Here is a 56,336-nt window from a genome sequence, read left to right as displayed (position 1 = left end):
GCTGCCCATCGGCCTGCCATTGCCGGCTGGACACCACCAGGTAGTCCGGCAACGCACTGAACAGCAACGACTGGCGGTTGTAGCGAAAGCTGCCGCAGAGCATGTCCACGTCCGGCTGCTCACCGCCCAGGCGATGGATCGGCAGCAAGCCGCCTTCGATCACGGTCTGCGCCACCGGCTTTACCCGCGCGCCCTGGCTGCGCACCAGGTGCGTCGCGCCACCGGGCATCAACAGGATGTCGCCCTCCTCCAACGTCACCTGCTGCCCGCCGGACAATTCGGCGCGGCAGGTGCCCGCCAGCACAATGTGATACGGCGCCACGCCCAGCGGCTCGGGCTCGTGGTCCATGGCCCAGGCGCCCTGGAACTGGCAACGCAGGTCCAGGCTGCCTCGCAGGTTGGCCAACGCGATGAGGGTGTCAATGGAGTTCATTTGCGAGCATCGGTCAAAAAGGTGAGTGGATCGAACAAAAGCGCCAAACCTGAACCGCGCACACTGGCTTCACACCCAACCCGTTCAGGAGTTAACACGATGTTCAATAACTGGTCCGACTTGCTGCCTACCGTGAAGAAAGCCTTTGGCGCGCTGGGCAAGAGCAACCCGAAGATGGTCAAAGCCTACATGGCGCTGGGGGAAGCAGCCGAGGAAAATAACGTTCTGGATGCCAAGACCCGCGAGCTGATTTCCATCGCCGTGGCCATCACCACTCGCTGCGACGGCTGCATCGGCGTGCATTCCGACGCGGCGATCAAGGCCGGCGCCACCCGCGAAGAAGTGGCCGCGACCCTGGCCACCGCGATCTCGCTGAATGCCGGCGCGGCGTATATCTACTCGCTGCGCGCCCTGGAAGCCTATGACACGCTCAAACCGGCGCCGCAAAGTTAAGCCGGAATTGTTGCGGCGTCACGCCCAGCCGGCGATTGAACACACTGCGCATGTGCTGGGCATCGCGAAAGCCGCATTGATACGCCACGGTCTTGAGCGGTGCGTGGGTGCTTTCGAGCATCACCCGCGCCGCATCCACCCGCGCCCGCTCGACGAACTCCGCCGGAGTGATCTGCGCCTCCCGGGCAAATACCCGCGAGAAGTTGCGCGCGCTCATGTTGGCGGCTTTGGCCAGGTCGGCGATGGTCAGGTCGCCCGTCAGGTTGGCCAATACATACAGCTGCACCAGCGCCACCGCCGAGGTGGCTTGCGCGTGGGGTGTCAGGAACGGGCTGAACTGCGACTGCCCGCCGGAACGCTGGGTGAACACCACCAGGCGCTTGGCCACGCTGAGGGCGACTTCCGGGCCGTGGTCCTGGGCCAGCAGGTACAGCGACAGGTCGATGCCCGCCGTCACCCCGGCCGAGGTGTAGAGGTTGCCGTCCTGCACATAGAGGCGGTCGGCTTCGACCTGGGCCGATGGGCATAAGGCGGCCAGATCGGCAGCGTCGCCCCAGTGGGTGGTGACGGTGCGCCCGTCCAGCAACCCGGCGCGGGCGAGCATGAAGGCGCCGTTACAGATGGAGCCGAAACGTTTCGCTCGCGCGCTGGCGTCACGCAGCCATTGATTGAACACCGGGCCGAAATCCTCGAAGGGCAACTGCGGCCCGCCGGCCATCAATAGTAAATCGTAGGGCTCGACGGCCTCGCTGAAATGCCGGTGTGCCTGCAAGGACAAGCCGTTGGAACAGGCCATGTTGCCGTGCCCCAGGCCAATCACCTCCAGCTGGTAATGCGCCTCGGGCGGCAGAAAACGGTTGGCCTCGCAGAACACATCCAGGGGCCCGGTCACGTCCAGTGACTGGACGCCGGGGAAGATCAGGATGGCGACGGTTTTGCCCATGAGCAGGAACACCTTTTTCTAACTGAATAAACACAACCCTTGTAGGAGCTGGCTTGCCGGCGATGCAGACACCTCGGTGTAGCAGGTATACCGAGGTGATGCTATCGCAGGCAAGCCAGCTCCTACATTTGATCGCGCATAGCCTTGGCGCGATATCGCGGCAGATTGGCCGGGATCGCATCCTCGCCGCGATGGCCCCTTCGCGGGCGCGCGACCAGACTGGACTCATCGGCGCCAACCCCGGCGCTTTCTTGAGGAGAACGACCATGAGCACCACCATCGCCGGCATCAAGATCCCGGACAGCGCCCTGGCCAAGGCCACCACCGAATACATCCGCGACATCGAATCCGACCTGCTCTACCACCACTCCCGCCGGGTGTTCCTGTTCGGCGCATTGAGCGGCGAGCGCCAGCAGTTGGCCTATAACCCGGAGTTGCTGTACGTCGGCGCGATGTTCCACGACCTGGGCCTGGTGGAAGGTCACCGCAGTGACGACGAACGCTTTGAAGTGGACGGCGCCAACGCGGCGGCGGACTTTCTCAAGCCTTACGGGTTGAGCGATGACGACATCGAACAGGTGTGGTTGTCCATCGCCCTGCACACCACACCGGGGGTGCCCAAGCACTTGCGTCCAACCGTGGCGTTGGTGACGGCGGGCGTGGAAATGGATGTGCTGGGAATGGAGTACGCGGCGTTTACCAGCGTGCAGCGCGAAGCGGTGGTGCATGCGCATCCACGGGGTGAAGGGTTCAAGGAGTGCATCATCTGCGCGTTTGCCGACGGCCTGCGCCATCGTCCGCAGACTACGTTTGGCAACGTGAAGACCGATGTGCTGGTGGACCAGGAGCCGGGGTTCAAGCCGATGAATTTCGTCGAGGTGATTCGCAAGTCGCCTTGGACTGCTTAACCCGAATTGGAATGCAATCAAAATGTGGGAGCGGGCTTGCTCGCGAAGGCAGTGGATCAGTCAATACATCCGGTGACTGACACTGCGCTTTCGCGAGCAAGCCCGCTCCCACATTTTTGATCCGGTTTCTTCAGGGCTACCTGATTAGACCGGTGCTGGAGCCCGACGCGAATCCGCCGGCTTCTCCCAACCATCCGCAGCCGCTTCCTCAATCGCCTGCTGGATCGCTTTCTTGCGGTGCTCTTCCGCACGACGGCTGAAGAACCACACCAGGAAGGTCACGATCGACACCGCCAACAGAATCAGGCTGGCCACGGCGTTGATCTCGGGTTTAACCCCCAGGCGAACCGCCGAGAATACTTCCATCGGCAACGTGGTCGAACCCGGCCCCGACACGAAGCTGGCCAACACCAGGTCATCCAGCGACAGCGCGAACGACATCATGCCGCCCGCCGCCAGCGACGGCGCGATCATCGGGATGGTGATCAGGAAGAACACCTTCCACGGCCGCGCACCCAGGTCCATGGCTGCCTCTTCAATCGACAGGTCCAGCTCACGCAAGCGCGCCGACACCACCACCGCCACATACGCCGAACAGAACGTGGTGTGGGCGATCCAGATGGTCACCAGGCCACGTTCCTGCGGCCAGCCGATCATCTGCGCCATGGCCACGAACAGCAGCAACAGCGACAGGCCGGTGATCACTTCCGGCATCACCAGCGGCGCCGTCACCAGGCCGCCGAACAGCGTGCGGCCCTTGAACTGGCTGATGCGCGTCAGCACGAACGCCGCCAATGTACCGAGTGCCACCGCCGCAATCGCGGTGTAGCAGGCGATTTCCAGGGAACGACCGACCGAGCCCATCAACTGGGTGTTGTCCAACAGGCCGACGTACCACTTGATCGACCAACCGCCCCACACCGTCACCAGTTTGGATTCGTTGAACGAGTAGATCACCAGGATCAGCATCGGCAGGTAGATGAACAGCAACCCCGCCACCAGCATGAAGCTTGAGAAACTGACGCGCTTCATATCTTGCCCTCCATCTCTTTGGCTTGGCTGCGGTTGAACAGGATGATCGGCACGATCAGGATCGCCAGCATCACCACCGCCAGGGCAGACGCCACCGGCCAGTCACGGTTGTTGAAGAATTCTTGCCACAACACTTTACCGATCATCAGGGTTTCCGGACCGCCCAGCAGTTCCGGGATCACGAACTCGCCCACCACCGGGATAAACACCAGCATGCAGCCGGCGATGATGCCGTTCTTGGACAGCGGCACGGTGATTTTCCAGAAGCTGTTGAAGGTGCTCGAACCCAGGTCCGACGCGGCTTCCAGCAGGCTCTGGTCGTGCTTCACCAGGTTGGCGTACAGCGGCAGGATCATGAACGGCAGGTACGAATAGACCACGCCGATATACACCGCAATGTTGGTGTTGAGAATCTGCAGCGGTTCGTTGATCAACCCGATGGACATCAGGAAGCCGTTGAGCAACCCGTTGTTGCTGAGGATGCCCATCCACGCATAGACCCGGATCAGGATCGCAGTCCAGGTCGGCATCATGATCAGCAGCACCAGCACGGTCTGGATTTCCTTGCGTGCGCTGGCAATGGCGTAGGCCATCGGGTAGCCGATCAGCAGGCAGAGGATGGTGCTGAAAAACGCCATCTTCAGCGAGCCCAGGTACGCCGCGATGTACAACTCGTCATCGCCCAGCATCCCGTAGTTGGCCAGGTTCAGCACCAACTGCAGTTTCTGTTCAACGAAGGTGTAGATCTCGGTGTAAGGCGGGATCGCTACGTCGGCTTCGGCAAAGCTGATCTTCAAGACGATGAAGAACGGCAGCATGAAGAACAGGAACAACCAGAGGAAAGGGATCCCGATGACCACATGCCGGCCACCGGGGGTTATTCGTTGCAGCTGGCGTTTGAACTTCTTCATGTTCATGAGCGAAGTACCACGCCGCTGTCGTCTTCCCACCACACGTACACCTGGTCGCCCCAGGTAGGGCGCTGGCCACGGCGTTCGGCGTTGGCCACGAAGGATTGCACCAGCTTGCCGCTCGGCAATTCGACGTAGAACACCGAATGGCCGCCGAGGTAGGCGATGTCGTGCACCTTGCCGCTGGACCAGTTGTGCTCGCAGGTCGGCATTTCGGTGGTCACCAGCAGCTTTTCAGGGCGGATGGCGTAGGTCACCGACTTGTCTTCCACCGAAGTGGCGATGCCGTAGCCGACGTAGATATCGCGGTCCAGGTCCGGGCACTTGAGTACCGCGTGGCCTTCGGCGTCATCCACCACCTGGGTGTCGAAGATGTTGACGTTGCCGATGAACTCGCACACCAGGCGGCTGGTCGGCGTTTCATAGATGTCGATCGGGCTGCCGATCTGGGCGATCCAGCCCAGGTGCATGATCGCGATGCGCTCGGCCATGGTCATGGCCTCTTCCTGGTCGTGGGTCACCATCACGCAGGTCACGCCCACGCGCTCGATGATCTCCACCAGTTCCAGTTGCATCTGCGAACGCAGCTTCTTGTCGAGTGCGCCCATCGGCTCATCGAGCAGCAGCAGTTTCGGACGCTTGGCCAGGGAACGCGCCAGCGCCACCCGCTGACGCTGGCCGCCAGACAGCTGGTGAGGCTTGCGCTTGGCGTACTGGCTCATCTGCACCAGCTTGAGCATCTCGGCCACACGGGCGTCGACCTCGGCCTTGGGGATCTTGTCCTGCTGCAGGCCAAACGCGATGTTCTGGGCCACGGTCATGTGGGGGAACAAGGCGTAGGACTGGAACATCATGTTGATCGGCCGCTCGTACGGCGGCATGTCGGTGATGTCCACACCGTCGAGGTAAATGCGTCCTTCCGTTGGGCGCTCGAAGCCTGCGAGCATGCGCAGCAAGGTGGATTTGCCCGAACCCGATCCGCCGAGCAAGGCGAAGATTTCGCCTTTCTTGATTTCCAGGGACACATCGTCCACCGCAATCGTCTCGTCGAACTTCTTCGTGACCCGGTCGATTTTGACCAGCACCTTTTTCGGTGTCTGGTCGCCCTCGAGGGCTTTCTTATAGGCGCCGGAGGCAACTGCCATTTACGAAACTCCCAGAATAAAAAGAGTGCAGCTCGCCCAATACGGGCCAGCCTTGGATAGTTTGAGCGTTAAGCCTTACTTGCCCGTCTTGACCTTGGTCCAGCTACGGGTCATCAAACGTTGCACTTTCGGGGGTAGCTCGAAGTTGACAAAAGTCCGGTCGAGAACCGCCTGCGGTGGGTAAACCGCTTCGTCGGTGCGTATCGATTGCTCCATCAGTTTGTCCGCCCCTGGGTTAGGGTTGGCGTAACCGACGTAATCACTGACCTGAGCGATCACTTCAGGTTTCAGCAAATAGTTGATGAAGGCGAGGGCCTCTTTGACGTTGGTGGCATCCTTGGGGATGGCCAGCACGTCGAACCACAGGTTGCCGCCTTCTTTCGGAATCACATAGGCGATGTTCACGCCCTTGCCCGCCTCGGCTGCACGAGCCTTGGCCTGGAACACATCACCGGAGAAACCGGCCGCCACGCAGATGTTGCCGTTGGCCAGGTCCGAGATGTATTTGGAAGAATGGAAGTAGGTCACGTAGGGACGCACTTTCAGGAGTTTCTCTTCAGCCTTCTTGTAGTCTTCAGGGTTGGTGCTGTTGGGGTTGAGGCCCATGTAGTTGAGCACCGCCGGCAGCATTTCATCCGCCGAGTCCATGAACGACACACCGCAAGTGGCCAGCTTCTTCATGTTTTCCGGCTCGAACAGCACGGCCCAGGAGTCGATATGGTCGACGCCCAATACTTCCTTGACCTTGTCGACGTTGTAGCCAATGCCGTTGGTGCCCCACAGATACGGCACGGCGTACTGGTTGCCCGGGTCGTTCTTTTCCAGGCGCTTGAGCAGCGCCGGGTCGAGGTTGGCGTAGTGGGTCAGTTGCGACTTGTCGAGCTTCTGGAACGCGCCGGCCTTGATCTGCTTGCCGAGGAAGTGGTTCGACGGCACGACCACGTCATACCCGGTACGCCCGGCGAGCAACTTGCCTTCCAGGGTTTCGTTGGAATCAAACACGTCGTAGACCGGCTTGATGCCGGTGGCCTTTTCAAAGTTGGCCAGGGTGTCCGGGCCGATGTAGTCCGACCAGTTATAAATATGCACAGTCGGGGCGGCCTGCACGCTGACAGCCAGCGTGATACCTGCACCCACCAGCAAGGCTTTGCGAAATAAAGAAATTGGCAAGTGGAGGTCCTCTTAAATAGTTGGGCCCGAAGTTGTTGCCCGGCAACAAAACCGGCGCGCAACTTACCCTCGATAAACCGATCCGGCAAAACTTTCTGTCATTTAATTGGTGGGAGCGGGCTATGTGGGAGCGGGCTTGCTCGCGAAAGCGGCGTATCAGTTGATACATACGCTAGCTGACACACCGTCTTCGCGAGCAAGCCCGCTCCCACACCAGCCCGCTCCCACAGGTTTTAAGGCTTACTTGCCCGATTTGATTTTGGTCCAGCTGCGGGTCATTTCCCGCTGAGTAGCAGCCGGCAAGTCAGCAATGGCATACAGCTTGGCTTGCACGTCCGCTGGCGGATAAATGCCTGGGTCGCTGGTGATGTCTTTGTCGACCAACGCGGTAGCTTTCTCGTTACCGTTCGGGAAACGTACGCTGTTGGTAATGCCCGCCATGACTTCCGGCTTCAGCAGGTAGTTCATGAACTTGTAGGCAGCGTCGACATTCTCGGCATCTTTAGGGATAGCGACCATGTCATAGAAGCTGCCGGCACCTTCTTTCGGAATGTCATAGGCAACCTTGACCTTGCCACCGGCTTCAGCCGCGCGGGACTTGGCCTGTTGCACGTCACCCGAATAACCCACGGCTACGCAGATGTTGCCGTTGGCCAGGTCGGAAATGTACTTGGACGAGTGGAAGTAGCCGATCGAAGGACGCAGCTTGAGGAACAGGGCCTCGGCTTGCTTGAGGTCTTCCTTCTTCTGGGTGTCGGTCGGCAGGCCCAGGTAATGCAGTGCCACTGGCAGCATTTCGGTTGGCGAATCGAGGAAGCTCACACCGCAGCCTTTGAGCTTGGCGAGGTTTTCCGGCTTGAGGATGGTGTCCCACGAGTCGATCTTGTCGATGCCCAGCGCGGCCTTGACCTTCTCCGGGTTGTAGCCGATGCCGATCGAGCCCCACATGTACGGGAAGGCGTGCTTGTTGTCCGGGTCGCTGATGGACACGGCTTTAAGCAGGGACTTGTTCAGGTTGTCGTAGTTCGACAGCTTGGACTTGTCCAGTTCCTGGTAAACACCGGCCTTGATCTGCTTGGCGAGGAAGTTGTTCGACGGCACGACAATGTCGTAGCCGGACTTGCCTGCCAGCAACTTGGCTTCCAGGGTTTCGTTGGAGTCGAACACGTCATAGACCACCTTGATCCCCGACTCTTTTTCAAAGTTCGCGATGGTGTCCGGTGCGATGTAGTCGGACCAGTTATAAACGTGCAGCACTTTATCGTCGGCGTTTGCCGCGCCTGCCATGGCCCCCATCAGGGACAAGGCCAGGAGGGTCTTGCCAGCGTTCTTCAAACCTAATGCCTTCATTCGGTCATGCTCCAATTTTTTCTTTTTTGGGCCACGTTCGTTCTTTAATTACAACGTGTTTCGCAGCCCGTCTAAGGGCGACAAAACAGGGCGACAGTCTGGCAAGTTCAGGGGCCGGCTTTCAACCAATGCCCCGCTTTTCTAACACCCCAGAAGCAGCGCCCGACAGGCGCTGCGTTCTGAGCCTAGCATTTAGCCCTGCAATGCCGCCAAAGTCAGGTCCAGGCAGTGCCGCGCCTTGGTCACCAACTCGTCTATCTCGGCCTTGCTGATCACCAACGGTGGCGAAATGATCATGGTGTCGCCGACGGCGCGCATGATCAGGCCATTCTCGAAGCAGAACGTGCGGCAGATCATGCCAACACCACGGCCTTCATAACGCTTGCGCGTTGCCTTGTCCTGAACCAGTTCGATGGCACCGAGCATGCCCACACCGCGAACTTCCCCCACCAGCGGGTGATCAGCCAGTTCCCTCAAACGCTTTTGCAAATAGGGTGCCGTTTCGTCGTGCACGTGCTTAACAATTTGTTCATCGCGCATGATGCGGATGTTTTCCAGGGCTACCGCTGCCGCCACCGGGTGACCGGAATAGGTGAAGCCGTGGTTGAAATCACCGCCTTCGTTCAGCACGGCGACCACTTCGTCGCGCACGATCAGGCCGCCCATCGGGATGTAGCCGGAGGTCAGGCCCTTGGCGATGGTCATCATGTCGGGCTTGAGGCCGTAGAAATCGCTACCGAACCACTCACCGGTGCGGCCAAACCCACAGATCACTTCGTCAGCCACGAACAGGATGTCGTACTTGGCGAGGATTTCCTTGATGCGCGGCCAGTAGCTGTCTGGCGGCACGATCACGCCACCGGCACCCTGGATCGGCTCGGCAATAAAGGCACCGACGTTGTCCACGCCCAGTTCCAGGATCTTCTCTTCCAGCTGGTTGGCCGCCCACACGCCGAATTCTTCCGGGCTCATGTCGCCGCCTTCGCCGAACCAGTAAGGCTGGGCGATGTGGACGATGCCCGGGATCGGCAAGTCGCCTTGTTCATGCATATAAGTCATGCCGCCCAGGCTGGCGCCGGCCACGGTTGAACCGTGGTAGCCATTCTTGCGGCTGATGATGGTTTTCTTGTTCGGCTGGCCTTTGATCGCCCAGTAGTGGCGGACCATACGCAGCATGGTGTCGTTGCCTTCGGAGCCGGAGCCGGTGAAGAACACGTGGTTCATGCCTTGCGGGGCGATATCGGAGATGGCTTTGGCCAGTTCCAGCACCGGCGGGTGGGCGGTCTGGAAGAACAGGTTGTAGTAAGGCAGTTCTTTCATCTGCTTGGCGGCCGCATCAGCCAGTTCATCGCGACCGTAACCGATCGCCACGCACCACAGGCCGGCCATGCCGTCGAGAATCTTGTTGCCTTCGCTGTCCCACAGGTAAACGCCGTGGGCTTTGGTGATGATCCGTGGGCCTTTCTCTTTCAATTGCTTGAAGTCGCTGAACGGCGCCAGGTGGTGATCGCTGCTCAAGGCTTGCCATTCACGGGTTTGCGGGTTGTTGCTGGACATACCAATCTCCTAGATGTTTCAGGTGAGGACGCGCCGTTTGAAGGGCGCGCCCGGCGCATCAGACGGCGAAGAGCAGGAATTCCCGCTCCCACGAACTGATCACGCGCTTGAAGTTTTCATGCTCGGCCCGCTTGACCGCGACGTAGCCTGTGATGAATTTGTGACCCAGGTATTTCTCGATGGTCTTGCTGTTTTCCATGCGTTCCAGGGCGTCTTCGATGGTCAGCGGCAGGCGCAGGTTGCGGCGCTCGTAACCACGGCCCACCACCGGTGCGCTTGGGCTGATGCCTTCGACCATGCCGATGTAGCCACACAGCAAGCTGGCGGCGATCGCCAGGTACGGGTTGGCGTCGGCACCGGGCAGGCGGTTTTCCACCCGACGGTTTTGTGGGCCGGCGTCCGGAACCCGCAGGCCAACGGTGCGGTTCTCTTCGCCCCACTCCACGTTGACCGGCGCCGAGGTGTCGGGCAGGAAGCGGCGGAACGAGTTGACGTTAGGGGCGAACAGCGGCAACAGCTCGGGGATGAATTTCTGCAGGCCGCCAATGTGGTGCAGAAACAGCTCGCTCTTGGTCCCGTCTTCATTGGAGAACACGTTCTTGCCGGTGGCGATATCGATGATGCTCTGGTGCAGGTGCATTGCGCTGCCGGGCTCGCCGGTCATGGGCTTGGCCATGAAGGTGGCTGCCACGTCGTGCTTGAGCGCCGCTTCGCGCATGGTGCGCTTGAACACCAGGATCTGGTCGGCCAGGGACAGTGCGTCGCCGTGACGGAAGTTGATTTCCATCTGCGCCGTGCCGTCTTCGTGGATCAACGTGTCGAGGTCCAGTTCCTGCAATTCGCACCAGTCGTAGACGTCTTCGAACAACGGGTCGAATTCGTTGGCCGCTTCTATAGAGAAGGACTGGCGGCCGGTCTCCGGGCGACCGGAACGGCCAATCGGCGGTTGCAGCGGGAAGTCCGGGTCTTCGCAGCGCTTGGTCAGGTAGAACTCCATCTCCGGCGCCACGATGGGCTGCCAGCCCTTGTCGGCGTAGAGCTTGAGGACTTTCTTGAGCACGTTGCGCGGCGACAGCTCGATCGGGTTGCCTTGCTTGTCGTAGGTGTCGTGGATCACCTGGGCCGTAGGCTCTATGGCCCAGGGCACGAGGTACACCGCGTTCTCGTCCGGGCGGCAGATCATGTCGATGTCGGCCGGGTCGAGCAATTCGTAATAGATGTCGTCTTCGACATAGTCGCCGGTCACGGTCTGCAACAGAACGCTTTCGGGCAGGCGCATGCCTTTTTCGGCGATGAACTTGTTGGTCGGCGAGATCTTGCCCCGGGTGATGCCGGTGAGGTCGCCAATCATGCATTCGACTTCTGTGATCTTGTGGTCTTTCAACCAATCGGTGAGCTGGTCGAGGTTGTTACTCATAAATGCCTCTGGGCTGTGTTTCCTGACATCCATTAAAGGTCAGGCGTAAGTTGACGCAGCATCCGCGTCGCGTTGCATCACCCGCTTTCGACAGGCATTGCCAAATGCCTGGAAGATTGCGAGGTAGTGCGGGTTAGAGCTTACCTGCCATTCGGGGTGCCATTGCACTCCTAAAGCAAAAGCCTTGCCCGCGGGCACTGAAAAGCCTTCGATCAGGCCATCCGGCGCGGTGGCCTCGACCTGGAAACCGGCCGCCAGGCGATCAATGCCCTGTGAATGAATCGAGTTGACCTGGATCGTCGACGGCAAGCCCAGGCTTGCCAATACCCCATTCGGGGAGATGGTTACCGGATGTGCCGGGCCATACTGGATGTCCAGCGGCTGGGTGTCGTCTTCGCGGTGATCCATCATGCCCGGCACTTCATGAACCTTCTGGTGCAGGCTGCCGCCAAACGCCACGTTCATTTCCTGGAAGCCACGGCAAACCCCCAGCACCGGAACACCGGCCGCTATGGCTGCACGCAGCAGCGGCAGAGTGGTTTGGTCCCGTGCAGAATCATGAGCAGTCCCGGGCGCGCTGGCCGGACCGTCGTAGTGAAAGGGTTCGATATTGGAAGGTGAGCCGGTAAATAGAATGCCGTCCAGGCCGTCAAGAATATTGGCCGGGTCGAGCAGATCCGCCAGGGACGGAATAATCAACGGCAAGCCCTTGGCAGCGGTGGCCACTGCACGGACGTATTTGTCGCCACTGATGTGATAAGCATGCAGACCGACCTGTTTGGAGCAGGCGGTGACGCCGATTAACGGCAGGCGAGACATGAAGCACCCCGGTATTATTGCTGTTATGGGTTTGAATCGAGCTTAGCCTTGTTCATTTTTTTACACAACACCCCCGTAAAAAATACAACACGGCCCGCTCAAACGTGCTGGTTCCAAGAGCCCCAATCCCAAAAAATTGCCCCAAAAAGCCCCAAAAAAGCCCTCACGGCGCTTTTTTAGGGCAAAAAAGGCCTCGCTTGACTTCGGCATGCCGTTCGGGTTGACTGAAACCCGAAGAGATCAATGATTGATATTTTTAACAACAAAGGTGTTGCATCATGTCGGTACCCCCGCGTGCCGTTCAGCTTAACGAAGCGAACGCGTTCCTTAAGGATCATCCTGAGGTTCTGTACGTAGACCTTCTAATTGCGGATATGAATGGTGTGGTGCGCGGCAAGCGCATCGAACGCACCAGCCTCCACAAGGTTTACGAGAAGGGCATTAACCTGCCTGCCTCTCTATTTGCCCTGGATATCAACGGCTCAACGGTGGAAAGCACCGGCCTGGGTCTGGACATCGGTGATGCTGACCGAATCTGTTATCCAATCCCCGACACCCTGTGCAATGAACCCTGGCAAAAGCGCCCAACCGCGCAACTGCTGATGACCATGCACGAACTCGAAGGTGAACCTTTCTTCGCCGATCCTCGCGAAGTACTCCGCCAAGTTGTAAGCAAATTTGACGACCTCGGTCTGACCATCTGCGCCGCATTCGAGCTGGAGTTCTACCTGATTGACCAGGAGAACGTGAATGGCCGGCCACAACCGCCCCGCTCGCCGATCTCCGGCAAACGCCCGCACTCGACACAGGTCTACCTGATCGACGACCTCGACGAATACGTCGACTGCCTCCAGGACATTCTGGAAGGTGCAAAAGAGCAAGGCATCCCTGCCGACGCCATCGTCAAGGAAAGTGCCCCGGCGCAGTTCGAAGTGAACCTGCACCACGTTGCCGACCCTATAAAGGCCTGCGACTACGCGGTACTGCTCAAGCGCTTGATCAAGAACATCGCCTACGACCATGAAATGGACACCACCTTCATGGCCAAGCCTTACCCGGGCCAGGCAGGCAACGGCCTACACGTGCACATTTCGATCCTGGACAAGGACGGCAAGAACATCTTTGCCAGCGAGGATCCCGAGCAGAACGCCGCATTGCGTCACGCGATCGGCGGTGTGCTGGAGACCCTACCCGCCCAAATGGCGTTCCTGTGCCCTAACGTCAACTCCTACCGTCGTTTCGGCGCACAGTTCTACGTGCCGAACTCGCCGTGCTGGGGCCTGGATAACCGCACCGTGGCGATTCGCGTACCGACCGGCTCGTCCGACGCCGTACGTATCGAACACCGTGTGGCCGGGGCTGATGCCAACCCTTACCTGCTGATGGCTTCGGTATTGGCGGGCGTGCATCACGGCCTGACCAACAAGATCGAGCCTGGCGCACCGGTGGAAGGCAACAGCTACGAGCAGAACGAACAGAGCCTGCCGAACAACCTGCGTGATGCCCTGCGCGAGTTGGACGACAGCGAGGTGATGGCCAAGTACATCGATCCTAAATACATCGATATCTTCGTCGCCTGTAAGGAAAGTGAGCTGGAGGAGTTCGAACACTCCATCTCCGACCTTGAGTACAACTGGTACCTGCATACCGTGTAAGCGGTTGCCGAGCTAAAAAAACGCCGCAGGCCTTTGGCCTACGGCGTTTTTTTATGGCTGTTGTGGCGAGGGAGCTTGCTCCCGCCGGGCTGCGAAGCGGCCCCAATAAGAACACCGGGTTCTTTCAGGCGGAACCGAGGTGCAGGTCTTGGGCCTGCTGCGCAGTCCAGCGGGAGCAAGCTCCCTCGCCACAGGGTATGGATCATCCAGTGGCTCTGCGTACAATGCCCGCTGCCCTGTAGGAGACTTCAATGAATCGCCCTGCCACTCTTCGCAAACCCCGCGCCCGCAGCCAGGCCCGGATCGACGCGATCCTCGACGCCGCCCGCACCTTGCTGGCCGCCGAAGGCGTGGCCAGCCTGTCGATCTACAGCGTGGCCGAGCGGGCGCAGATTCCACCGTCATCGGTGTATCACTTCTTCGCCAGCGTGCCGGCGTTGCTGGAGGCGCTGACCGCTGACGTTCATGCGGCCTTTCGCGGGGCCATTCAGGCGCCCATCGATCATGATTCACTCAAGCACTGGCGCGACCTATCCTGCGTGGTGGAGCAGCGCATGCTCAGCATCTACAGCAACGACGCCGCCGCCCGCCAATTGATCCTGGCCCAGCACGGGTTGACCGAAGTGACACAGGCCGACCGCCAGCACGACCTGGAGCTGGGAAACCTGATGTTTGAGGTGTTCAACCGGCACTTTGAGGTGCCGAGCCTGCCCGCCGATGTCGACGTGTTTGCCCTGGCCCTGGAACTGAGCGACCGCGTCTACGCGCGCTCGGTGCATCAGCATGGGCAAATCACCCCGCGCATGGCCGAGGAAGGCATGCGGGTGTTTGATGCGTATGTGGGGCTTTATCTGCCGGCGTTCTTGCCCAAGCGGGTGGCTGCGCTCTGATTTTTTGTTGCCTGTCCGGGCCTCTTCGCGAGCAAGCCCGCTCCCACATTCGACCGTATTCCAAAGGTAGAACTCGGTCAAATGTGGGAGCGGGCTTGCTCGCGAAAGCAATCTTGAGAACGACAAAAACCCCGACAGGCTTTCACCTTCGGGGTTTGTGCGAACCATTGATCACAACTTGGCGATCGACACCTCGGTGGATTTCACGAAGGCAATCACTTCACTGCCGATCACCAGTTCCAGCTCTTTCACCGAGCGGGTGGTGATCACGGAAGTGACGATGCCGGACGCGGTCTGTACGTCGATTTCCGACAGCACGTCGCCTTCGACGATTTCCTTGATGGTGCCTTTGAACTGGTTACGCACGTTGATGGCTTTGATAGTCATGGTCGTTCTTCCTGTGTAAGACAAGTGAGTTATTGAGCCCAACGCAATTGCGTAGGCAGCGGTGAAACAGGTTCGGGTTCCGGCGGGGTGCCGGGCAGCGACAACACACGGTTAAGCACTTCGGTTTCCAGCGCCGCCAGGCGGTGGGAGCCACGCACCCGCGGACGTGGGAGTTCCACGTGCAGGTCGAGGCCGATTTCGCCGTCTTCGATCAAAATCACCCGATCGGCAATGGCCACGGCTTCGCTGACGTCGTGGGTCACCAGCAACACGGTGAAGCCGTGCTTCTGCCAGAGGTTCTCGATCAGTTGCTGCATCTCGATCCGGGTCAGGGCATCCAGCGCCCCCAGCGGTTCGTCCAACAGCAACAGGCGCGGTTGGTGGATCAGGGCGCGGGCCAGGGCCACGCGCTGCTTCTGGCCACCGGACAACGCCGCCGGCCACTCATTGGCGCGCTCGGCCAGGCCGACCGCTTCCAGCGCTTCCAGTGCCTGCGGGCGCCAGTTGCCCTTGAGGCCAAGGCCCACGTTGTCGATGATCTTTTTCCACGGCAGCAGGCGCGCTTCCTGGAACATCAACCGCGTGTCTTCAATCGCTTCGCTCAGCGGCGCGGAGCCGGCGAGCAGTTCGCCGCCGCTGGCTTTGTCCAGCCCGGCCAGCAGGCGCAGCAAGGTACTTTTGCCGCAGCCACTGCGGCCCACGACCGCCACGAATTGACCGGCGGGAATATGCAGGTCGATTTCCTTCAGCACTTCCCGCGCGCCGAAAGCCTTGCGCAACTTGCGCACTGCCAGGGGAATGCCCCGCAGCAGGCGTGGAGGTTGTTGAGCGGTCATGCCGCACCTCCTTTATTCACTTGATAAGCCGGGTGCCAGCGCAGCCAGACTCGCTCCAGGCCTCGCGCCGCCAGGTCTGCCAGCTTGCCGAGGACCGCGTAAAGCACGATCGCCAGAACCACCACGTCGGTCTGCAGGAATTCCCGGGCGTTCATCGCCAGGTAGCCGATACCGGAACTGGCGGAGATGGTTTCCGCGACGATCAACGTCAGCCACATAAAGCCCAGCGCGAAGCGCACGCCCACCAGAATCGAAGGCAAGGCGCCCGGCAAAATCACTTGGCGAAACAGGCTGAAACCGGACAGGCCATAACTGCGGGCCATTTCCACCAGCGCCGGGTCGACGTTGCGGATGCCGTGGTAAGTATTGAGATAGATCGGGAACAGTGTGCCGAGGGCGACCAGGAATATCTTCGCCGTCTCGTCGATGCCGAACCACAGGATCACCAGCGGGATCAGCGCCAGGTGCGGCACGTTGCGGATCATCTGCACCGAGCTGTCCAGCAGGCGTTCACCCCAGGTCGACAGGCCGGTGATAAACCCCAGGGTCAGGCCGATGCTGCCGCCGATCACAAAGCCCAGGCCCGCACGCCAGCCGCTGATGGCCAGGTGGGTCCAGATTTCGCCGCTGCGCACCAGGCTGACACCCGCTTCGATCACCGCGCTGGGTGCCGGCAGAATGCGCGTCGACAACCAGCCGGCCGAGACGGACAGCTGCCATACCGCCAGTAACAGGATCGGCAGCGCCCAGGGCGCCAATCGATGACTTAACTTTTCAAGGTTCATGGCGGCGCCTCAGCTCTGGGACGCAGCTTTGGGAAGAATGTCGTTGGCGACCATTTCGCCGAACGGGCTGACGTAGCCGGCGCCTTTCGGCAACTCGGGACGCTCGATGTCCAGATGCGGGAACAGCAACTCCGCTACGCGATACGACTCTTCCAGGTGTGGATAGCCGGAGAAGATAAAGGTATCGATACCGAGGTCCGCGTATTCCTTCACCCGCGCGGCCACGGTCGGGCCATCGCCCACCAGTGCCGTGCCGGCGCCACCGCGTACCAGGCCTACGCCCGCCCACAGGTTGGGGCTGACTTCCAGGTTGTCGCGACTGCCGCCGTGCAAGGCGGCCATGCGTTGCTGGCCTACGGAATCAAAGCGCGACAACGACGCCTGGGCGCGGGCGATGGTTTCATCGTCCACGTGGGAGATCAGTTTGTCGGCGGCCTGCCAGGCTTCGGCGTTGGTTTCACGCACGATCACATGCAGGCGAATGCCGAAGCGCAGGGTACGTCCGAGCTTGGCGGCCTTGGCGCGAACCTGTGCAATCTTTTCCGCCACCGCAGCCGGAGGCTCGCCCCAGGTCAGGACCATTTCCACTTGTTCGGCTGCCAGGTCCTGGGCCGCTTCGGAAGAGCCACCGAAATACAGCGGCGGACGCGGTTGCTGGATCGGCGGATAGAGCAACTTGGCGCCTTTGACGCTGATGTGCTGGCCGTCGTAATCGACGGTCTCGCCTTCCAGTACGCGGCGCCAGATGCGGGTGAACTCCACCGACGCCTGGTAACGCTCTTCATGGCTCAGGAACAAACCGTCGCCGGCCAATTCATCCGGGTCTCCACCGGTCACCAGGTTGAACAACGCCCGGCCGCCGGACAGACGATCCAGGGTCGCGGCCTGACGCGCAGCCACCGTCGGGGAAATGATCCCGGGGCGCAGCGCGACAAGGAATTTCAAGCGTTGGGTCACCGGGATCAGCGACGCCGCCACCAGCCACGAATCCTCGCAGGAGCGGCCGGTGGGGATCAGTACCCCGCCGAAGCCAAGGCGGTCGGCCGCCTGGGCCACTTGCTGCAGATAACCGTGGTCTACGGCGCGAGCGCCTTCGGCGGTGCCAAGGTAATGGCCGTCGCCGTGGGTAGGCAGAAACCAGAAAATATTGAGGCTCATGGAGTTGTCTCCTGAAGAAGTCGGATTACGGCGCTTTGGCAACGGCGGCAGGTGGTGTCCAGATCACGTCCTTGATGCTCAAGGGTTTGGGGATCAATTTGAGTTGGTAGAAGCTGTCGGCGATTTTCTGCTGCGCCGCGATCACTTCTGGCGTCAGGAACTGCGCACCGTAGCCCTGGCGTTTTACCGAGGTCAGGGTGATGTCGGCCGGCAGGCCCAGCAGCGGAGCAACTTGTTCGGTGACTTGTTCCGGGTTGGCCTTGGACCATTCGCCCACGGCGCGGACTTCTTCCACCAGCGTCTTGATCACTTCAGGGTGTTTTTCGGCGTACGGCTTGGTGGCCAGGTAGAACTGATGGTTGTCGGCAATGCCGGTGCCGTCACGCAGGGTGCGGGCTTGCAGTTGCTTCTCGGCGGCTGCCTGGTACGGGTCCCAGATCACCCAGGCATCGACGCTGCCACGCTCGAACGCGGCGCGGGCATCGGCGGGCGGCAGGAACACGGTCTGCACGTCGGTGTATTTCAGGCCGGCATCTTCCAGGGCACGTACCAGCAGGTAATGCACGTTGGAGCCTTTATTGAGGACGACTTTCTTGCCCTTGAGGTCTTGCACCGATTTGATCGGCGAGTCTTTCGGTACCAGGATCGCTTCGCTGGTAGGCGCCGGCGGTTCATAGGCGACGTAGAGCAGATCGGCACCGGCAGCCTGGGCGAACACTGGCGGGGTTTCACCCGTCACGCCGAAGTCGATGGAGCCTACGTTCAATCCTTCCAGCAGCTGCGGGCCGCCGGGAAACTCGGTCCATTGCACTTGCACGCCCTGCTCGGCCAGGCGCTTTTCCAGCGAACCCTTGGCCTTGAGCAGCACCAGGGTGCCGTATTTCTGATAGCCGATCCGCAAGGTTTCGGCGGCCTGGGCTTGAACAATGGCACCGAAGGACACAGCCGCAGCAAACAGTGCGACCAGACCACGACGCAAGATGACAGTGCGCATGGCGCTCTCTCCAAATATACGATTAGGGGGTTGGCTGCACCTGCTTGGCCGTTGGCGGCTGAGTAAGGTGAGTAGTACTTGTCGAATTCAGGTAAAGCTGGGTAAGGCTTAAATGCTCCAGCGAGCACTCAACAAACGTTCATTCAACACATTGGGGTCAAGGGGTTTCGGGCGGCGGGCCATGGCGCTGTAGAACGTCTCCAAAGCCTCGCTCAAGCGTTGTTCCAGCACCGGCACCAGTTGCGCCTGGGCGCTGCCTTCGCCGTAGGCGATCTGGCTGTCTTCGGCGAAAATCCCGTGGAGCAATTCCTGGGCTTTCAATGCCGACAGCACCGGCTTCAGCGCGTAGTCCACCGCGAGCATGTGGGCGATGCTGCCGCCGGTGGCCATCGGCAACACTATTTTGTGGGCCAGGGCGCGTTCAGGCAGCAGGTCGAGGATGGTTTTCAGCGCGCCGGAAAACGAAGCCTTGTACACCGGCGTGGCGATCACCAGGCCATCGGCGTTCGCCACTTGCTGCAACAGGTCGATGATTTTCGGGCTATCGAACCGCGCGTGCAGCAAGTCTTCGGCCGGGAAGTCCCGTATCTGATAACTCACCACTTCCACGCCTTGTTGCTGCAACCAGTTGCGGGTGTGATCCAGCAAGACCCCGGACCGGGAACGTTGGCTGGGGCTACCACCAAGTGTTACGACCAGCATGTAGGAAATTCCTTTGGAAAGTGTCGGCGGTTCGCTATGTGGCGATGGCGCCAAGATGGGACAGACCATATCAGCCAATTTATATATCTATAAATCTTATTTTTTCATTTGTTTATTCTTTAAATGCATATGCTGCCGACTAAATCGCAGGCATAAAAAAAGGCCGTCGAAACGGCCTTAAAACCCCTGCTATGTGAGACTTGAAATGCGCGCAAGTGTGGGAGCGGGCTTGCTCGCGAAAGCGGTGTGTCATTCAAAGATGCATCAACTGACAGTGCGCATTCGCGAGCAAGCCCGCTCCCACATGTGGTTGTGTGTCAGCGATTCGGTTGAGGCGTGAGCCGCAGGTACGGCTTCACCGCCCGGTAACCCTTCGGAAAGCGTTTCTTGATCTCTTCCTCGTCCTTGAGCGACGGCACGATCACCACCTCGTCACCGTCCTGCCAGTTGGCCGGGGTCGCGACTTTGTGGTTGTCAGTCAGTTGCAGCGAGTCGATCACCCGCAGGATTTCGTGGAAGTTGCGACCGGTACTGGCCGGGTAGGTGATGGTCAGGCGAATCTTTTTGTTCGGATCAATCACGAACAGCGAACGCACAGTGAGGGTGTCACTGGCATTCGGGTGGATCAGGTCGTACAGGTCGGAGACCTTGCGGTCAGCGTCGGCCAGGATCGGGAAGTTGACGACGGTGTTCTGGGTTTCGTTGATGTCTTCGATCCACTTGTGGTGGGAGTCCACCGGGTCCACCGACAGCGCAATGGCCTTGACGCCCCGCTTGGCGAATTCATCCTTGAGCTTGGCGGTGAAACCCAGCTCGGTGGTGCACACCGGGGTAAAGTCCGCCGGGTGGGAAAACAGCACGCCCCAGCTATCGCCCAGCCACTCGTGGAAGCGAATCTTGCCGGCGCTGGAATCCTGTTCAAAGTCGGGGGCGATGTCGCCCAGTCTGAGGCTCATGGTGTGGCTCCTGATGAGTGCTTATGGAGCCCACTGTGCCTGTGTCGCGGATTATTTAAAAAGAATAAATATCGATTTATCTAGACGATAAAGGAATATTAAAAATCTGTTCATTGGACTTGGCAACGGGCGTGGATCAACATCCGCTTCAAGGTTCGAGAAGGCCTTGAGACGCTGTACAAAGAGGGGTTCAGGACGGGCTTGCGGGGGTTGAGCCCGGCTTGAAAAGTAAAGCACCCTGCCCGGCATTGCGCCGGGCAAGGTTTTACGCTCTTACAACAGCGGGATCGAGTAGCTGACGATCAGGCGGTTTTCGTCCTGGTCACGAGTCGCAACATCGGTGCGCCACATTGCGTTTTTCCACGCAACGCCGAGGTTTTTCAGCGGGCCTTCTGGAACAACGTAAGCCAGAGTCAAGTCGCGCTCCCACTCGGTTTTGTCACCGGTGGTAGTCTGGATGTTGCTGCCCTTGAGGTAGACAACACCAGCGGTCAGGCCTGGCAGGCCGACCTTGGCGAAGTCATACGCGTAACGAGCTTGCCAGGTGCGTTCGCCAGCACGGGCAAATTTCTGGATTTGCATGTCGGTAGTGGTGCTGTTCGACGAACCGTCACCTTGGTTCAGCCAAGGGAAGTCACTGTCGCCCTTGGTGTACTGGTAACCGCCACCAAAAGTGTGGCCGTTAACCGAATACAGCGCCAGGTAGCTGTACAGGTCGTTGTCAACCTTGCCGCTGGTCGCAGGGCGGGCACCGTCGGTGTAGTAACCCGAGGTGTAGTAGCCAGCGGTATTGGCATTCGCGCCATTATCGCGGCTGCGGTAGTAACGCAGGTCGCTTTTCAGCACGCCCGGGCCGATTGCCCAGTTGTGTACCAGACCCAGGAAGTTCTGGGAGTAGAAGTCTTTCAGCTCGCCAAAGTAGTACGAAGCGGTCAGATCCTTGGTGATCTTGTAGTCAGCACCGGCGTAGTAGAACTTGTTGCTGAATTTGCCGGTGTCATAGTTGGAGCTTTTGTTCGCGCCAGCAATCGACAGGTTTTCGTTGTTGCTGGAGTTACGGCCCTTGGCGGACTCGATTTGGCCAGCAGTCAGAGTCAGGTCTTTGATTTCGTTAGAAACGATCTCGCCGCCCTGGAAGGTCTGAGGCAACAGGCGACCGTCGTTGGTCTTGATCACCGGGTTGTTTGGCTGCAGGGTGCCCAATTTTGCCACGGTCTGGGAGATTTTGACCTTGCCGGTCACACCCAGGCTGGCGAAATCATTGACTGCCTTATTGCCGTCGCTCGGGAACACAGTGCCGCCCGAAGCGGTGCCGCTGTAGTTACCGTGATTTGCGCGGCTGGAGTCCAGACGCAGGCCATACAGGCCAATAGCGTCAACACCGAACTGAACAGTGCCTTGGGTGAAACCCGAGATGAAACGCAGATCGAAGCCTTGGCCCCATTCGGCGTTTTTGCTGCGGCTGCTGGATGTTGGAGCACCATCACGGTTATCCGTGTTGATGTAGAAGTTACGCAGACCCAGTGTTGCCTTGCTGTCTTCGATAAAACCTGCGGCGCCTGCTTGCTGGGCGATTGCACCCAGGGTCACAGCCAACGCCAATGTCGACTTCTTCATGTACCGCTCCTCTCATTTCTAATTTTTGTATTTCTTAGGTCTCGGGTCTGACGCCCTCGATCCACAGATGCGCGATTAGCACCGGATAGTGACTGACAAGTCAATCGTAACCTTGTGTGTCTACTACTTTCGTCTAACCGCAGTTAATTTGGTCCTTGCAGGGTAATGAGTTTTTCATACACCCAAAAAGAATTGTTTCGTCCTTTTTCATACCATTCAGGAATAACGCTTTCCATGGGACGGTCAAGCCGACAGGCGATGCCGCTCCATAAGCGTTTTCCGAAAGAGTATGTCTTTGCGCTTTTTTAGATCGTTTTGTGTTGACCAAACGGGGTCATACGTCACTCACGATCAAAAACGCGACGCCATCATGGCCAAACGCACATCATTCCGTCAATTTGTTACAGTTTTTGTATCGATGAAACTTTTCTGCCGTCCCAACAATCCACCTCACCGTACCCGGTGATAATGTCACTTTGATGTCAGTTATGTGTATAAATCGGCAAACCCTGTGTTCAGGGCCGATGCATCCGCCGAGGAGCATGACTCGCCGAAGTGACAGGCGAGAGGATTGCCCCCTCGCCCCTTCAGGCTTACAACGCCTTTTCGAAAATCTTCGAATTACGCTGATAGTTGTATAACGACGCCCGCGCCGACGGCAGGCGATCCACCGTGCTCGGCACAAAACCACGTTCGCGGAACCAGTGGGCGGTACGGGTCGTCAGCACGAAGAGCGTCTTCAAACCCTGGGCCCGGGCACGGGTCTCGATGCGCTCCAGCAGTTCGTCACCGCGACCGCCATGGCGGTACTCCGGGTTCACGGCCAGGCACGCCAGCTCCCCTGCGTCGGAGTCGGCGATCTGATACAGCGCCGCACAGGCGATGATCATGCCTTCACGTTCCACCACGCTGAACTGCTCGATTTCCCGCTCCAGCACTTCCCGGGAACGACGCACCAGAATCCCCTGCTCTTCCAGCGGGCTGATCAGGTCCAGCAACCCGCCGACGTCTTCAATCGCCGCTTCGCGCACCAGTTCAAACTGCTCCTGGGCCACCAGCGTACCGCCGCCATCCCGGGTGAACAGCTCGGTCAGCAAGGCGCCGTCTTCGGCATAACTGACAATGTGGCTGCGGCCTACGCCGCCCCGGCAAGCCTCGGCGGCCGCGTCCAGCAATTCGGCCTGGTAGTTGTTGCCCAGGCGTTGCAGGTGCGCGGGCACCTGTTGCGGCCGCAATTCACGCACCAGGCGGCCGTGCTCGTCGATCAGGCCGAGATCGGCACCGAACAGCAGCAACTTGTCCGCGCCCAGGTCGATGGCCGCGCGGGTGGCGACGTCTTCACAGGCGAGATTGAAGATTTCGCCGGTAGGCGAGTAGCCCAGCGGCGACAGCAGCACGATGGAGCGCTCGTCCAGCAGGCGGTTGATGCCCTTGCGGTCGACCCGGCGCACTTCGCCGGTGTGGTGATAGTCGACGCCTTCAAGCACACCGATCGGGCGCGCCGTCACCAGGTTGCCGCTGGCCACCCGCAGGCGCGAGCCCTGCATCGGCGAAGAGGCCATGTCCATCGACAACCGCGCTTCGATGGCGATACGCAGATGGCCGACCGCGTCGATCACACACTCCAGGGTTGCGGCATCGGTGATGCGCAAGCCTTCATGGTAAGCCGGGGTCAGGCCGCGGGCGGCGAGGCGGGTTTCAATTTGCGGGCGCGAACCGTGGACCAGCACCAGTCGCACGCCCAGGCTGTGGAGCAGCACCAGGTCGTGGACGATATTGCCGAAGTTCGGGTGCTCTACACCATCGCCCGGCAGCATGACGACAAAGGTGCAATCCCGGTGGGCATTGATGTAAGGCGAAGCGTGACGAAGCCAATTGACGTATTCGGGCATAAAAACCTGGGCCTGTAATAAAAAGCAGCCAAAAAAGGATGAATTGCAAAAACGCACAGCGGGCTGTTGGTTATCGTCGGAACAGGCTTGGCGACACGCTCGCTCTCCTTCTATGTACGGATGGGCAGGGGTTAATTTATGCAGGTGTCAGGCAGTAATGTTGAATCAGTTCACGCAATAGACGCACTGTAGGCGTCAAGCGTGACATTTCAAGGTACTCGCCTGGCTGGTGGGCGCAGGCGATATCGCCAGGGCCAAGCACCAGGGTCTCGCAACCAAGGCGCTGAAGATAAGGCGCTTCGGTGCCGAACGCCACTGCTTCGGCGCGATGACCGGTAAGTCGTTCAGCTACTCGCACCAACTCTGCATCCTCGGCCTGCTCGAACGGCGGCACTTCGGGGAACAGCGGCGCATAGTCGATCTTCACCTGATGGCGCTCGGCCAAGGGTTCGAGCTTCTGCCGGATGGCAGCGCGCAGCACCTGGGGATCCATGCCCGGCAGGGGCCGCAGGTCGAATTCCAGGGAGCATTGGCCGCAGATGCGGTTGGGGTTGTCGCCACCGTGGATGCAGCCGAAGTTCATGGTCGGCTGCGGCACGCTGAACTGCGGATTGCGGTATTCGCGCTGCCAGGCCAGGCGCAGGCCACGCAGTTCGCCAATGGCGTCGTGCATGGCTTCGAGGGCGCTGTGGCCCAGGCTTGGGTCCGACGAATGGCCGCTGCGCCCGAGGATATCGATGCGCTCCATCATTACGCCCTTGTGCAGGCGGATGGGTTTGAGGCCGGTGGGTTCACCGATCACCGCCGCACGGCCCAAGGGACGACCCGCCTCGGCCAGTGCACGAGCACCGGCCATGGAGCTTTCTTCATCGCAGGTAGCAAGAATCAGCAGCGGCTGCTTGAAAGGCTGGTCGAGCAACGGCTGGACGGCTTCGATCACCAGGGCGAAAAAGCCCTTCATGTCACAGCTGCCCAGTCCTACCCAGCGGCCGTCGACTTCCGTCAACTTGAGCGGATCGGTCTGCCATAGGGCGCCGTCGTACGGCACGGTGTCACTGTGGCCCGCCAGCACCAGGCCGCCAGGGCCGGTGCCGAAACTGGCCAACAGGTTGAATTTACCGGGGCTGACCTGCTGGATGTCGCAGGCAAAGCCCAGGTCTGCCAGCCAGGTGGCGAGCAAATCGATGACCGGGCGGTTGGATTGGTCGAGAGAGGCCTGGGTACAACTGACCGAAGGCGCGGCAATCAGCGCGGCGAATTGTTCTTTCATGGACGGTAAAGGCATGCGCTGTCTCTCAACTTCCCGGACGAACCCCATCATAGAGCTATCTGAGTGACACAATAAACCGTTGCGGCACGTTGCCGGGCTCAGTCCTGTACACTGCACGACCTTGGCAGCCACTCTTTTCCCCGGCTGCGCTCCCGATCCTGGATTTTCCGGCCATGCAGAAAGAAACCGAAATCAAGCTCCGTGTCAGCCGCGAAACCCTCGCCGCGCTGCGTGAGCACCCGTTACTGAAAAAACGCAACAAAAGTGGCTGGGAACGCCGTGAGTTGATGAACCAGTACTTCGACACCCCGGAACGCGACCTGGCCCAGGCCAAAGTGGCCCTGCGCCTGCGCAAAGACGGCGACGAAGTGATCCAGACCCTCAAGACCCGTGGCCAGAGCGTCGCCGGCTTGTCGGAACGCAATGAGTACAACTGGGACCTGGCCAAAGCCAAGCTCGACGTGAAGAAACTCGACGGCGAATGCTGGCCCGAGCAACTGGCCGAGCTGGACAAAAAGACCCTCAAGCCGATCTTCACCACCGATTTCGTCCGCGAACGCGCTGAAATCGCCTGGGGCCGCGGCAAGGCCAAGGTGGTGATCGAAGCCGCCCTGGACCTGGGCCACGTGGTTGCCGGCAAGCAGAAAGAAGAAATCTGCGAGCTGGAACTGGAACTGCGCGAAGGCGACCCGGCCGCCCTGCTGGAGCTGGCCGCTGAACTGGCGGCGACCCTGGCGCTGATGCCGTGCGATATCAGCAAGGCCGAGCGTGGCTATCGCCTGTTCGACGCCAACAGCTACTCCCTGAGCCTGCCGGCACCGCTGCTGCACGCCGAAATGCCGCTGGACGACGCATTTGCTGCCGTCATGTGGCATCTGTTGGGCAGCAGCCAGCGCCTGGCCGAGCAATACCGTTTTAACGGCCACTGGCGTCTGCTGCAGGACTGGGTGGAAAACCTCGGCGAACTGCGGGCCCTGCTCGGCAGCCTCGGCCAGGCCGCACCGCGTCAGTCCACCAGCGAATTGCGCGCCGCACTGGACGCCTTACTGGAAGACTGGCGTCCGCTGGTCCAGGCCGGTGACGACGATGAAGACATCCGCAAGGCCGCGCCGGAGCAGTTCGCCGAAGAACTGGAAGACGTGCGCTGGGGCTTGTTCTCCCTGACCACTTCCCGCTGGCTGCTGGCCCGCACCTGGGCCGCGGATCGCAACGTGCGTGGCAATCGCCAGGGCGCTGCACAGCTGGCCAACTGGCTGCCGCGCCTGCTGGCCGATGACGCCGTTGCCCTGCAACTGCCGCGCTACCAGCAACAGCCGGAAGACCTGGCCGAGCAACTGCCGCGTATCGAACGCATCCTGGCCTGGCTGCACCATGCACGCCAGGTGCTGGATATCGCCGAGCTGGACCGTTTGTATGGCGAGCTGAACAAGCTGGCGCACCTGGCCAACCAGCCGATCACCGATGAGTCGCTGGATGCGCGGATGCATCAGGCGATTGCGGTGTATCAGAATCGCGCCTGGAAAACCCTGCTGCGCCTGTAAAACCCTTGTGGCGAGGGAGCTTGCTCCCTCGCCACTCAAGTCAGGCCATGGCAACTATCAGCGCAACACCGGCAAACTCGTGGTGGACTTGATCTCCGACAACGCCACTATCGAGTTGACCTCCTGAATCCCCGGCACCATCGACAGCTTCTCAAAGAAAAACCGCTCATACGCCTCGATGTCCGACGTGACGATCCGCAGTAAAAAGTCCACCGCCCCCATCAGCACATAACATTCCAGCACTTGCGGAAAACCGCGAATCGCCTCGGTGAATTCAGTGAAGTTGGAACGGCCGTGGGCGTTGAGTTTCACCTCGGCAAAAATCTGCGTATTAAGGCCGATTTTCTTGCGATCCAGCAGGGTGACCTGGCCGCGAATCACACCCTCCTCTTTCAGCCGCTGAATCCGGCGCCAGCACGGCGACTGCGACAGGCCGACCTGTTCGGCGATCTGCGCGCTGGAGAGCGAAGCGTCTTCCTGCAACAGCGCGAGAATGCGCCGGTCGTACACGTCCAATTCAGCGTGCATAAAAATACCCATTAATCATGATTTAAAGAATTACATGATTCTCTTATAAGCCAATACAGGCTGTTTTAGATAAGAAATCTCCCGCGACGAATGCAAAAATTTCTCCAGTCGAATCCGGAGAATCATCATGCACGTCGTCGAAGCCCCCCACCCCGCCCAACGCGTTGACGCCTGGGCCGTCAGCAATGCCCACTGCCAGGCGCACTATCAAATCCTCGCCGAGGCTGAACCCGACGTGTTGTGCAGGGTGCTCAACTATTTTGCCCTGCAGTTCCTGGTGCCACGTCAGGTGAGCGTGCAGCGTGAAGACGACCTGCTGGCGATCGATATCGTGATGGATGGCCTGAGCTGGCACCGGGCCCAGGTGATCGGCGAAAAACTTCGTAACCTGATCAGTGTGTGCTCGCTGGAGCTGCGCCCGGCAGATGCTGCGCGGCCTCTGGCGGTCCAGGCGGCCGCTCAGTAAAAGCCTGCAATAAACCCCGGAGGCCGAAGCGCAAAGCGTGACTAGCCTGAGGACTACGCCTAATCGTTGCCCAGGAACGTCACCATGTCCGTTGCGCCAAATCCCCAGGATCGCTGGCTGGAAACCCATCAGTTGTTGCCTGCCCTGATCGACCAGGGCCTGGTGCCCGCCGACCTGGCTCTGCCGGCGAACAGTGGGCTGCATCCCCTGGAATGCATTGCCAGCCAGGGGCGGTCTCTGGAAATGCTGACCGAATGGCTCGCCCGCCACTGCGGCCAGCCCTACCTGCGTATCGACCCGTTGAAAATCGACGTCGCGGCGGTGGTGCCGCTGATGTCCTATGCCTTTGCCCAGCGCCACAAGATCCTGGCCGTTGCGGTCGACGCCCACAGCGTTACCGTCGCCAGTGCCCAGCCTTACGTGTGCAGTTGGGAAGCCGGCCTGGCTCAGGTGTTGAAGCGCTCCATCAAGCGGGTGCTGGCCAATCCCCAGGAGATCCAGCTCTGCACCGTGGAGTTTTACCGACTGGCGAAATCGGTCAACGGCGCCATTGATCAAAAAACCTCCGGCGCGCCGAATATCGAACAACTGCTCAATCTCGGCGCCAGCGACCAGGAGCCCGACGCCAACGACGCGCACATCGTCAACATCGTCGACTGGCTGTTGCAGTACGCCTTTGGCCAGCGGGCCAGTGATATCCATATCGAACCCGGACGCGATCAGGGGCGCGTGCGTTTTCGCATCGACGGGCTGCTGCATGACGTCTATCAATTCCCATCCCAGGTGACGATGGCGGTGGTCAGCCGCCTGAAAAGCCTGGGCCGGATGAACGTGGCGGAAAAACGCAAACCCCAGGACGGCCGGGTGAAGACCAAAAGCCCCACGGGCGGGGAAGTGGAGCTGCGCCTGTCGACCTTGCCCATAGCCTTCGGCGAAAAGCTGGTGATGCGAATTTTTGACCCGCAGGTGCTGCACAAGGATTTCCAGCAACTGGGACTTTCCAGCGACGACCTGCAACGCTGGCAATCCATGACCGGCCAGGCCAACGGCATCATCCTGGTCACCGGCCCTACCGGTTCCGGCAAGACCAGCACGCTGTACACCACGCTCAAGCAATTGGCCACTCGCGAGGTCAACCTGTGCACCGTCGAAGACCCGATCGAGATGGTGGAGCCGGCCTTTAACCAGATGCAGGTGCAGCACAACATCGACCTGACCTTCGCCAGCGGCATCCGCGCCCTGATGCGCCAGGACCCGGACATCATCATGATCGGCGAGATTCGCGACCTGGAAACCGCAGAAATGGCGATCCAGGCCGCCCTGACCGGGCATCTGGTGCTGTCGACGTTGCACACCAACGATGCGCCCGGCGCCATCAGCCGCTTGCTGGAACTGGGCATTCCCCATTACCTGATCAATGCCACGCTGCTGGGGGTGATGGCCCAGCGCCTGGTCAGGCTGTTGTGCCCGCACTGCAAGCGGCAAGCCGGGCAGGTCCATCAGGCAGTGGGTTGCGGCGAGTGCCGGGAAAGTGGCTATCGGGGTCGAGCCGGGGTCTACGAGATCATGCTGATGAACGATCGCCTCAAGGCCCTGGTCAGCCCGGGCACCGACCTCCAGGCCCTGCGTCTGGCGGCCCTTGACCAGGGAATGTGCAGCTTGCGGTCCGCCGGTATGCGCAAGGTAATGGCAGGACTGACAACACTTGAAGAGGTACTGCGAGTGACGCCTGGGGATTCAGAAACAAATCCTTTGATCGATGGCGCGGTAATCCGTCCTTATCCGTGACAACACCGTTACAATCGGAAAAACCTCGCTTCACCGTCACCAGACAAGGAATCGTTATGCAGATCGGAACCGTACTGCTTCTTTTTGTAGGCTTGGCCGTCGCCATCCTCTTCATGGGTTTCAAGGTGGTCCCGCAGGGTTACCAGTGGACAGTCGAGCGCTTCGGCCGCTACACCAACACCCTCAAGCCCGGCCTGAACATCATCATTCCGGTCATGGACCGCATCGGTCGCAAGATCAACGTGATGGAAAGCGTGCTGGATATCCCACCCCAGGAAGTCATCACCGCTGACAACGCCACGGTGCAGATCGACGCCGTGTGCTTCTTCCAGGTGGTCAATACCGCCCAAGCTGCCTACGAGGTGAACAACCTCGAACACGCCATCCGCAACCTGTTGCAAACCAACATCCGTACCGTGCTCGGCTCCATGGAGCTGGATGCGATGCTCAGCCAGCGTGACGGCATCAACGAAAAACTGCTGCGCACCGTCGACGAAGCCACCGCACCGTGGGGCATCAAGATCACCCGGATCGAGATCAAGGACATCAGCCCGCCTGCCGACCTGATGGCCGCCATGTCCGGCCAGATGAAGGCCGAGCGGATCAAGCGTGCGCAGATCCTCGAGGCCGAAGGCCTGCGAGCCTCCGCGATCCTGACCGCCGAAGGCAAGAAGCAGGCGCAGATCCTGGAGGCCGAAGGTGGTCGTCAGGCCGCCTTCCTGGAATCCGAAGCCCGCGAACGTCAGGCCGAGGCCGAAGCCCGCGCCACTCAAGTGGTATCGGAAGCCATCGCCACCGGTAACGTGCAGGCCATCAACTACTTCGTCGCCCAGAAATACATCGACGCACTGGGCAAGCTGGCCTCGGCCAACAACAGCAAGGTGATCCTGATGCCGCTGGAAGCCAGCCAGGTGATTGGCGCAGTCGGCGGCATCGGCGAAATCGTCAAGGCAACCTTCGACAACAAGAAAGCCTGAGGCACGCACCATGTGGGAATTCCTGCAGCACCTGTCGTTTTGGGACTGGCTGGCACTGGGCACGGTGCTGTTGATCCTTGAAGTGTTCGGTGCCGGTGGTTATCTGCTGTGGATGGGCATCGCCGCGGCAGCCGTGGGCGTGATCAAGTTCCTGGTGCCGAGCCTGGGGTTGGAGTGGCAACTGCTGCTGTTCGCCGTGTTGTCGATCCTCACGGCGGTGTACTGGTGGCGACGCCAGCGCAGCAGCGCCAAGGTCAGCGACCAGCCGGGGCTGAACATGCGCGGCTCCGAGTTGATCGGTCGCACCTTTGTGGTGCATCAGGCCATCGTCGAGGGCCGTGGCAAGATCAAGGTGGGTGACGGTGTGTGGATGGCATCCGGGCCGGACGCGCCGGCTGGGGCACACGTACGTGTCATTGGTCAGGAAGGCGTGATTTTGCAGGTTGAAACTGTTTAGTCATCCATGGAACTCGGCTGGGCTATCTACAATCAAACTGTTCAGATAACCCAGTCGGAGTCACCCATCATGCGTCTAAAATATGCTGTCGCAACCCTCGCTGTGCTTTCCCTTCCTGTCGGTTCAGCCATGGCCGACAGCTTCTGGCGTAATGTCATCTCATCGGGTGCCACGACCGGCTCGACGTACCTGACCTTCAAGGACCACAAAATGGTAGTCGCCGCCCAGGACGACGCCGGTAGCTTCGTCGCCAGTGACGGCAACATCCGTGGCCCATACCTGGAAGCTGCGATGCAGAAAGTCCGCGCCGATAACCCTGGCCTCAAGGCCACGGATATGGACCTGGCGAACGCAATCCTGGCAAAAAACGCCATTGCTTCCGAGTAATACCGCCGCATAAAAAATGCCGTTCCTCGAGAGCGGCATTTTTTTGCCCTGATTTCCTACGCCAGACGCTGGCGATTCCGCATCTGAACAGGAAAAGTCCTGTCGAGTTGCAGGCGCACCCGGCAACAAGCTATCGATTCCCTTCAGACTGAGTGAATCGATGACCATGCAAAAACTCTCCTACGCCCTGCTGCTCGCCGCGGTTGCCACGCCTTATGCCCAGGCAGAAAGCTGGTACGGGTCGGCAAAGCTCAACAGCGCCCGGCAGAATCTCTCAAGCTCACTGCTGACCAGCCCACGCGTAACCCACCGGGTAGAAGCCCCCGACAGCAGCAAGACGTTCACCGGCTCATTCGCCGTGGGCTATGCCTTTGCCGATGGCTGGCGCCTGGAGGGGGAATACACGATGCCCAGCCACTCGACCTTCAAATCCCATTGGGCACCGTTCAATGCCAACGTCAACAGCCTGCGCACCGACAGCCAGCGCCTGATGCTCAACGGTTATAAAAACATCCCGATCAATGAATGGCTGTCGTTCTACGGTATGGCGGGAGTCGGCGTGGCCCAGGTTGACGCCGAGGGTTACCAGACCAACGACACCCGCCGTTTCGCCAGCAATCGCCAATACAACTTCGCCTACAGCGTTGGCCTGGGGCTGGATGCCAAGGTCAGCGAAACCCTGACCCTGGGTACCGGCTGGCGTTACGTGGACATGGGCGGGATCGAGACCGGCTACAACACGTTCGCCAATCGGATAAACGCCCGGGACGAACAGCTCAAAGGCAAGCTCAAAGAGCAGAACGTGTTTCTTGAGGCACGCGTTGCCTTCTGACACCGATGCTGAAATGCCGCTCCCGAGGCGGCATTTTTTGTTTCAGGCGGGACGATTCATTCACAGACGACAGGCTATATTCAGTCGAGCCGTGCAACCATGCCCGGCATTGATATGCTTTTTTCTCATCGCCTTCTGAAACGGATGCCTTCAACGTCATGAGCCAACTGCCCTTTCTGCCGTTCTCCAAGCCCACCATTGATGAAGCCACCATCTCGGCGGTAGGCGACGTACTGCGCTCCGGCTGGATCACCAGCGGGCCGAAAGTGCAGGCGTTCGAGGCGCAGTTGTCGGAATATTTTGGGGGGCGCCCGGTGCGTACCTTCAACTCGGGCACCTGCACCATGGAGATTGCCTTGCGCATCGCCGGTATCGGGCCTGGTGACGAAGTCATCACCACCCCGATTTCGTGGGTAGCCACGGCCAACGTGATTCTGGAAGTCGGTGCCACGCCGGTGTTCGCCGACATCGACCCGGTGACCCGCAATATCGACCTGGCCCAGGTGGAAGCCGCGATCACACCGCGCACCAAGGCAATCATCCCGGTATACCTGGCGGGCCTGCCGTTGGACATGCCATTGCTCTACGCGCTGGCCAACAAGTACAACCTGCGCATCGTCGAAGATGCAGCCCAGGCCCTGGGTTCCAGCTGGGATGGCCAACGCATTGGCGCTACCGGCGATTTCGTATCGTTCAGCTTCCAGGCGAACAAGAACATCACCTCGTCCGAAGGCGGCTGCCTGGTATTGAACAACGCTGAAGAAGCACGCCTGGCGGAAAAATATCGCCTGCAGGGCGTGACCCGCACCGGCTTCGATGGCCTGGACGTGGATGTGTTGGGCGGCAAGTTCAACATGACCGACATCGCAGCAGCCATCGGCCTGGGCCAGTTTGCCCATATCGAGAAGATCACTGCCCACCGCCAGGAACTGGCGCGTCACTATTTCGAATGCTTCGGCAGTGATTTTGAAGCGCAGTACGGTGCGCAATTGCCACCGGCAGACTTCGAAAACAGCAACTGGCACCTGTTCCAGCTGGTACTGCCGGAGCGTCAGGACGGCCTGCCCGCACGCGCCACGTTCATGGAGCAGATGCAGGCCCATGGCGTCGGCATTGGCTATCACTACCCACCGATCCACCTGCTGAGCTTGTACAAGGCGCAGGGATTCAAGGAAGGCATGTTCCCGGTAGCGGAAAAAGTGGGGCGTTTGATTGTGTCGTTGCCTATGTTCACGGCGATGACGAAGGCGGACGTAGAGCGTTCGGTAGCGGCGGTAAAAGCAGTATTGAAACGCGGATAAAACCTTTGCGGGAGCCGGTTGCCGGCTCCCGCAGCGGGATCACTCGCCGATGGCAGCCTTGTAGCCGGCAGCGTCCAGCAATTTTTTCAGTTCATCCGGGTTGCTTGGCTTGAGCTTGAAGATCCAGGCGCCGTAAGGGTCGGAGTTCAACAGCTCTGGCTCACCGCTCAAGGCGTCGTTCACCGCGATCACTTCGCCAGCAATTGGCGAGTAGATATCCGAAGCGGCCTTCACCGATTCAACCACGCCGGCCTGGTCAGCCGCCTTGAACACGTTGCCGACTTCGGTCAACTCAACGAACACTACATCCCCCAATGCTTCCTGGGCATGGTCCGAGATCCCGACGGTCACGGTGCCGTCAGCTTCCAGACGGGCCCATTCGTGACTTTCGGCAAAACGCAGGTCGGCAGGGATATCGCTCATAGTCTGTGTCCTCAAGGAAAAATGTCAGCGGCCATTGGCCCGCCGGAAAAGTTAGATCAATGTTTTGCCATGGCGCACGAACGTCGGTTTGACCACCCGAACCGGGTACCACTTGCCGCGGATTTCCACCTCGGCCCGGTCAGCAGTCGCCGACGGCACACGCGCCAGGGCAATGGATTTGCTTAGCGTAGGAGAGAAACTACCACTGGTGATCTCTCCTTCGCCAACATTGGCGATACGAACCACCTGGTGAGCGCGTAAAACCCCGCGCTCTTCCAGCACCAGGCCGACCAGCTTGGACTTCACACCCGCAGCCTTTTCGGCTTCCAGGGCGGCGCGGCCGATGAAATCCCGCTCGGCCGGCTCCCAGGCGATGCTCCAGGCCATGTTGGCTGCCAGGGGCGAAACGTCCTGATGAATATCCTGACCGTAGAGGTTCATGCCGGCCTCAAGGCGCAGCGTGTCGCGGGCGCCGAGGCCGATAGGCGAAATGCCTGCGCCTACCAGGTCGTTGAAGAACGCCGGGGCCTGATCGGCCGGCAGGACAATTTCAAGACCGTCTTCGCCGGTGTAACCGGTGCGCGCGATAAACCAGTCGCCGTCAGCCAGGCCTTCAAAGGGCTTGAGCTGATGGATCAGGGTGGCGCGGGACTGGGTCACCAGTTCAGCGATCTTTTGCCGGGCATGGGGGCCTTGAATGGCGAGCATGGCCAATTCGGGCCGCTCGCGGAGCTGGGCCTGATAGCTGCCGAGCCGAGCCTGCATCCAGGCCATGTCCTGGTCACGGGTGGCGGCGTTGACCACCAGCCGGTAACCGCCCTCGGTACGGTAGACGATCATGTCGTCCACCACGCCGCCCTGCTCGTTGAGCATGGCGCTGTATAACGCGCGGCCGCAGCCGTGCAATCGGTCAACATCATTGGCCAGCAAATGCTGGAGCCATTCCTTGGCCTGGGGGCCTGTGATATCGATCACGGTCATATGGGATACATCGAACACCCCGCAGTCGCGTCGCACCTGATGGTGCTCCTCAACCTGCGAGCCGTAGTGCAAAGGCATATCCCAACCGCCAAAATCGACCATTTTCGCGCCAAGGGCGAGATGCAGGTCATACAGAGGCGTGCGCTGTCCCATGGGTTTCTCCTTCCGGGCGTGGCGAAGGTGCGGACGGTCGCCGTTCGGGCCGCACGCCTTGAAATACAAGGCCTGTAGCCGCGTTCAGCAACCCGATCTGAAAGATCGACCGCACCGAATGCCGCGCATTGTAGCCTCAAGCCGTAGGACTGGCACCTAACCGATTCGTCGCGCCGAACGTCGGATCAACCCGATGACCGGTAACAGCCCCACCAATACCAGGGTCAGGGCCGGCAGCGAAGCCCGCGCCCACTCCCCTTCGCTGGTCATCTCGAAAATCCGCACCGCCAGCGTGTCCCAGCCGAACGGGCGCATCAGCAGGGTCGCCGGCATTTCCTTGAGCACATCGACAAACACCAGCAGCGCCGCGCTCAGGGTGCCCGGCAGCAAAAGTGGCAGATACACTTTGCAAAACAGTCGCGGCCCGCTGACCCCAAGACTGCGGGCGGCTTCCGGCAAGGATGGACGGATTCGCGCCAGGCTGTTTTCCAGCGGCCCGTAGGCCACCGCAATGAAGCGCACCAGATACGCCAGCAGCAAGGCCGACAAACTGCCCAGTAACAGCGGTTTGCCGGCGCCCCCCAGCCAGCCTGACACCGGAATCACCAGTTCCCGATCCAGGTAGCTGAACGCCAACATGATCGACACCGCCAGTACCGAGCCCGGCAGCGCGTAACCCACGTTGGCCAGGCTGATGCCGGAGCGGATGGCCCGGGTGGGCGCCAGGCGATGGGCGAACGCCAGCACCAGGGCCACGCTGACGGTGATCAGGGCAGCCATACCGCCCAGGTACAGGGTATGGACGATCAAACCGGCGTAGCGCTCGTCCAGGTCTAAACGGCCACGCTGCCAGAACCAGGCCACCAGTTGCAGCATCGGGATCACGAACGCGCAGGCGAACACCAATCCGCACCAACCGCTGGCCAACGCCGCCTTGAACCCGCGCAGATGGTAAAGCGCCTTGCCGCGAGGTCGCTCGTTGCTCGGCCGGCTGGCGCCCCGGGCGCGGCGCTCGCCGTACAGCACCAGCATCACCACCAACAGCAACAGGCTGGCCAGTTGCGCGGCACTGGAGAGGCTGAAAAAGCCGTACCAGGTCTTGTAGATGGCGGTGGTAAAGGTGTCGAAGTTGAACACCGAGACGGCACCGAAATCCGCCAGGGTTTCCATCAGCGCGAGGGCCACGCCCGCACCGATGGCGGGACGCGCCATGGGCAGGGCCACCCGCCAGAACGCTTGCCACGGCGACTGCCCCAAGACACGCGCCGCTTCCATCAGGCCTTTGCCCTGGGCGAGAAACGCGGTGCGTGCCAGCAGATAAACATAGGGGTAGAACACCAGCACCAGCACGATGATCACACCGCTGGTCGAGCGCACACGCGGCAGGCGCAAGCCTGTACCAAACCATTCGCGCAGCAGGGTTTGCACCGGGCCGGAGAAGTCCAGCAGGCCGACGAAGACGAAGGCGAGCACATAGGCGGGAATCGCGAAGGGCAGCATCAACGCCCAGTCCAGCCAGCGCCGGCCGGGGAATTCGCAGAGGCTGGTCAGCCAGGCCAGGCTGACGCCCAGCAGCGTAACGCCCACACCGACGCCCAGCACCAGGGTCAAGGTGTTGCCCAGCAGACGTGGCATCTGGGTTTCCCACAGGTGGGACCAGATCTGGTGGTCGATGGTCTGCCACGACAGCAACAGCACGCTCAACGGCAGCAGCACCAGGGCGGCGACGGTGAAGACCGGCAGGTACCAGCGGCGTTGGGCGGGATGGGCCAAAGGTTAATTCTCAGAGAATGAATAGCTTGAAGCCAGCGCTAACCAATGTGGGAGCCCGCTCCCACACAAGCCCGCCCCCACATTTAGATCGGCGGCGCCTTGCAAATTGTATCTAGTTCCAGCCAGCGCGATCCATCAAGCGAATCGCCTCAGCCTGACGCTTGCCCGCCACTTCCACCGGCAATGTGTCAGCTACAAACTTGCCCCAGGTCGCCACTTCCGCCGACGGCGGCACCGCCGGGTTGGCCGGGAATTCCTGGTTCACATCCGCAAAGATCTTCTGCGCTTCCGGCGTGGTCATCCACTCCACCAGCGCCTTGGCTGCTTCCGGGTGCGGTGCATGCTTGGTCAGGCCGATGCCCGACAGGTTGACGTGCACCCCGCGGTCGCCCTGGTTCGGCCAGAACAACTTCACCGCCAGGTCCGGCTTCTGCTTGTGCAGGCGGCCGTAGTAGTAGGTGTTCACGATGCCCACGTCACACTGCCCGGCGTTGATCGCTTCCAGCACGGCAATGTCATCGGAGAACACGTCGGTGGACAGGTTGTTGACCCAGCCCTTGACGATTTCTTCGGTCTTGGCCGCGCCGTGGGTTTCGATCAGGGTGGCGGTCAGCGACTGGTTGTAGACCTTCTTCGCGGTGCGCAGGCACAGGCGGCCTTCCCACTGTTTGTCGGCCAGGGCTTCGTAGGTGGTCAGGTCGCCCGGTTTCACGCGATCGGTGGAGTAGGCGATGGTCCGCGCTCGCAGGCTCAGGCCAGTCCAGGCATGGGCCGAAGAACGGTATTGAAGGGGAATATTCTTGTCGATCACCGCAGAGGTGAACGGCTGCAGGATGCCCATCTGCTCGGCCTGCCAGAGGTTGCCGGCGTCGACGGTGAGCAGCAGGTCGGCGGTGGCGTTTTCACCTTCGGCCTTGATGCGCTGCATCAGCGGCGCTTCCTTGTCGGTGATGAACTTCACCTGCACGCCGGTCTTCTTGGTGTAGGCGTCGAACACCGGCTTGATCAGTTCGTCGATGCGCGAGGAGTAGACCACGACCTCATCGGCCGCCTGCACGGTGGTGCTGCCGATAAGAGTGAGTGCCAGGGCAGTCAGGAGGCGCTTGGGTGCCAGCATGGGTGCGGTCTCTCATTTGCAAAAAGAGCGCAAATGATAAGGACTCACATTTGGTAACGCTCAACGGAGCCGTTACCAGATGTTGCACAGCACCCTCAGGCCTTGGCCAGCTCCGGCAAATCCCCGGTCAAACCCAATGCCTGACGCACAAACAACGCCTTGGCCTCCGGCATCTGCTCAACCACCTTCAGCCCTGCATTACGCAGCCAGCGCAACGGCAGTTGATCGGCCTGGAACAACCGCTCAAAGCCTTCCATCGCCGCCATCAGCGCCAGGTTGTGCGGCATGCGCCGACGCTCGTAACGGCTGAGCACCTTCACATCCGCCAGGCGCTCGCCGCGCTCGTTGGCCGCCAGCAGGACCTCGGCGAGCACCGCCGCATCGAGGAAGCCCAGGTTCACCCCCTGCCCCGCCAGCGGATGAATGACGTGGGCCGCGTCGCCAATCAATGCCAGGCCTTCGGCCACGTAGCGTTTGGCGTGGCGCTGACGCAACGGCACGCACAGCCGTGGATCGGCGCTTATCACGCTGCCCAGGCGGCCTTCGAAGGCATTTTCCAGTTCACGGCAGAAGCTTTCATCGTCCAGCGCCATCAAGCGCTCGGACTCACTCGGGGTGGTCGACCAGACAATCGAACACCAGTCTTCCTGCCCGTCCCGCACCAGCGGCAGGAATGCCAGCGGGCCATTGTCGGTAAAACGCTGCCAGGCCGTCTTTTGATGCACCTGGCTGCTGCGCACACTGGTGACGATGGCGTTGTGCAAATAATCCCACTCACGGGTAGCGGTGCCGGTCAGGCGACGTACTGCCGAGTTGGCACCGTCCGCCGCGACCACCAGCGGCGCGCGCAAGGTGCGGCCATCGGCGAGGGTCAGCAGCCAGTCATCGCCGGAGCGGCGCATCTGTTCCAGGCGCGCATTGGCCAGCAGGCCGAGGTCGCAGTCGTGCAGGCGGTCGAGCAAGGCGTCCTGGACCACACGGTTTTCGACGATATGCCCCAGCACCTCGGCATGCACGCTGGCCGCCGAGAAGTGGATCTGCCCGGTGCCGCTGCCGTCCCACACCTGCATCTCGCCGTACGGGCTGGCACGTCGCTCGACAATCCCGTCCCACACGCCAAGGCGCTCGAGGATACGCTGGCTGGCGGCCGACAAGGCGCTCACCCGCGGTTCGAACGCAGCATGAGGGTCGAACGGCTTGACGCTCAGCGGGCTGCCGTCGAGCAGCAGCACCTGCAGGCCACTGCCCTGCAACGCCAGCGCCAGGGCGCTTCCGACCATTCCGGCCCCGACAATCAGCACATCTGCGCGCATGTCCATGCTTTAAGCCTGTCTCGATTGCAGCTTGCGCCGCACGTAAAGGGTTTTGTCGACCCGCGCCACCAGGGTGCCGAAGCCGTCATGAATCTGTACCTTGAGCTGCGGTAAATACTTGTCGCCGCTGGCGGTGTGCTGGCGAATCTCGTCCAGCAACGCTTGGTCGATGGAAAATTCGGCGAACACTGGGCCTTTGCCCGGCGAGATAAAGTCGATAGCGGCAGCCTTGTCCCAGACAATGTAGTCGCGGCCCAGGTTCTCCATCAGCATCAGCATGTAGAACGGGTCGACCATCGAATACAGGCTGCCGCCAAACTGCGTGCCGACGTAGTTGCGGTTGTACCAGCCCAGGCCCATGCGCACCTTGACCTCGCGGAAATCGCTGCCGATGTGCAACACCCGAACTCCGGCCCCGAGGTACGGCGGGTACAGGGTCATGATCCAGCGCAACAGCCGCGCCTTGCCCAGGCGTCGGGTCAGCCACTCACGCATCGGGACGGGTACCCAGGCCCATGGCCTGGCGCGCGAACCAGCGCTTGGCCGGCGGCAGCAAGTCGAGGCCCAGCAAGCCCATGTTGCGGCCCAGCGCGACCAACGGTTGCGCACTGCCAAACAGGCGGGTGACCTGATCGGAGAAGCCGACGGTGAGTTTCTGGTCCATGCGCTGACGCTCGCGGTACGCCTGCAGTGTCGCCAGGTCGCCCGGAATCGCCGGCCCGGCCAGCAGCGCCTCGGCCAACGCGTAGGCATCCCGCAGGGACAGGTTGAAGCCCTGACCGGCAATCGGGTGCAGGCTGTGGGCGGCATTGCCAAGTACGGCCAGATGAGAGCGCACTTGTTCTTCCGCTTCCACGAGCGTCAGCGGGTACAGGTGGCGCGCACCGACTTGCTTGAGGGTGCCCAGGCGGTAGCCGAACACGCCCTGCAGTTCACTCAGGAAGCTGCGTTCGTCCAGCTCGGCCAGGCGCTTGGCGTCCATGCCGACGCGGGTCCAGACCAGCGCGCAGCGGTTGTCCGGCAACGGCAGCAAGGCCATCGGGCCTTCGTCGGTGAACCGCTCGAACGCCTCGCCGTTGTGGGCCTCGCTTGGGGTGATGTTGGCGATCAGCGCGCTCTGGTTGTACGGCCGCTTTTTAACGCCGATGCCCAGTTGCTCGCGCAAACCTGAGCGACCGCCATCGGCCAGCACCGCGAGGTCGCACTCCAGCACGGTTTCGTCATTGAGGGTCAGGCGGTAACCATCGGCAAGCGGCTCCATGCGCGTAACTTCCGCCGGGCAACGCCAACTGACCACGTCCTTGTCCAGCCCTTGCCACAGGCATTGGCCCAGCCAGGCGTTTTCCACTACGTAGCCAAGCGCCGGCACACCCTCTTCCATGGCCGACAGGCGCGCGGTAGAGAAGCGGCCACGGTCCGACACATGAATCTGTTTGATCGGCTCGGCGCGGCGAGAGATTTCCTGCCACACGCCCAACCGTTGATAGATCTGCCGCGCGCCAAAGGACAGCGCTGAAGAACGCGCGTCATAGCTCGGCTGGTAGCTGTCGCCGGGGGCAAACGGCTCGATCAGCACGATCTTCCAGCCCCGGGCCTTGGCTCCGGCCTGCAAGGCCAATGCGAGGCTGGCACCCACCAGGCCGCCGCCGATAATCGCCAGGTTGACCCGGCTCATCGGGCGCTCGCCATCAATGCTTCGATCTCGGCGACGGACTTGGGCACGCCACCGGTCAGAATTTCACAGCCTTGCTTGGTCACCACCACGTCGTCCTCGATGCGTACGCCAATGCCACGCCATTTCTTCGCCACGTTCTGGTTGTCCGGCGAGATGTAAATCCCCGGCTCCACGGTCAGTGCCATGCCGACTTCCAGCACCCGCCACTCGCCGCCGACCTTGTATTCGCCGACATCGTGCACATCCATCCCCAGCCAGTGGCCGGCGCGGTGCATGTAGAAGGCTTTATAGGCTTCACTGGCGATCAGTTCGTCGACATCACCCTGCAACAATCCCAGCTTCACCAGCCCGGCAGTGATCACTTGCACCGTCGCCTCGTGGGCCTGGTTCCAATGCTTGTTCGGGGCGATTTCAGCAAAGGCGGCCTCCTGGGAAGCCAGCACGATTTCATAAATCGCCTTCTGCTCGGCGGAAAACTTGCCGCTCACCGGCCAGGTGCGGGTGATGTCGCTGGCGTAGCAGTCGATCTCGCAGCCGGCGTCGATCAGCACCAGGTCGCCATCCTTGAGCAGCGCGTCATTCTGCTGGTAGTGCAGGATGCAGCTGTTGCGCCCCGAGGCGACGATGGAACCATAGGCCGGCATCTTCGCCCCGCCCTTGCGAAACTCGTAGTCGAGCTCCGCTTCCAGGCTGAACTCATGCAACCCGGCGCGGCTGGCCTGCATCGCCCGTACATGGGCCGCGCAGGAAATCCGTGCCGCCTCGCGCATCACCTTCACTTCTGCCGCCGATTTATACAGGCGCATGTCGTGAAGCAGATGATCCAGGGCAACAAATTCGTTCGGCGGCTGGGCGCCGAGGTGCGCTTTGGAGCGGATCACGTTGATCCACTCCATCAGGTGCCGGTCGAATTCGGCATTGCTGCCCATGGCCGAATACACCCGGTCACGGCCTTCGATCAGGCCGGGCAGGATGTCGTCGATATCGGTAATCGGGAAGGCGTCATCGGCGCCAAAATCGCGGATCGCGCCTTCGGTGCCCGCTCGCAGGCCGTCCCACAGTTCGCGCTCGGCATTGCGCTCGCGGCAGAACAGCACGTACTCGCCGTGCTGGCGACCGGGCATCAGCACAATCACCGCTTCCGGTTCGGGGAAGCCGCTCAGGTACTGGAAGTCGCTGTCCTGGCGGTAGACGTGCTCGACGTCACGGTTGCGGATGGCCACCGCAGCCGCCGGCAGGATGGCGATGCTGTTGGGTTCCATCTGCGCCATGAGCGCCTTGCGGCGCCGGGTGTATTCCGCTTTGGGGATATGGATCATGGGCAGATGGGCTTCCTTTCTTAGTGCAGCGACGGCTTGGGTGCAGCGGGCTCAGCCGATTTACGGGTCTCGGTGAACAGCAGCAGCGGCGCGACGCGCAGGTATTCCATGACTTCCATGTAGTCGCTTTCGCCGTCTTCGGACTCTTCCAGGGCGTCTTGCACCTGAGAGATGGCGGCCAGGTCCTGCAGCACTTCCTGGGCATCGGTGCTCAGGTCGAGGCCGCCGGCGTTCACGCCGAAACCGTGGAGGAAGCCTTGGCACCATTGGCCCAACGCGGCGGCGCGCTCGGTGAGCGGCGCGTCATCGGTAGGCAGCAGCAAGACGACGGTGACGTCATCACCGGTCAGCTCGCCTTTAACCATCTCTTGCAGGCCGATGAGCGCATTGCGCACGTTTTCGGTAGGCTCGGTTTCCAGCAGCTCGGCGACGTCGGCCAGCCAGTTGTCGGCATCAAAGCCGACACCGGTGCAACTGCGGCCCAGCAGCACGCCGTGCAGTTCGGCAGGCGAGCAAGGATGACCGCTGGAACTCAGCAGTTTGGAAAAAGCATCGTACGGGGAGTTCTGAATGGGCATGGTGAGCTAGGCGCCAGACGGCGCAATGTCTAGAATGAAGCGCTGTATCCTAGCATCGGCAGACGTACCAAGACTATCGAGGGCGTCAGATCGTTTATCCAGCAGTTGCCATTCATCAGACAAAATCCAGTGGAACCCAATGGAAGACACCGACCTGCAAGCGCTGATGGCCAGACTCGAGCTGCTAATTAACCGGGTCGAGCAACTTAAGAGCCAAAACGGACTCCTATTAGCTCAGGAAAAGACCTGGCGCGAGGAACGCGCTCACCTCATTGAAAAAAACGAAATCGCCCGGCGTAAGGTCGAATCGATGATTTCGCGCCTGAAGGCCCTGGAGCAAGACTCATGAGTTCAAGCAATAGCGTCACCGTGCAGATTCTCGACAAAGAATATTCGATCATCTGCCCCCAGGAAGAACGCAGCAACCTGGTGAGCGCTGCCCGCTACCTGGACGGCAAGATGCGCGAAATCCGCAGCAGCGGCAAAGTCATCGGCGCCGATCGCATCGCCGTGATGGCCGCACTGAACATTACCCACGATCTGCTGCATAAGCAGGAACGGCCTGACGTGCAGGCCAGCGGCTCGACGCGCGAGCAGGTGCGCGACCTGCTGGAGCGGGTCGATCTGGTACTTTCTACCGATCCAGAGCCACCCAAGGGCTGATTGCGGCGTCGGTTTCGGGTATACTCGCCCCACTCCCTGGCGTGCTTGCCAGTCGGCGATGTCCCTGAGCCGATTCGCACTACCCTGGAAGTTACACGTTGGGCTGGTGTGCATGTCCGCTAGACGGAAAGCCTTAAAGCCTACTGTTTCTTCCACCTTGAACTTTCGGGTTCAAGGGCTAAGTCGACAGCGGTTCTGTCGGGGAGCCTGATTCCCAGATCCAATGCCAGTCCCAGGACTGGCATTGTTTTATGAGCCGAAAACCATGACCGAACCTGCGCCGCTTTCCCGCCCGCAACTTCGACGCATGCTGCGCAAAGCCCGCCGCGCCCTGACGCCAAGCGAGCAACGCCAGGCCGCCTTGGGCCTGTATCGGCAACTGGCACAGCACCCGCTGTTTCGCCGGGCCAAACACCTATCCTTATATCTACCGACGGACGGTGAAATCGATCCGCGCCTGCTGCTGCGCGCTGCACAGCGCCAGGGCAAGGCGACGTACCTGCCGGTGCTCAGTGCATGGCCGCGAACCAAGATGGTGTTCCAGCGAGTGCGCCCCGGCGAAAAGCTGAGGCCCAACCGTTTTCGCATCCTCGAGCCCCAGGTAAATGCTGGCCGGCAACGCAAGGTCTGGGCGCTGGACCTGGTGCTGCTGCCACTGGTTGGCTTTGATGATGTGGGCGGACGGTTGGGCATGGGCGGCGGGTTTTATGACCGCAGCCTGGCCTACATGGCCCGCCGGAAATCCTGGCGCAAGCCGACGCTGTTGGGCCTGGCCCATGAATGCCAGAAGGTCGAACGATTGGCACAGGCAAGCTGGGATGTACCGCTTGAGGGCACAGTCACCGATAAGGATTGGTATATAGCAGAGACGCTACTGGAATCAGCAGCGCCTTGAAGACGGGTCAGCGTTTGAACGGTTGCGGCTGTTGCTGTGCGAGTTCAATCGGTGCGTCAGTCTTGTTCGACCACAAGCTCTGCGCATAGCCGGTGGTCACAACGCCCAGGCCGAACAAAATAACCAAAATCCATAGTAAATCCGGTTTGCGTTTCATCGATTGCCCCCCTTCAGGCATCTTGCACACGATGACAGCAACGTTCCATTAGTAGTCCGTGCCAGCTGCGTCAAGCTCAAAACCCCGGCATTCTGCGTTAACGTGAACCAACACGCAAACCTTGACGCCAACCGACTGTCGGTTTGTCATAAAATTGCAGGACAACTTTCCCAATCGACTTTTGAGGAGCGAAAACATGGCCTATTGGCTGATGAAATCCGAGCCCGATGAACTGTCCATCAAGGGCCTGGAAAAGCTCGGCGAGGCCCGGTGGGACGGGGTGCGCAACTACCAGGCGCGGAACTTCCTGCGGGCGATGGCGGTGGGTGACCAGTTCTTCTTCTACCACTCCAGCTGCCCGGAACCGGGGATTGCCGGCATCGGTAAAATCGTCGAGGCAGCCTACCCGGACCCGACCGCGCTGGAGCCCGACAGTCATTATTTCGACGCCAAGGCCAGCCCTGAAAAAAATCCGTGGAGCGCGATCAATGTTGCCCACGTCGAGACCTTTGCGAAGGTCCTGGGGCTAGGCTATCTGAAACAGCAAACTGCCCTCGCCGAGTTGCCCCTGGTGCAAAAAGGCAGCCGCCTTTCGGTGATGCCGGTCACCGCCGAGCAATGGGCCGCCGTACTCGGCCTGCGCTGAAACAGCAGAACCCTGCGGTCACGCCCATGGCGCATGCATCTGCGCGCCAACCGGGTTAGGCTGGCGCTTCATTTGACCCGCATCAAGGGCCTCCGGGCAGGATCGGTCAAACTAGGACGCTAACGCCGCAGGATGCACCCATGTCGACGAACCACCGTACCTCCCATCTTTTCGCCATTCCATTGATTGTCTTGCTGCTGGCCGCCGGCGGCTTCGGCTATTGGCAATCCACCCAGGACCGCCTGCCCGAAGGCTTGAGCATGGGCAATGGCCGGCTGGAATCGACTGAAGTGCAGATCGCCGCCAAGATCCCCGGGCGCCTCGCCGAAGTGCGGGTGGACGAAGGCGACAAGGTGCTCAAGGGCCAACTGCTGGCGCGCATGGACACCCGTACCCTGGAAGCCCAGCGCGCCCAGGCCGAAGCTGAAGTGCTGCGGGCCAGGGAGAATTTCGCTGCTGCCGAAGCCAATGTGCAACTGCGCCGGAGCGAACAACTGCTGGCCAGCCAGGAACTCAAGCGCACCCAGGAGCTGTACAAGCGCGGCTTCGCCAGCGGCCAGCTGATCGACCAGCAGCAGGCCCGGCAAAACACCGGCAACGCTGCCGTGGTCGCCGCCCAGGCCCAGGTCAATTCGGTAAAGGCCGCCATCGGCGCCGCCCAGGCTCAGGTCGCCCAGCTCACCAGTGAAATCGAAGACAGCAGCCTGCGGGCGCCTATCGACGGCATCATCCAGCTACGCCTGGCCGAACCCGGCGAAGTGCTCGGCGCGGGTGGTCGCGTGTTACTGCTGATCGACCCCAACGACCAATACATGAACCTGTATCTGCCCGCTTCAGTCACAGGCGCTTTGACCGTGGGCAGCGAAGCGCGGATCGTCCTCGACGCCCTGCCGAAGCAACCGCTGCCGGCGAAAATCAGCTTCGTCGCCGCCAAGTCGCAGTTCACCCCCAAGGAAGTGGAAACCCGCGACGAACGTCAGAAGCTGGTGTTCCGGGTCAAGCTGCGCCTGACCCAACCAAGCGCCGTGCCCCAAGCCAAACCGGGCATGCCCGGCGCCGGCTATGTGCGCACCGCTGACCTGGACTGGCCGGCCAACCTGCAATGAGCGGCCTGGCGCTGCACGCCACGGGGATCAACCATCGCTACGGCAAGCAACAGGCGCTGATCGACATCGCCTTCAGCCTGCCCGCCGGCACACGCTGCGGGTTGATCGGCCCGGACGGCGCCGGCAAGTCGAGCCTGCTGGGCTTGATCGCCGGGGTCAAAAAGCTTCAACAAGGCGAACTGCAAGTACTCGGCGGCTCCATCGAAGACCGCCGCCACCGCAACAGCCTGTACCCGCGCATCGCCTTTATGCCCCAGGGCCTGGGCGGCAACCTGTACCCCGAGCTGTCCATCAGCGAAAACATCCGGTTCTTCGCCACGCTGTTCGGCCTGTCGAAAGCCGATTGCGAACAGCGCATGCACAACCTGCTGCTGGCCACTGACCTCGCGCGTTTCGCCGAGCGCCCCGCCGGCAAGCTCTCCGGCGGCATGAAGCAGAAACTCGGCCTGTGCTGTGCACTGATCCACGACCCTGACCTGTTGATCCTCGACGAACCCACCACCGGGGTCGACCCATTGTCCCGTCGGCGCTTCTGGGAACTGGTGGAAACCGTACGCAGCGAACGCCCGCAGCTCACACTGCTGGTGGCCACCGCCTACATGGAAGAAGCCGAGCAGTTCGAGCATTGCCTGATGCTCGACCGCGGCAAGCTGATCGCCGACGGCCTGAGCAGCGAACTGGCCGCCGCGACGCCCAGCGGCAAACTGGACGAAGCCTTCACCCATTTCCAGGGCGACAGTGCCCATAACAATGAACCGCTGGTGATTCCGCCCCGGCAAAGCGACAACACCGACATCGCCATCGAAGCCCACGACCTGACCCTGCGATTCGGCGACTTCACAGCAGTCAACAAGGTCAGCTTCGCGATTGGCCGGGGCGAGATCTTTGGTTTCCTCGGCTCCAACGGCTGCGGCAAGACCACCACCATGAAAGTCCTCACCGGGTTGATGCCCGCCACCGAGGGCACCGCCACGCTGCTGGGCAACCCGGTCAACGCCAAGGACCTGGCCACCCGCAAGCGCGTGGGTTTCATGTCGCAAAGCTTCTCGCTGTACGGCGAACTCAGCGTGCGCCAGAACCTGGTGCTGCATGCGCAGTTGTTCGACCTGCCCAAGGCCGAGAGCGGCCAGCGCATCGACGAATTGATCAAGCGTTTTGACCTGGGCGACGTTGCCGAGCAGCCGTCCGGCGAGTTGCCGCTGGGCCTGCGCCAGCGCTTGTCCCTGGCGGTGGCGGTGCTGCACCGCCCGGAAGTGCTGATCCTCGATGAGCCGACCTCGGGCGTCGACCCGGCCGCGCGGGATGACTTCTGGCGGCTGCTGATCGAACTGTCCCGGGAACAGGGCGTGACGATCTTCCTGTCCACCCACTTCATGAACGAAGCCCAGCGCTGCGACCGCATCTCGCTGATGCACGCGGGCAAGGTGCTGGCCTGCGACACGCCGGACGCGCTGCAACAGCAGTTCCACGGCGAAACCCTGGAAGCGGCGTTCGTCACCTGCCTCGAACAGGCCCAAGGCGCGCCCGAAGCGACCACCGCGCCCTCCGAAACCGTCAGCGAACCCATGGCCCCACCCGTCAGCAAACGCGGGTTCAGCGTCGCCCGCCTGTTGGCCGTCGCCAGCCGCGAAGGCAAGGAACTGCTGCGGGACAAAGTGCGCATGGCCTTCGCCCTGTTGGGGGCGATTTTCATGATGGTGATCTTCGGCTACGGCATTTCCCTGGACGTGGAGAAACTCGCCTTCGCCGTCTACGACCAGGATCAGACGCCGCAAAGCCGGGCCTACTTGGAAGCCTTTCGCAGTTCGCGCTATTTCGCCGAACAGTCGCCGATCACTGACTCCAACGAACTGCACAAACGCCTGCAGCGCTCGGAGATCAAACTGGCGCTGGAGATTCCGCCAGGATTCGGCCGCGATCTCTACGCCGGCCGCCAACCCGCCGTGGCCGCCTGGCTCGATGGCGGCATGCCGTTCCGTGCGGAAACCAGCCGCAATTATGTCGAGGCCGTGCACCAGGCCAACCTCCAACAACTGGCCGAACTGAACAGCACACCACTGAATCAGCAAGCGGCCGCCAAACTGGAAACCCGCTTTCGCTACAACCAGGACGTGGTCAGCGTGAACGCTATCGGTCCCGGCGTGATGGCGCTGATCCTCGCCTTCATCCCGGCAATGCTCACGGCCCTGGGGATCGTGCGCGAGAAGGAACTGGGCTCCATCACCAACTTCTACGCCACACCCCTGACCCGCCTGGAATTCCTGTTGGGCAAGCAGGCGCCGTACCTGGCCGTGAGCCTGATCAACCTGGGCCTGCTGGTGGCGATGAACCGCTGGCTGTTCGGCGTGCCGTTCAAGGGCAGCGGCGTGACCCTGGCTTTCGGCGGCCTGCTGTATGTGCTGGCCACCACCAGCATGGGCCTGCTGATTTCCGCGTTCACCCGCACCCAGATCGCAGCGATCCTGGGCACCATGATCATCACCAGCCTGCCGACCATCCAGTTCTCCGGGCTGATCGTGCCGCGCTCGTCCCTGGAAGGCGCCGCCGCGTTGATGGGCATGTTGTTCCCGGCGGGCTACTTCCTCGACATTGCAGTGGGCACCTTTACCAAGGCCCTGGACCTGCGTCAGCTATGGCCACAGTGCCTGGCGCTGTTCGGGTTTTTCCTGGGGTTCACCGGGCTTAGCCTGATCATGCTCAAGAAGCAGGAGGCCTGAGATGCACAAGTTCGCCCATATCCTGCGCCTCGGCATCAAGGAACTGACCAGCCTGCGCCACGACAGCGTGTTGCTGCTGTTCCTGCTCTACGCCTTTACCGTCGCCATCTATATGCCCGCCGCCGGCTCGGTGATCGGCGTGCACAACGCCAGCGTGGCCTTTGTGGATGAAGACCACAGCGCGCTTTCCCGGCAACTGGCCGAAGCGCTGCAACCGCCGGAATTCCAGGCGGCGGTGCCGTTGCCGTACGACCAACTGGACAAGGTGATGGACAGCGGCCAGTACACCTTCGTGATCAACGTGCCGGCGAATTTCCAGGCCGACCTGTTGGCCGGGCGCCAGCCGGGGGTGCAGGTCAACGTCGATGCCACGGCCATGAGCCAGGCATTCATGGGTGCCGGGTATATCGGACGGATTTTCCAGCGGGAATTGCTGACCTATGGCAACCAGGCCGATGCCGCCCAAAAGGTGCCGGCGCTGCTGACCACCCGGGCGTTGTTCAACACGAACCTGGAAGGCGGCTGGTTTCTGGCGGTGATTCAGATCGTCAACAACATCACCATCCTCGCCATCGTGCTGACCGGCACCGCGCTGCTGCGTGAGCGCGAACACGGCACCCTCGACCATTTGCTGGTGCTGCCGCTGACTGCGCTGGAAATCATGCTGGCGAAAATCTGGAGCAACATGCTGGTGGTGGTGCTGTGCACCTGGCTGTCGCTGGAAGTGGTGGTGAAAGGCTTGCTCGGCGTGCCGCTGGCCGGGTCGCTGACATTGTTTTTGCTGGTAACAGCGCTGTACCTGTTTGCCAGTACTGCCCTCGGCATCTTCCTCGCCACCCTCGCCCGCTCGACGCCGCAGTTTGGCCTGCTGGCGATCCCGGTGATTATCCCGATGCTGCTGTTGTCCGGCGGCAGCACGCCGCTGGACAGTATGCCGCAGTGGTTGCAATGGGTGATGCAGGGCTCGCCGTCGACGCACTTTGTGAGCCTGAGTGCGGCGATTCTGTTCCGGGATGCGGGTGTGAATGTGGTGTGGCCGGACTTGCTGGCGCTGGCGGGGATTGGGTTGCTGTTCTTTGCGGTGGCGTTGGCGCGGTTCAGGAAGAGCCTGGCTTCCTGAGGTGTCTGTCAGGACCTCTTCGCGAGCAAGCCCGCTCCCACACTTGACCGAGTTCTAACATGAGAATGCGGTTAAATGTGGGAGCGGGCTTGCTCGCGAAGGGCGCGAAGCGACCGGCTTACTGGATGATCAGGTTGTTGAACAACAGATCCTCAACCTGCGGCTTGCCGGTTTCGTCGTTCATTACTTGCTGGGTCTGCTTCAGGGCTTCCTGGCGCAGTTTTTCCTTCCCATCAACGCTGCTCATGGTGTCGTTGGTCTGCTGGGTAAACAGCGCCACCAACTGGTTGCGAATCAGCGCGTCGTTGGCTTTCACGGCAGCGGCTGCCTCGGGACCGGTGACCCGCAGGGCGATATCCGCCTTGAACACCCGCAGCTTCGCGGTGCCATCCAGGCCGTAGTTACCGACAAACGGCGGGCTCAGGCTGATATAGCTGACCTTCGGCGCTTCGCCTTCTTTGGCTTCTTCGGCCAGGGCTGCCGTCGGCAGTGTCAGGGCCAGCATCAACAGGATCCACGCTTTCACAGTTCATTCCTCAATTCGGTTGCCCAGTAGCATAACGCTAGCAGCCCTGAGCACAAGCTTATGGCGACTTATCAGGCCGGGGCATGCTCGTTGACCCGTCGCCCTGCCCACCTACACTTATCGGCCAACACGCCAAAAGGAATAGTCCGATGAAAGCTGTGCTGTGCAAAGCCTTCGGCCCCGCCGAAACCCTGGTGCTGGAAGACGTCGAAAGCCCGGCGATCAAGAAGAACGAAATCCTGTTGGACGTGCATGCGGCCGGGGTCAATTTCCCGGACACCCTGATCATCGAGGGCAAGTACCAGTTCAAGCCGCCCTTCCCATTTTCGCCAGGCGGTGAAGCGGCAGGCGTGATCAGCCAAGTCGGTGAGAACGTCAGCCACCTGAAGGTCGGTGACCGGGTGATGGCCCTGACCGGCTGGGGCAGCTTCGCCGAGCAGGTCGCGGTGCCGGGCTACAACGTGCTGCCGATCCCGCCGAGCATGGACTTCAACACCGCCGCAGCCTTCAGCATGACCTACGGCACGTCGATGCACGCCCTGAAGCAACGGGCCAACCTGCAACCCGGGGAAACCCTGCTGGTGCTCGGTGCCTCCGGCGGCGTCGGCCTGGCTGCGGTGGAAATCGGCAAGGCCATGGGCGCCCGGGTGATCGCCGCGGCCAGCAGCGCCGACAAGCTGGCGGTGGCCAAGGCTGCCGGTGCCGATGAGTTGATCAACTACAGCGAAGCCAGCCTCAAGGACGAGATCAAACGCCTTACCGGCGGCAACGGCGTGGACGTGATCTACGATCCGGTGGGCGGCGACCTGTTTGACCAGGCCATTCGCGGCATCGCCTGGAATGGCCGGCTGCTGGTGGTGGGCTTTGCCAGCGGGCGCATTCCCGAGCTGCCGGTGAACCTGGCGCTGCTCAAGGGCGCGGCGGTGGTCGGGGTGTTCTGGGGGTCGTTCGCCCAGCGCCAGCCGCAGGACAATGCCGCCAACTTCCAGCAACTGTTCGGCTGGTTCGCCGAGGGCAAGTTGAAGCCGCTGGTGTCCCAGGTGTACCCGCTGGAGCAGGCGGCGCAGGCGATCAACGACCTCGGCCAGCGCAAGGCTGTGGGCAAGGTCGTGGTGCAGCTACGCTGACTATTGTTTCATTTTGTCCGCGGAGTGCCTGGGCCCATGATCGGCCGAGGCACTCACTCACTGGCAGGAATGAATAATGGTCACACCGCTGCGCGCGCTGTTTCTGGGGTTGCTGATGATGGTGTCGGCTCACGCCTTTGCCCATAAAGAGGGCAAGGATGTACGCGGGCTGAACAACGTGACGGTGCTGATCGTGCGCCATGCGGAAAAACCCGATGAAGGTCCGTTGCTGAGCCCCAAGGGCGAACAGCGGGCGGCGGCCTACGCCAGCTATTTCGACCCGCTGCTGTTGAACGGCATCTCCGTGGTGCCCCAGCGGCTGATCGCTACCAGCGACAGCAAGGAAAGCTCTCGCCCGCGCCTGACCCTGACACCCCTGGCCCAGCGCCTGCAGCTCCCGCTTGAAACACCCTACTCAGACGATCAAGTCGGCAAGCTGGTGAAGTCCCTGCGCAAGTCCAACCAGGCGCAGACCGTGTTGATCGCCTGGCATCACGGGCATATCGACAAGTTGATCGAGGCCTTCGGCGGTGACGGCGCGGCGCTGACCGGGATGAAGAAATGGCCGGAAAATGTGTATGACTGGCTGATCGTGTTGCGCTTCGACGACCAGGGTCAACTGGTGGAATCCCGCAGCCAGAAGATCCAGGAACACCTGCTTCCAGGTGATATCGCAGCCGCCAACGGCAACTGAACCGAATCACTGCCTGTGGTGAGGGAGCTTGCTCCCTCACCACTGCTTCTTGGCATCCCCTCCTGAAAACGTCCCTCACTTGCCTCTAAGCGACATGTTCGTAAAAGAACATGCAATTGCACTCAATTCCTATGCCCGCAGATAAGAGGCGGTGCTATTTTCGGTAACGAAACTGTAACATTCGCATCCGCAGTCAAAACAAGAAATCTGGAGCTCTTGAATGTTTGCTTTCTTCCGTCCTGCCGCACATCAGGCGCCCCTGCCTGAAGAAAAAATAGACAGCACGTACCGACGCCTGCGCTGGCAGATCTTCGCCGGTATTTTCTTCGGTTACGCCGGGTACTACCTGCTGCGCAAGAACTTCTCCCTGGCCATGCCGTACCTGATCGACGAGGGTTACACCCGTGGCCAGCTGGGCCTGGCAATGTCGGCGATCGCAATTGCCTACGGCCTGTCCAAGTTCCTCATGGGCCTGGTGTCCGACCGCTCCAACCCGCGCTACTTCCTGCCCTTCGGCCTGTTGGTGTCCGCCGGGGTGATGTTCATTTTCGGTTTCGCACCTTGGGCTACCTCCAGCGTGACCATGATGTTCATTCTGCTGTTCATCAACGGCTGGGCCCAGGGCATGGGCTGGCCGCCAAGTGGGCGGACCATGGTGCACTGGTGGTCGCAGAAGGAACGCGGCGGTGTGGTTTCCGTATGGAACGTGGCGCATAACGTCGGCGGCGGCTTGATCGGCCCGCTGTTCCTGCTGGGCATGGCCTGGTTCAACGACTGGCACGCGGCGTTCTACGTCCCGGCTACCGTGGCCCTGCTGGTGGCGGCGTTTGCCTTCATCACCATGCGCGACACCCCGCAATCGGTGGGCCTGCCGCCCATCGAGCAATACAAGAACGATTACCCGGAAGGCTACGACGCCAGCCACGAGGACGAATTCAGCGCCAAGGAAATCTTCGTCAAGTACGTGCTGCGCAACAAAATGCTCTGGTACATCGCCTTCGCCAACGTCTTCGTCTACCTGCTGCGCTACGGCGTGCTGGACTGGGCACCGACGTACCTCAAGGAAGCCAAGCACTTCGACGTGGATAAAACCTCGTGGGCGTACTTCTTCTACGAGTGGGCGGGCATTCCGGGCACGCTGCTGTGCGGCTGGATGTCGGACAAGATCTTCCGTGGCAACCGTGGCCTGACCGGCATTGTGTTCATGGGCCTGGTCACCGTGGCGACCCTGGTTTACTGGCTCAACCCGCCGGGCAACCCGATGATCGACATGATCGCGCTGTTCTCCATCGGCTTCCTGATCTACGGCCCGGTGATGCTGATCGGCCTGCAGGCGCTGGAACTGGCACCGAAGAAAGCCGCCGGTACCGCAGCGGGCTTTACGGGCCTGTTCGGTTACCTGGGTGGTTCAGTGGCAGCGAGTGCGGCCATGGGCTACACCGTTGACCATTTCGGTTGGGACGGTGGTTTCGTGCTGCTGATCGGCGCGTGCCTGCTGGCCATCGCGTTCCTGATCCCCACCTTGTGGCACACCAATAGCGTCAGTGCCGCACGTTAATCGTCGGAACAGCCTTTGGAACACCGCTTGAGCCGCGCCTCCAGATTCTTGTCTGGCATGGCGTGGCTACGCAGGGCGTTGACGGTCTGCTCGACATAATCGCGCGTAGTGCCGTAACGCCCGCAAGCGCTTTGCAACACGTGATTCAGCACGATGTCGGGCAAATTGCCGGCATAACTGGGCAGGTGCCGTTCCAGGACAAATCCCAATGCCTGCACCTGGCTGCCATCTTCCAGACGACAGCTGAGCCAGTGCGGCCGGTACGAGGGATACGGCATCTCGCGCTGCCACAGGGCATACAGCGAGGCCTCCAGTTGATCTTCCGGCAAGCGGTAGGCAAACCCGCTGCACGAGCCGCCGCGATCCAGGCCAAACACCAGCCCCGGTATTTCCGGCGTGCCCCGGTGCTCATGGGACCACAGGTACAAGCCCCGGTGATAACCGTGGACCCGCGCCCGCATCCGCTGTGTCGACGAACATTCAGGCCGCCAGATCAGCGAACCGTAAGCGAATAGCCAGACCGGCCCACCCTTGTGCAGCGCCATGGTGGCTTGCATCGAGCTCATCAACTGTTCGTGAGTGAGTTGCGGCCCCAGATCGAGCCGCGGAGGGTAAGCCAATTGCAAAAGATCAGATTCAATGGCGGTCATGGCAGATCGCTTAGGTCTCCTTTGTTGTTACGAGAAGCTGTTACCAGTTGTAAGCAACTTTACCGTAATAGAACGCGCCGCTGTAACCGTACGGCGAAAAAGTGCTATAGGCCAAATTGCCACCACTGCTGGCGTAGGCATTGAGTTTTTCCGGGTATTTGTCGGTGACGTTGTCGCCGCCAACGGTGAAGGTCCAGTTTTTCAGCTTGTAGTCGGCTGACAGATCCAACAGCCAGGCGGCCTTGAAGCTCTGGTCGTTGGCAGGGTCGGCCTGGTAGCTGGTGAATGAACCATAGCGCACCAAATTACTGTGCAGCGCCCAATTGCCGAAGCTCAGGTCGTTGCCCAGGCTCAGCTTGTGCTGGGGTGTGGTGTCGCCCAGCAAGCCGATGCGCTCGCGACGGTCCACCCGAACCAGGCTCGCGCCCAGGCTATCCAGTACGGACGGGTTGGCTTTTACGTCGGTGACCTTGGTGTGGTTGTAGTTGTAGCCCACGGTGCTGTTCCAGCGCACACCGTTGTCCAGTTGGTAGCGATAGTTGGCCACCAGGTCGACGCCATTGGTGGTGGTGTCGGTGGCGTTGGTGAAGTAGCGCACCGTGGTGTAGTTGATGTTGCCGACGCCATTGGCCTGCAGATACGCGAGCGCAGCCGGGTTCTTGCTCAGGTCCAGGTTGGAGGACAGGCTGATGCGGTCGCTGATGTCGATACGGTAGACATCGGCGGTCACGGTCAGGTTGTCGGTCGGCTCCAGCACCAGGCCGAGACTGTAGTTGCGGGACTTCTCGGCTTTCAGGTCTTCAGCGCCGAGCAGGCGCGCCACCTGGCTGTTGGCCGGGAAGGTGCCGGCTTCCTGGATGGTGTTGCCGATCAGTTGCGACGAGGTGTAGGCGAAGTTTTGCTGTGCCAGGGACGGCGCACGGAAACCGTTGGAAACACTGCCGCGCAAGGCCACTTGCGGGGTGAAGTCGTAGCGCGCCGAGAGCGAGCCGCTGACGTTGGAGCCAAAATCACTGTAGTCCTCGTGACGCACGGCGGCGGAGGCACTGAGTTTTTCGGTGAAGTTGGTTTCCAGGTCCAGGTACTGCGCCCAGTTGTGGCGCGTGCTGGTGCCGGCGTCGGAATCACGGAAGCCGCCCAGGCCCGAGCTGCCGGTCTGGTAGTAGGACGCCGGGTCGCCCGCCTTGATCTGGTAACCCTGGTCCAGGTATTCGCCGCCAAACGCCACCGACACCGGATACGGCAACCAGCCCAGGCTGAATTCCCGCGACAGGTCCAGGCTGAGTTGCTTCTGGTCATTGACCAACGTGCCGTTGTCGAACTTGCGCGGCGTGGCCAGGCCCAGCGAGGTGTTGATGGTTTCGGTACCGATCTGGTACTGGTTCTTGCCGTAGTTGACCGACACATCGTAGTGCCAGTCATAGGCCAACAAGCCGCGCAGGCCGACCGCCAGGGACGTGTCTTCCACGTCACCGCGAATCAACGGCAGGTAACCATTGGGGTTGAGCGCAGGAATGTTGTTGCTCGCGTTACTGGCCCGGTAGAACGCCGCCGTCTCGCCGCGGGTCTTGCTGTAGCCACCAAACGC

The 56,336-nt window shown here is 61.0% G+C and carries 56 protein-coding genes and 1 other RNA gene (2 of these 57 cut by a window edge); 23 read left to right on the top strand and 34 right to left on the bottom strand.

The features are described 5' to 3' along the window. Positions 1-433: the beginning of an AraC family transcriptional regulator gene (locus HX805_RS03450; protein WP_102370124.1), read on the bottom strand. Its footprint begins 470 nt before the window's first position; 433 of the gene's 903 nt are visible here — the first part of the coding sequence; its start codon is at positions 431-433; its stop codon lies off the left edge, out of view. 99 nt (positions 434-532) lie between these two features. Here HX805_RS03450 and HX805_RS03445 point away from each other — a divergent pair, with 99 nt between their 5' ends. Next, positions 533-886 carry a carboxymuconolactone decarboxylase family protein gene (locus HX805_RS03445; RefSeq protein ID WP_177116613.1) on the top strand — a complete coding sequence of 118 codons (354 nt, stop codon included), beginning with the start codon at positions 533-535 and terminating at the stop codon, positions 884-886. Here the strand turns inward: HX805_RS03445 and HX805_RS03440 are convergent. After that, positions 864-1,829, bottom strand: coding sequence for a GlxA family transcriptional regulator (locus HX805_RS03440; RefSeq protein ID WP_177068574.1), 966 nt, complete (start codon positions 1,827-1,829; stop codon positions 864-866). The genes HX805_RS03445 and HX805_RS03440 overlap by 23 nt on opposite strands. 266 nt (positions 1,830-2,095) lie before the next feature. On the opposite strand from HX805_RS03440, the gene HX805_RS03435 reads away from it, so the two are divergent. Then, positions 2,096-2,737, top strand: a complete 642-nt coding sequence (locus HX805_RS03435) for an HD domain-containing protein (protein WP_003213877.1) — start codon at positions 2,096-2,098, stop codon at positions 2,735-2,737. Between the two features lie 144 nt (positions 2,738-2,881). Here the strand turns inward: HX805_RS03435 and HX805_RS03430 are convergent, their stop codons facing one another. The 8 genes from HX805_RS03430 to HX805_RS03395 form a co-directional block, all read right to left on the bottom strand. After that, positions 2,882-3,769 (bottom strand): ABC transporter permease subunit, encoded by an 888-nt coding sequence (locus HX805_RS03430; RefSeq protein ID WP_008438909.1) that lies wholly within the window; start codon positions 3,767-3,769, stop codon positions 2,882-2,884. Then, complete coding sequence (locus tag HX805_RS03425) at positions 3,766-4,686, bottom strand: ABC transporter permease subunit (protein WP_003213882.1); 921 nt, start codon at positions 4,684-4,686, stop codon at positions 3,766-3,768. Before HX805_RS03425 ends, HX805_RS03430 begins: the two co-directional genes overlap by 4 nt. Next, positions 4,683-5,825: an ABC transporter ATP-binding protein gene (locus HX805_RS03420; RefSeq protein WP_003195240.1), complete on the bottom strand. Its 1,143-nt coding sequence runs from the start codon at positions 5,823-5,825 to the stop codon at positions 4,683-4,685. Before HX805_RS03420 ends, HX805_RS03425 begins: the two co-directional genes overlap by 4 nt. Positions 5,826-5,900: 75 nt before the next feature. After that, on the bottom strand, positions 5,901-6,995 hold the full coding sequence (locus tag HX805_RS03415) for a polyamine ABC transporter substrate-binding protein (RefSeq protein ID WP_003213885.1): 1,095 nt from the start codon (positions 6,993-6,995) through the stop codon (positions 5,901-5,903). 240 nt (positions 6,996-7,235) lie between these two features. Next, the gene (locus HX805_RS03410; RefSeq protein ID WP_177009125.1) at positions 7,236-8,330 is read right to left on the bottom strand and encodes a polyamine ABC transporter substrate-binding protein; all 1,095 of its coding nucleotides are present in this window, start codon (positions 8,328-8,330) and stop codon (positions 7,236-7,238) included. A gap of 207 nt (positions 8,331-8,537) precedes the next feature. Next, a complete protein-coding gene (locus tag HX805_RS03405; RefSeq protein WP_003213889.1) occupies positions 8,538-9,902 on the bottom strand; it encodes an aspartate aminotransferase family protein in 1,365 nt (454 codons plus the stop codon). Positions 9,903-9,960: 58 nt separating this feature from the next. After that, complete coding sequence (locus tag HX805_RS03400) at positions 9,961-11,319, bottom strand: glutamine synthetase family protein (protein ID WP_003213891.1); 1,359 nt, start codon at positions 11,317-11,319, stop codon at positions 9,961-9,963. Between the two features lie 39 nt (positions 11,320-11,358). After that, a complete protein-coding gene (locus HX805_RS03395) occupies positions 11,359-12,138 on the bottom strand; it encodes a gamma-glutamyl-gamma-aminobutyrate hydrolase family protein (RefSeq protein WP_177116612.1) in 780 nt (259 codons plus the stop codon). A gap of 278 nt (positions 12,139-12,416) precedes the next feature. Here HX805_RS03395 and HX805_RS03390 point away from each other — a divergent pair, with 278 nt between their 5' ends. Next, the gene (locus HX805_RS03390) at positions 12,417-13,793 is read left to right on the top strand and encodes a glutamine synthetase family protein (protein ID WP_003213894.1); all 1,377 of its coding nucleotides are present in this window, start codon (positions 12,417-12,419) and stop codon (positions 13,791-13,793) included. Between the two features lie 251 nt (positions 13,794-14,044). Then, complete coding sequence (locus HX805_RS03385; protein ID WP_177116611.1) at positions 14,045-14,683, top strand: TetR/AcrR family transcriptional regulator; 639 nt, start codon at positions 14,045-14,047, stop codon at positions 14,681-14,683. 171 nt (positions 14,684-14,854) lie between these two features. Here HX805_RS03385 and HX805_RS03380 read toward each other — a convergent pair whose 3' ends face one another. The 10 genes from HX805_RS03380 to argE form a co-directional block, all read right to left on the bottom strand. Next, positions 14,855-15,070, bottom strand: a complete 216-nt coding sequence (locus HX805_RS03380) for a molybdopterin-binding protein (RefSeq protein WP_003213899.1) — start codon at positions 15,068-15,070, stop codon at positions 14,855-14,857. Between the two features lie 29 nt (positions 15,071-15,099). Beyond that, positions 15,100-15,906: an aliphatic sulfonates ABC transporter ATP-binding protein gene (gene ssuB, locus HX805_RS03375; RefSeq protein ID WP_008438906.1), complete on the bottom strand. Its 807-nt coding sequence runs from the start codon at positions 15,904-15,906 to the stop codon at positions 15,100-15,102. After that, entirely contained in the window at positions 15,903-16,691 is a 789-nt protein-coding gene (gene ssuC / locus HX805_RS03370) for an aliphatic sulfonate ABC transporter permease SsuC (RefSeq protein WP_008438905.1), read from the bottom strand. Before ssuC ends, ssuB begins: the two co-directional genes overlap by 4 nt. Before the next feature lie 9 nt (positions 16,692-16,700). Continuing rightward, complete coding sequence (gene ssuD / locus HX805_RS03365; RefSeq protein WP_003213905.1) at positions 16,701-17,849, bottom strand: FMNH2-dependent alkanesulfonate monooxygenase; 1,149 nt, start codon at positions 17,847-17,849, stop codon at positions 16,701-16,703. Between the two features lie 25 nt (positions 17,850-17,874). Further along, on the bottom strand, positions 17,875-18,843 hold the full coding sequence (locus tag HX805_RS03360) for a sulfonate ABC transporter substrate-binding protein (protein ID WP_003213907.1): 969 nt from the start codon (positions 18,841-18,843) through the stop codon (positions 17,875-17,877). Between the two features lie 108 nt (positions 18,844-18,951). Then, positions 18,952-19,545 (bottom strand): NADPH-dependent FMN reductase, encoded by a 594-nt coding sequence (gene ssuE, locus HX805_RS03355; RefSeq protein ID WP_003213909.1) that lies wholly within the window; start codon positions 19,543-19,545, stop codon positions 18,952-18,954. A 317-nt stretch (positions 19,546-19,862) separates the two neighbouring features. Continuing rightward, positions 19,863-20,501: a peroxiredoxin gene (locus tag HX805_RS03350; RefSeq protein WP_003195267.1), complete on the bottom strand. Its 639-nt coding sequence runs from the start codon at positions 20,499-20,501 to the stop codon at positions 19,863-19,865. A gap of 273 nt (positions 20,502-20,774) precedes the next feature. After that, positions 20,775-22,118 (bottom strand): OprD family porin, encoded by a 1,344-nt coding sequence (locus tag HX805_RS03345; RefSeq protein WP_134327499.1) that lies wholly within the window; start codon positions 22,116-22,118, stop codon positions 20,775-20,777. A 593-nt stretch (positions 22,119-22,711) separates the two neighbouring features. Next, positions 22,712-24,010 (bottom strand): amino-acid N-acetyltransferase, encoded by a 1,299-nt coding sequence (argA, locus tag HX805_RS03340; RefSeq protein WP_003213914.1) that lies wholly within the window; start codon positions 24,008-24,010, stop codon positions 22,712-22,714. 136 nt (positions 24,011-24,146) lie between these two features. Further along, entirely contained in the window at positions 24,147-25,295 is a 1,149-nt protein-coding gene (argE, locus tag HX805_RS03335) for an acetylornithine deacetylase (RefSeq protein ID WP_003213916.1), read from the bottom strand. Positions 25,296-25,453: 158 nt separating this feature from the next. On the opposite strand from argE, the gene HX805_RS03330 reads away from it, so the two are divergent. Then, complete coding sequence (locus HX805_RS03330) at positions 25,454-26,821, top strand: inorganic triphosphatase (protein WP_008438903.1); 1,368 nt, start codon at positions 25,454-25,456, stop codon at positions 26,819-26,821. Between the two features lie 57 nt (positions 26,822-26,878). Here HX805_RS03330 and HX805_RS03325 read toward each other — a convergent pair whose 3' ends face one another. Further along, positions 26,879-27,349 (bottom strand): Lrp/AsnC family transcriptional regulator, encoded by a 471-nt coding sequence (locus HX805_RS03325; protein ID WP_003213920.1) that lies wholly within the window; start codon positions 27,347-27,349, stop codon positions 26,879-26,881. Between the two features lie 127 nt (positions 27,350-27,476). Between HX805_RS03325 and HX805_RS03320 the strand changes: the two genes are divergently transcribed. From HX805_RS03320 to HX805_RS03290, 7 genes are all read left to right on the top strand, one after another. Beyond that, the gene (locus tag HX805_RS03320; RefSeq protein WP_177116610.1) at positions 27,477-27,815 is read left to right on the top strand and encodes a hypothetical protein; all 339 of its coding nucleotides are present in this window, start codon (positions 27,477-27,479) and stop codon (positions 27,813-27,815) included. A gap of 84 nt (positions 27,816-27,899) precedes the next feature. Beyond that, positions 27,900-29,603 carry a GspE/PulE family protein gene (locus tag HX805_RS03315; protein WP_177116609.1) on the top strand — a complete coding sequence of 568 codons (1,704 nt, stop codon included), beginning with the start codon at positions 27,900-27,902 and terminating at the stop codon, positions 29,601-29,603. 56 nt (positions 29,604-29,659) lie between these two features. After that, entirely contained in the window at positions 29,660-30,580 is a 921-nt protein-coding gene (locus HX805_RS03310; protein WP_003213925.1) for an SPFH domain-containing protein, read from the top strand. 10 nt (positions 30,581-30,590) lie between these two features. Then, positions 30,591-31,037 carry an NfeD family protein gene (locus tag HX805_RS03305; protein WP_008438897.1) on the top strand — a complete coding sequence of 149 codons (447 nt, stop codon included), beginning with the start codon at positions 30,591-30,593 and terminating at the stop codon, positions 31,035-31,037. 69 nt (positions 31,038-31,106) lie between these two features. After that, positions 31,107-31,424: a DUF2388 domain-containing protein gene (locus tag HX805_RS03300; protein ID WP_008438896.1), complete on the top strand. Its 318-nt coding sequence runs from the start codon at positions 31,107-31,109 to the stop codon at positions 31,422-31,424. 160 nt (positions 31,425-31,584) lie between these two features. Then, entirely contained in the window at positions 31,585-32,256 is a 672-nt protein-coding gene (locus HX805_RS03295; RefSeq protein ID WP_008438895.1) for an outer membrane protein, read from the top strand. Between the two features lie 158 nt (positions 32,257-32,414). Next, on the top strand, positions 32,415-33,557 hold the full coding sequence (locus HX805_RS03290) for a DegT/DnrJ/EryC1/StrS aminotransferase family protein (protein WP_177050305.1): 1,143 nt from the start codon (positions 32,415-32,417) through the stop codon (positions 33,555-33,557). Between the two features lie 39 nt (positions 33,558-33,596). Here HX805_RS03290 and gcvH read toward each other — a convergent pair whose 3' ends face one another. The 9 genes from gcvH to HX805_RS03245 all read right to left on the bottom strand — a co-directional run bounded on the left by gcvH (position 33,597) and on the right by HX805_RS03245 (position 42,889). After that, positions 33,597-33,980 carry a glycine cleavage system protein GcvH gene (gene gcvH / locus HX805_RS03285; RefSeq protein ID WP_087693282.1) on the bottom strand — a complete coding sequence of 128 codons (384 nt, stop codon included), beginning with the start codon at positions 33,978-33,980 and terminating at the stop codon, positions 33,597-33,599. Between the two features lie 51 nt (positions 33,981-34,031). Beyond that, a complete protein-coding gene (gcvT, locus tag HX805_RS03280; protein WP_003213938.1) occupies positions 34,032-35,114 on the bottom strand; it encodes a glycine cleavage system aminomethyltransferase GcvT in 1,083 nt (360 codons plus the stop codon). A gap of 156 nt (positions 35,115-35,270) precedes the next feature. Further along, a complete protein-coding gene (locus HX805_RS03275) occupies positions 35,271-36,887 on the bottom strand; it encodes an iron ABC transporter permease (RefSeq protein WP_177116608.1) in 1,617 nt (538 codons plus the stop codon). A gap of 112 nt (positions 36,888-36,999) precedes the next feature. Then, complete coding sequence (locus HX805_RS03270) at positions 37,000-38,004, bottom strand: extracellular solute-binding protein (RefSeq protein ID WP_008438892.1); 1,005 nt, start codon at positions 38,002-38,004, stop codon at positions 37,000-37,002. Between the two features lie 95 nt (positions 38,005-38,099). Then, positions 38,100-39,317 carry a 2-octaprenyl-3-methyl-6-methoxy-1,4-benzoquinol hydroxylase gene (locus tag HX805_RS03265; RefSeq protein WP_162835188.1) on the bottom strand — a complete coding sequence of 406 codons (1,218 nt, stop codon included), beginning with the start codon at positions 39,315-39,317 and terminating at the stop codon, positions 38,100-38,102. Positions 39,318-39,326: 9 nt separating this feature from the next. Continuing rightward, positions 39,327-39,812: a DUF4442 domain-containing protein gene (locus HX805_RS03260; RefSeq protein WP_177068580.1), complete on the bottom strand. Its 486-nt coding sequence runs from the start codon at positions 39,810-39,812 to the stop codon at positions 39,327-39,329. Continuing rightward, the gene (ubiH, locus tag HX805_RS03255) at positions 39,805-40,992 is read right to left on the bottom strand and encodes a 2-octaprenyl-6-methoxyphenyl hydroxylase (protein WP_177020273.1); all 1,188 of its coding nucleotides are present in this window, start codon (positions 40,990-40,992) and stop codon (positions 39,805-39,807) included. Before ubiH ends, HX805_RS03260 begins: the two co-directional genes overlap by 8 nt. Further along, positions 40,989-42,311: a Xaa-Pro aminopeptidase gene (pepP, locus tag HX805_RS03250; protein ID WP_134327504.1), complete on the bottom strand. Its 1,323-nt coding sequence runs from the start codon at positions 42,309-42,311 to the stop codon at positions 40,989-40,991. Before pepP ends, ubiH begins: the two co-directional genes overlap by 4 nt. Before the next feature lie 20 nt (positions 42,312-42,331). Further along, positions 42,332-42,889 carry a YecA family protein gene (locus tag HX805_RS03245; protein WP_003213952.1) on the bottom strand — a complete coding sequence of 186 codons (558 nt, stop codon included), beginning with the start codon at positions 42,887-42,889 and terminating at the stop codon, positions 42,332-42,334. A gap of 139 nt (positions 42,890-43,028) precedes the next feature. On the opposite strand from HX805_RS03245, the gene HX805_RS03240 reads away from it, so the two are divergent. From HX805_RS03240 to HX805_RS03225, 4 genes are all read left to right on the top strand, one after another. Then, a complete protein-coding gene (locus tag HX805_RS03240) occupies positions 43,029-43,238 on the top strand; it encodes a TIGR02449 family protein (RefSeq protein WP_003213954.1) in 210 nt (69 codons plus the stop codon). Further along, positions 43,235-43,552, top strand: coding sequence for a cell division protein ZapA (locus HX805_RS03235; protein ID WP_003213956.1), 318 nt, complete (start codon positions 43,235-43,237; stop codon positions 43,550-43,552). The genes HX805_RS03240 and HX805_RS03235 overlap by 4 nt, the downstream gene beginning before the upstream one ends. Positions 43,553-43,582: 30 nt before the next feature. Beyond that, positions 43,583-43,761: non-coding RNA, 6S RNA (gene ssrS / locus HX805_RS03230), on the top strand. A 56-nt stretch (positions 43,762-43,817) separates the two neighbouring features. Beyond that, positions 43,818-44,447 carry a 5-formyltetrahydrofolate cyclo-ligase gene (locus tag HX805_RS03225; RefSeq protein ID WP_177116607.1) on the top strand — a complete coding sequence of 210 codons (630 nt, stop codon included), beginning with the start codon at positions 43,818-43,820 and terminating at the stop codon, positions 44,445-44,447. 7 nt (positions 44,448-44,454) lie between these two features. On the opposite strand, the gene HX805_RS03220 is transcribed toward HX805_RS03225, so the two are convergent. Next, on the bottom strand, positions 44,455-44,604 hold the full coding sequence (locus HX805_RS03220) for a hypothetical protein (RefSeq protein ID WP_003213959.1): 150 nt from the start codon (positions 44,602-44,604) through the stop codon (positions 44,455-44,457). A 196-nt stretch (positions 44,605-44,800) separates the two neighbouring features. Between HX805_RS03220 and HX805_RS03215 the strand changes: the two genes are divergently transcribed. From HX805_RS03215 to HX805_RS03200, 4 genes are all read left to right on the top strand, one after another. Further along, positions 44,801-45,250: an EVE domain-containing protein gene (locus HX805_RS03215; protein ID WP_003213961.1), complete on the top strand. Its 450-nt coding sequence runs from the start codon at positions 44,801-44,803 to the stop codon at positions 45,248-45,250. Between the two features lie 140 nt (positions 45,251-45,390). Beyond that, positions 45,391-46,356, top strand: coding sequence for an HlyD family secretion protein (locus tag HX805_RS03210; protein WP_003213963.1), 966 nt, complete (start codon positions 45,391-45,393; stop codon positions 46,354-46,356). Beyond that, entirely contained in the window at positions 46,353-49,073 is a 2,721-nt protein-coding gene (gene rbbA / locus HX805_RS03205) for a ribosome-associated ATPase/putative transporter RbbA (protein WP_177116606.1), read from the top strand. The genes HX805_RS03210 and rbbA overlap by 4 nt, the downstream gene beginning before the upstream one ends. A 1-nt stretch (position 49,074) precedes the next feature. Then, a complete protein-coding gene (locus tag HX805_RS03200; RefSeq protein WP_177116605.1) occupies positions 49,075-50,193 on the top strand; it encodes an ABC transporter permease in 1,119 nt (372 codons plus the stop codon). A gap of 118 nt (positions 50,194-50,311) precedes the next feature. Here HX805_RS03200 and HX805_RS03195 read toward each other — a convergent pair whose 3' ends face one another. Further along, entirely contained in the window at positions 50,312-50,719 is a 408-nt protein-coding gene (locus tag HX805_RS03195; RefSeq protein WP_003213967.1) for a flagellar basal body-associated protein FliL, read from the bottom strand. A 149-nt stretch (positions 50,720-50,868) separates the two neighbouring features. On the opposite strand from HX805_RS03195, the gene HX805_RS03190 reads away from it, so the two are divergent. The 3 genes from HX805_RS03190 (at position 50,869) to glpT (ending at position 54,098) form a co-directional block, all read left to right on the top strand. Further along, entirely contained in the window at positions 50,869-51,846 is a 978-nt protein-coding gene (locus HX805_RS03190; RefSeq protein ID WP_177054897.1) for an NADPH:quinone oxidoreductase family protein, read from the top strand. 76 nt (positions 51,847-51,922) lie between these two features. Further along, entirely contained in the window at positions 51,923-52,540 is a 618-nt protein-coding gene (locus HX805_RS03185; protein ID WP_008438881.1) for a flagellar basal body-associated protein FliL, read from the top strand. A gap of 220 nt (positions 52,541-52,760) precedes the next feature. After that, positions 52,761-54,098 carry a glycerol-3-phosphate transporter gene (glpT, locus tag HX805_RS03180; protein ID WP_003213972.1) on the top strand — a complete coding sequence of 446 codons (1,338 nt, stop codon included), beginning with the start codon at positions 52,761-52,763 and terminating at the stop codon, positions 54,096-54,098. Here the strand turns inward: glpT and HX805_RS03175 are convergent. Both HX805_RS03175 and HX805_RS03170 read right to left on the bottom strand, forming a co-directional pair. After that, positions 54,095-54,748, bottom strand: a complete 654-nt coding sequence (locus HX805_RS03175; protein ID WP_003213974.1) for a gamma-glutamylcyclotransferase — start codon at positions 54,746-54,748, stop codon at positions 54,095-54,097. The genes glpT and HX805_RS03175 overlap by 4 nt on opposite strands. A 40-nt stretch (positions 54,749-54,788) precedes the next feature. After that, positions 54,789-56,336: the 3' portion of a TonB-dependent siderophore receptor gene (locus HX805_RS03170; protein WP_177116604.1), read on the bottom strand. 846 nt of this gene lie beyond the right edge of the window; 1,548 of the gene's 2,394 nt are visible here — the last part of the coding sequence; its start codon lies off the right edge, out of view — the gene reads right to left on this strand; the stop codon is at positions 54,789-54,791.

It is taken from the genome of Pseudomonas sp. G5001 (genome assembly GCF_013385475.1).
GTDB lineage: Bacteria > Pseudomonadota > Gammaproteobacteria > Pseudomonadales > Pseudomonadaceae > Aquipseudomonas.
Note: the sequence above shows the minus strand (reverse complement) of the source record. Positions and strands in the feature narration are given on the sequence as shown.

Coding starts and splice junctions, on each gene's coding strand:
- HX805_RS03445 (WP_177116613.1), top strand. CDS start 533: ATGTTCAATAACTGGTCCGACTTGCTGCCTACCGTGAAGAAAGCCTTT.
- HX805_RS03440 (WP_177068574.1), bottom strand. CDS start 1,829: ATGGGCAAAACCGTCGCCATCCTGATCTTCCCCGGCGTCCAGTCACTG.
- HX805_RS03435 (WP_003213877.1), top strand. CDS start 2,096: ATGAGCACCACCATCGCCGGCATCAAGATCCCGGACAGCGCCCTGGCC.
- HX805_RS03430 (WP_008438909.1), bottom strand. CDS start 3,769: ATGAAGCGCGTCAGTTTCTCAAGCTTCATGCTGGTGGCGGGGTTGCTG.
- HX805_RS03425 (WP_003213882.1), bottom strand. CDS start 4,686: ATGAACATGAAGAAGTTCAAACGCCAGCTGCAACGAATAACCCCCGGT.
- HX805_RS03420 (WP_003195240.1), bottom strand. CDS start 5,825: ATGGCAGTTGCCTCCGGCGCCTATAAGAAAGCCCTCGAGGGCGACCAG.
- HX805_RS03405 (WP_003213889.1), bottom strand. CDS start 9,902: ATGTCCAGCAACAACCCGCAAACCCGTGAATGGCAAGCCTTGAGCAGC.
- HX805_RS03400 (WP_003213891.1), bottom strand. CDS start 11,319: ATGAGTAACAACCTCGACCAGCTCACCGATTGGTTGAAAGACCACAAG.
- HX805_RS03395 (WP_177116612.1), bottom strand. CDS start 12,138: ATGTCTCGCCTGCCGTTAATCGGCGTCACCGCCTGCTCCAAACAGGTC.
- HX805_RS03390 (WP_003213894.1), top strand. CDS start 12,417: ATGTCGGTACCCCCGCGTGCCGTTCAGCTTAACGAAGCGAACGCGTTC.
- HX805_RS03385 (WP_177116611.1), top strand. CDS start 14,045: ATGAATCGCCCTGCCACTCTTCGCAAACCCCGCGCCCGCAGCCAGGCC.
- HX805_RS03380 (WP_003213899.1), bottom strand. CDS start 15,070: ATGACTATCAAAGCCATCAACGTGCGTAACCAGTTCAAAGGCACCATC.
- ssuB (WP_008438906.1), bottom strand. CDS start 15,906: ATGACCGCTCAACAACCTCCACGCCTGCTGCGGGGCATTCCCCTGGCA.
- ssuC (WP_008438905.1), bottom strand. CDS start 16,691: ATGAACCTTGAAAAGTTAAGTCATCGATTGGCGCCCTGGGCGCTGCCG.
- ssuD (WP_003213905.1), bottom strand. CDS start 17,849: ATGAGCCTCAATATTTTCTGGTTTCTGCCTACCCACGGCGACGGCCAT.
- HX805_RS03360 (WP_003213907.1), bottom strand. CDS start 18,843: ATGCGCACTGTCATCTTGCGTCGTGGTCTGGTCGCACTGTTTGCTGCG.
- ssuE (WP_003213909.1), bottom strand. CDS start 19,545: ATGCTGGTCGTAACACTTGGTGGTAGCCCCAGCCAACGTTCCCGGTCC.
- HX805_RS03350 (WP_003195267.1), bottom strand. CDS start 20,501: ATGAGCCTCAGACTGGGCGACATCGCCCCCGACTTTGAACAGGATTCC.
- HX805_RS03345 (WP_134327499.1), bottom strand. CDS start 22,118: ATGAAGAAGTCGACATTGGCGTTGGCTGTGACCCTGGGTGCAATCGCC.
- argA (WP_003213914.1), bottom strand. CDS start 24,010: ATGCCCGAATACGTCAATTGGCTTCGTCACGCTTCGCCTTACATCAAT.
- argE (WP_003213916.1), bottom strand. CDS start 25,295: ATGCCTTTACCGTCCATGAAAGAACAATTCGCCGCGCTGATTGCCGCG.
- HX805_RS03330 (WP_008438903.1), top strand. CDS start 25,454: ATGCAGAAAGAAACCGAAATCAAGCTCCGTGTCAGCCGCGAAACCCTC.
- HX805_RS03325 (WP_003213920.1), bottom strand. CDS start 27,349: ATGCACGCTGAATTGGACGTGTACGACCGGCGCATTCTCGCGCTGTTG.
- HX805_RS03320 (WP_177116610.1), top strand. CDS start 27,477: ATGCACGTCGTCGAAGCCCCCCACCCCGCCCAACGCGTTGACGCCTGG.
- HX805_RS03315 (WP_177116609.1), top strand. CDS start 27,900: ATGTCCGTTGCGCCAAATCCCCAGGATCGCTGGCTGGAAACCCATCAG.
- HX805_RS03310 (WP_003213925.1), top strand. CDS start 29,660: ATGCAGATCGGAACCGTACTGCTTCTTTTTGTAGGCTTGGCCGTCGCC.
- HX805_RS03305 (WP_008438897.1), top strand. CDS start 30,591: ATGTGGGAATTCCTGCAGCACCTGTCGTTTTGGGACTGGCTGGCACTG.
- HX805_RS03300 (WP_008438896.1), top strand. CDS start 31,107: ATGCGTCTAAAATATGCTGTCGCAACCCTCGCTGTGCTTTCCCTTCCT.
- HX805_RS03295 (WP_008438895.1), top strand. CDS start 31,585: ATGACCATGCAAAAACTCTCCTACGCCCTGCTGCTCGCCGCGGTTGCC.
- HX805_RS03290 (WP_177050305.1), top strand. CDS start 32,415: ATGAGCCAACTGCCCTTTCTGCCGTTCTCCAAGCCCACCATTGATGAA.
- gcvH (WP_087693282.1), bottom strand. CDS start 33,980: ATGAGCGATATCCCTGCCGACCTGCGTTTTGCCGAAAGTCACGAATGG.
- gcvT (WP_003213938.1), bottom strand. CDS start 35,114: ATGGGACAGCGCACGCCTCTGTATGACCTGCATCTCGCCCTTGGCGCG.
- HX805_RS03270 (WP_008438892.1), bottom strand. CDS start 38,004: ATGCTGGCACCCAAGCGCCTCCTGACTGCCCTGGCACTCACTCTTATC.
- HX805_RS03265 (WP_162835188.1), bottom strand. CDS start 39,317: ATGCGCGCAGATGTGCTGATTGTCGGGGCCGGAATGGTCGGAAGCGCC.
- HX805_RS03260 (WP_177068580.1), bottom strand. CDS start 39,812: ATGCGTGAGTGGCTGACCCGACGCCTGGGCAAGGCGCGGCTGTTGCGC.
- ubiH (WP_177020273.1), bottom strand. CDS start 40,992: ATGAGCCGGGTCAACCTGGCGATTATCGGCGGCGGCCTGGTGGGTGCC.
- pepP (WP_134327504.1), bottom strand. CDS start 42,311: ATGATCCATATCCCCAAAGCGGAATACACCCGGCGCCGCAAGGCGCTC.
- HX805_RS03245 (WP_003213952.1), bottom strand. CDS start 42,889: ATGCCCATTCAGAACTCCCCGTACGATGCTTTTTCCAAACTGCTGAGT.
- HX805_RS03240 (WP_003213954.1), top strand. CDS start 43,029: ATGGAAGACACCGACCTGCAAGCGCTGATGGCCAGACTCGAGCTGCTA.
- HX805_RS03235 (WP_003213956.1), top strand. CDS start 43,235: ATGAGTTCAAGCAATAGCGTCACCGTGCAGATTCTCGACAAAGAATAT.
- HX805_RS03225 (WP_177116607.1), top strand. CDS start 43,818: ATGACCGAACCTGCGCCGCTTTCCCGCCCGCAACTTCGACGCATGCTG.
- HX805_RS03220 (WP_003213959.1), bottom strand. CDS start 44,604: ATGAAACGCAAACCGGATTTACTATGGATTTTGGTTATTTTGTTCGGC.
- HX805_RS03215 (WP_003213961.1), top strand. CDS start 44,801: ATGGCCTATTGGCTGATGAAATCCGAGCCCGATGAACTGTCCATCAAG.
- HX805_RS03210 (WP_003213963.1), top strand. CDS start 45,391: ATGTCGACGAACCACCGTACCTCCCATCTTTTCGCCATTCCATTGATT.
- rbbA (WP_177116606.1), top strand. CDS start 46,353: ATGAGCGGCCTGGCGCTGCACGCCACGGGGATCAACCATCGCTACGGC.
- HX805_RS03200 (WP_177116605.1), top strand. CDS start 49,075: ATGCACAAGTTCGCCCATATCCTGCGCCTCGGCATCAAGGAACTGACC.
- HX805_RS03190 (WP_177054897.1), top strand. CDS start 50,869: ATGAAAGCTGTGCTGTGCAAAGCCTTCGGCCCCGCCGAAACCCTGGTG.
- HX805_RS03185 (WP_008438881.1), top strand. CDS start 51,923: ATGGTCACACCGCTGCGCGCGCTGTTTCTGGGGTTGCTGATGATGGTG.
- glpT (WP_003213972.1), top strand. CDS start 52,761: ATGTTTGCTTTCTTCCGTCCTGCCGCACATCAGGCGCCCCTGCCTGAA.
- HX805_RS03175 (WP_003213974.1), bottom strand. CDS start 54,748: ATGACCGCCATTGAATCTGATCTTTTGCAATTGGCTTACCCTCCGCGG.